The sequence below is a fragment of the Candidatus Formimonas warabiya genome, from assembly GCF_002777255.1.
GTDB classification, from domain to species: Bacteria; Bacillota; Dehalobacteriia; order Dehalobacteriales; family Dehalobacteriaceae; genus Formimonas; species Formimonas warabiya.
In genome coordinates, this window is record NZ_CP017634.1 from 1,153,288 (window position 1) to 1,210,958 (window position 57,671).

55 protein-coding genes, 1 tRNA gene and 1 other annotated feature (2 of these 57 only partly in view) are annotated in these 57,671 nt (G+C 44.4%); of the genes, 11 read left to right on the top strand and 45 right to left on the bottom strand.

The window, feature by feature from the left end:
* Nucleotides 1–385: the 5' portion of a DMT family transporter gene (locus DCMF_RS05475; protein WP_148133490.1), read on the bottom strand. The gene continues 479 nt to the left of window position 1, outside the view; 385 of the gene's 864 nt are visible here — the first part of the coding sequence; it begins with the start codon at nucleotides 383–385; its stop codon lies beyond the left edge, outside the window.
* Nucleotides 386–550: 165 nt separating this feature from the next.
* Here DCMF_RS05475 and DCMF_RS05480 point away from each other — a divergent pair, with 165 nt between their 5' ends.
* Entirely contained in the window at nucleotides 551–2,359 is a 1,809-nt protein-coding gene (locus tag DCMF_RS05480; RefSeq protein ID WP_148133491.1) for a MutS family DNA mismatch repair protein, read from the top strand.
* 158 nt (nucleotides 2,360–2,517) lie between these two features.
* Here DCMF_RS05480 and DCMF_RS05485 read toward each other — a convergent pair whose 3' ends face one another.
* The 3 genes from DCMF_RS05485 to DCMF_RS05495 all read right to left on the bottom strand — a co-directional run bounded on the left by DCMF_RS05485 (nucleotide 2,518) and on the right by DCMF_RS05495 (nucleotide 4,673).
* Nucleotides 2,518–2,793 (bottom strand): putative Se/S carrier protein, encoded by a 276-nt coding sequence (locus DCMF_RS05485; RefSeq protein WP_148133492.1) that lies wholly within the window; start codon nucleotides 2,791–2,793, stop codon nucleotides 2,518–2,520.
* A gap of 15 nt (nucleotides 2,794–2,808) precedes the next feature.
* On the bottom strand, nucleotides 2,809–3,396 hold the full coding sequence (gene yedF / locus DCMF_RS05490) for a sulfurtransferase-like selenium metabolism protein YedF (RefSeq protein WP_148133493.1): 588 nt from the start codon (nucleotides 3,394–3,396) through the stop codon (nucleotides 2,809–2,811).
* A gap of 137 nt (nucleotides 3,397–3,533) precedes the next feature.
* The gene (locus DCMF_RS05495) at nucleotides 3,534–4,673 is read right to left on the bottom strand and encodes an aminotransferase class V-fold PLP-dependent enzyme (protein ID WP_148133494.1); all 1,140 of its coding nucleotides are present in this window, start codon (nucleotides 4,671–4,673) and stop codon (nucleotides 3,534–3,536) included.
* 189 nt (nucleotides 4,674–4,862) lie between these two features.
* On the opposite strand from DCMF_RS05495, the gene DCMF_RS05500 reads away from it, so the two are divergent.
* The gene (locus tag DCMF_RS05500; RefSeq protein ID WP_148133495.1) at nucleotides 4,863–5,513 is read left to right on the top strand and encodes a hypothetical protein; all 651 of its coding nucleotides are present in this window, start codon (nucleotides 4,863–4,865) and stop codon (nucleotides 5,511–5,513) included.
* A gap of 57 nt (nucleotides 5,514–5,570) precedes the next feature.
* On the opposite strand, the gene DCMF_RS05505 is transcribed toward DCMF_RS05500, so the two are convergent.
* Complete coding sequence (locus DCMF_RS05505; RefSeq protein WP_148133496.1) at nucleotides 5,571–8,102, bottom strand: phosphodiester glycosidase family protein; 2,532 nt, start codon at nucleotides 8,100–8,102, stop codon at nucleotides 5,571–5,573.
* Nucleotides 8,103–8,285: 183 nt separating this feature from the next.
* Between DCMF_RS05505 and DCMF_RS05510 the strand changes: the two genes are divergently transcribed.
* Nucleotides 8,286–8,924, top strand: a complete 639-nt coding sequence (locus DCMF_RS05510) for a protein-L-isoaspartate(D-aspartate) O-methyltransferase (protein WP_148133497.1) — start codon at nucleotides 8,286–8,288, stop codon at nucleotides 8,922–8,924.
* Nucleotides 8,925–8,928: 4 nt separating this feature from the next.
* Here DCMF_RS05510 and DCMF_RS05515 read toward each other — a convergent pair whose 3' ends face one another.
* The 9 genes from DCMF_RS05515 to minC all read right to left on the bottom strand — a co-directional run bounded on the left by DCMF_RS05515 (nucleotide 8,929) and on the right by minC (nucleotide 18,268).
* Nucleotides 8,929–10,017 carry a GerAB/ArcD/ProY family transporter gene (locus DCMF_RS05515; RefSeq protein WP_214659119.1) on the bottom strand — a complete coding sequence of 363 codons (1,089 nt, stop codon included), beginning with the start codon at nucleotides 10,015–10,017 and terminating at the stop codon, nucleotides 8,929–8,931.
* Between the two features lie 44 nt (nucleotides 10,018–10,061).
* Nucleotides 10,062–10,514 (bottom strand): hypothetical protein, encoded by a 453-nt coding sequence (locus DCMF_RS05520; RefSeq protein ID WP_148133499.1) that lies wholly within the window; start codon nucleotides 10,512–10,514, stop codon nucleotides 10,062–10,064.
* A gap of 162 nt (nucleotides 10,515–10,676) precedes the next feature.
* Nucleotides 10,677–12,257, bottom strand: a complete 1,581-nt coding sequence (serA, locus tag DCMF_RS05525) for a phosphoglycerate dehydrogenase (RefSeq protein ID WP_148133500.1) — start codon at nucleotides 12,255–12,257, stop codon at nucleotides 10,677–10,679.
* A 61-nt stretch (nucleotides 12,258–12,318) separates the two neighbouring features.
* Nucleotides 12,319–12,526: a binding site (T-box leader), on the bottom strand.
* A 116-nt stretch (nucleotides 12,527–12,642) separates the two neighbouring features.
* Complete coding sequence (gene sdhB, locus DCMF_RS05530) at nucleotides 12,643–13,407, bottom strand: succinate dehydrogenase iron-sulfur subunit (protein WP_148133501.1); 765 nt, start codon at nucleotides 13,405–13,407, stop codon at nucleotides 12,643–12,645.
* Nucleotides 13,400–15,115 carry a succinate dehydrogenase flavoprotein subunit gene (sdhA, locus tag DCMF_RS05535; protein WP_236860303.1) on the bottom strand — a complete coding sequence of 572 codons (1,716 nt, stop codon included), beginning with the start codon at nucleotides 15,113–15,115 and terminating at the stop codon, nucleotides 13,400–13,402. Before sdhA ends, sdhB begins: the two co-directional genes overlap by 8 nt.
* A 76-nt stretch (nucleotides 15,116–15,191) precedes the next feature.
* The gene (locus tag DCMF_RS05540) at nucleotides 15,192–15,806 is read right to left on the bottom strand and encodes a succinate dehydrogenase/fumarate reductase transmembrane subunit (RefSeq protein ID WP_214659121.1); all 615 of its coding nucleotides are present in this window, start codon (nucleotides 15,804–15,806) and stop codon (nucleotides 15,192–15,194) included.
* A gap of 108 nt (nucleotides 15,807–15,914) precedes the next feature.
* Nucleotides 15,915–16,781 carry a TIM barrel protein gene (locus DCMF_RS05545; RefSeq protein ID WP_148133504.1) on the bottom strand — a complete coding sequence of 289 codons (867 nt, stop codon included), beginning with the start codon at nucleotides 16,779–16,781 and terminating at the stop codon, nucleotides 15,915–15,917.
* A gap of 201 nt (nucleotides 16,782–16,982) precedes the next feature.
* On the bottom strand, nucleotides 16,983–17,249 hold the full coding sequence (locus DCMF_RS05550) for a hypothetical protein (RefSeq protein ID WP_148133505.1): 267 nt from the start codon (nucleotides 17,247–17,249) through the stop codon (nucleotides 16,983–16,985).
* A gap of 353 nt (nucleotides 17,250–17,602) precedes the next feature.
* A complete protein-coding gene (minC, locus tag DCMF_RS05555; RefSeq protein ID WP_148133506.1) occupies nucleotides 17,603–18,268 on the bottom strand; it encodes a septum site-determining protein MinC in 666 nt (221 codons plus the stop codon).
* A gap of 157 nt (nucleotides 18,269–18,425) precedes the next feature.
* On the opposite strand from minC, the gene DCMF_RS05560 reads away from it, so the two are divergent.
* On the top strand, nucleotides 18,426–18,938 hold the full coding sequence (locus DCMF_RS05560) for a 2-thiouracil desulfurase family protein (protein WP_148133507.1): 513 nt from the start codon (nucleotides 18,426–18,428) through the stop codon (nucleotides 18,936–18,938).
* Nucleotides 18,939–19,000: 62 nt separating this feature from the next.
* A tRNA-Trp gene (locus tag DCMF_RS05565) sits at nucleotides 19,001–19,076 on the top strand.
* 182 nt (nucleotides 19,077–19,258) lie between these two features.
* Here DCMF_RS05565 and DCMF_RS05570 read toward each other — a convergent pair.
* The 3 genes from DCMF_RS05570 to DCMF_RS05580 form a co-directional block, all read right to left on the bottom strand.
* A complete protein-coding gene (locus tag DCMF_RS05570; protein ID WP_148133508.1) occupies nucleotides 19,259–20,671 on the bottom strand; it encodes a stalk domain-containing protein in 1,413 nt (470 codons plus the stop codon).
* 206 nt (nucleotides 20,672–20,877) lie between these two features.
* A complete protein-coding gene (locus tag DCMF_RS05575; protein ID WP_148133509.1) occupies nucleotides 20,878–21,405 on the bottom strand; it encodes a ferritin-like domain-containing protein in 528 nt (175 codons plus the stop codon).
* Between the two features lie 261 nt (nucleotides 21,406–21,666).
* Nucleotides 21,667–22,203 (bottom strand): YhcN/YlaJ family sporulation lipoprotein, encoded by a 537-nt coding sequence (locus tag DCMF_RS05580; RefSeq protein WP_148133510.1) that lies wholly within the window; start codon nucleotides 22,201–22,203, stop codon nucleotides 21,667–21,669.
* A gap of 313 nt (nucleotides 22,204–22,516) precedes the next feature.
* On the opposite strand from DCMF_RS05580, the gene DCMF_RS05585 reads away from it, so the two are divergent.
* Nucleotides 22,517–23,650, top strand: coding sequence for an acyltransferase family protein (locus DCMF_RS05585; RefSeq protein WP_214659122.1), 1,134 nt, complete (start codon nucleotides 22,517–22,519; stop codon nucleotides 23,648–23,650).
* A gap of 276 nt (nucleotides 23,651–23,926) precedes the next feature.
* Here DCMF_RS05585 and DCMF_RS05590 read toward each other — a convergent pair whose 3' ends face one another.
* Nucleotides 23,927–24,820, bottom strand: a complete 894-nt coding sequence (locus DCMF_RS05590) for a VanW family protein (protein WP_148133512.1) — start codon at nucleotides 24,818–24,820, stop codon at nucleotides 23,927–23,929.
* 217 nt (nucleotides 24,821–25,037) lie between these two features.
* On the opposite strand from DCMF_RS05590, the gene DCMF_RS05595 reads away from it, so the two are divergent.
* The 3 genes from DCMF_RS05595 (at nucleotide 25,038) to DCMF_RS05605 (ending at nucleotide 27,589) form a co-directional block, all read left to right on the top strand.
* On the top strand, nucleotides 25,038–25,472 hold the full coding sequence (locus DCMF_RS05595) for an EamA family transporter (RefSeq protein WP_214659123.1): 435 nt from the start codon (nucleotides 25,038–25,040) through the stop codon (nucleotides 25,470–25,472).
* Nucleotides 25,473–25,737: 265 nt separating this feature from the next.
* A complete protein-coding gene (locus tag DCMF_RS05600; RefSeq protein WP_214659124.1) occupies nucleotides 25,738–26,661 on the top strand; it encodes a polysaccharide deacetylase family protein in 924 nt (307 codons plus the stop codon).
* Between the two features lie 109 nt (nucleotides 26,662–26,770).
* Nucleotides 26,771–27,589, top strand: a complete 819-nt coding sequence (locus tag DCMF_RS05605) for a L,D-transpeptidase family protein (RefSeq protein WP_148133515.1) — start codon at nucleotides 26,771–26,773, stop codon at nucleotides 27,587–27,589.
* A 155-nt stretch (nucleotides 27,590–27,744) separates the two neighbouring features.
* Here the strand turns inward: DCMF_RS05605 and DCMF_RS05610 are convergent, their stop codons facing one another.
* From DCMF_RS05610 to fusA, 13 genes are all read right to left on the bottom strand, one after another.
* Nucleotides 27,745–28,476, bottom strand: coding sequence for an N-acetylmuramoyl-L-alanine amidase (locus DCMF_RS05610; RefSeq protein WP_236860198.1), 732 nt, complete (start codon nucleotides 28,474–28,476; stop codon nucleotides 27,745–27,747).
* Between the two features lie 329 nt (nucleotides 28,477–28,805).
* The gene (locus DCMF_RS05615) at nucleotides 28,806–29,267 is read right to left on the bottom strand and encodes a pyruvoyl-dependent arginine decarboxylase (protein ID WP_148133516.1); all 462 of its coding nucleotides are present in this window, start codon (nucleotides 29,265–29,267) and stop codon (nucleotides 28,806–28,808) included.
* 191 nt (nucleotides 29,268–29,458) lie between these two features.
* A complete protein-coding gene (locus DCMF_RS05620) occupies nucleotides 29,459–30,481 on the bottom strand; it encodes a uroporphyrinogen decarboxylase family protein (protein WP_214659125.1) in 1,023 nt (340 codons plus the stop codon).
* Between the two features lie 192 nt (nucleotides 30,482–30,673).
* Nucleotides 30,674–32,140 carry a trimethylamine methyltransferase family protein gene (locus DCMF_RS05625; protein ID WP_148133518.1) on the bottom strand — a complete coding sequence of 489 codons (1,467 nt, stop codon included), beginning with the start codon at nucleotides 32,138–32,140 and terminating at the stop codon, nucleotides 30,674–30,676.
* A gap of 29 nt (nucleotides 32,141–32,169) precedes the next feature.
* Complete coding sequence (locus tag DCMF_RS05630; protein ID WP_148133519.1) at nucleotides 32,170–32,802, bottom strand: cobalamin B12-binding domain-containing protein; 633 nt, start codon at nucleotides 32,800–32,802, stop codon at nucleotides 32,170–32,172.
* 25 nt (nucleotides 32,803–32,827) lie between these two features.
* Nucleotides 32,828–34,261 carry a trimethylamine methyltransferase family protein gene (locus DCMF_RS05635; RefSeq protein WP_148133520.1) on the bottom strand — a complete coding sequence of 478 codons (1,434 nt, stop codon included), beginning with the start codon at nucleotides 34,259–34,261 and terminating at the stop codon, nucleotides 32,828–32,830.
* Between the two features lie 484 nt (nucleotides 34,262–34,745).
* On the bottom strand, nucleotides 34,746–35,762 hold the full coding sequence (locus DCMF_RS05640; RefSeq protein WP_148133521.1) for a uroporphyrinogen decarboxylase family protein: 1,017 nt from the start codon (nucleotides 35,760–35,762) through the stop codon (nucleotides 34,746–34,748).
* 2 nt (nucleotides 35,763–35,764) lie between these two features.
* Nucleotides 35,765–36,433, bottom strand: coding sequence for a corrinoid protein (locus DCMF_RS05645; protein ID WP_148133522.1), 669 nt, complete (start codon nucleotides 36,431–36,433; stop codon nucleotides 35,765–35,767).
* Between the two features lie 64 nt (nucleotides 36,434–36,497).
* Nucleotides 36,498–37,568: a uroporphyrinogen decarboxylase family protein gene (locus DCMF_RS05650; protein WP_148133523.1), complete on the bottom strand. Its 1,071-nt coding sequence runs from the start codon at nucleotides 37,566–37,568 to the stop codon at nucleotides 36,498–36,500.
* A gap of 17 nt (nucleotides 37,569–37,585) precedes the next feature.
* Entirely contained in the window at nucleotides 37,586–38,491 is a 906-nt protein-coding gene (locus tag DCMF_RS05655) for a uroporphyrinogen decarboxylase family protein (protein ID WP_148133524.1), read from the bottom strand.
* Nucleotides 38,492–38,535: 44 nt separating this feature from the next.
* Nucleotides 38,536–39,693, bottom strand: coding sequence for a double-cubane-cluster-containing anaerobic reductase (locus tag DCMF_RS05660; RefSeq protein ID WP_148133525.1), 1,158 nt, complete (start codon nucleotides 39,691–39,693; stop codon nucleotides 38,536–38,538).
* A 511-nt stretch (nucleotides 39,694–40,204) separates the two neighbouring features.
* Nucleotides 40,205–40,849, bottom strand: a complete 645-nt coding sequence (locus tag DCMF_RS05665) for a BON domain-containing protein (protein WP_214659126.1) — start codon at nucleotides 40,847–40,849, stop codon at nucleotides 40,205–40,207.
* A gap of 133 nt (nucleotides 40,850–40,982) precedes the next feature.
* Nucleotides 40,983–43,028 (bottom strand): elongation factor G, encoded by a 2,046-nt coding sequence (gene fusA, locus DCMF_RS05670; protein ID WP_148133527.1) that lies wholly within the window; start codon nucleotides 43,026–43,028, stop codon nucleotides 40,983–40,985.
* A gap of 277 nt (nucleotides 43,029–43,305) precedes the next feature.
* Between fusA and DCMF_RS05675 the strand changes: the two genes are divergently transcribed.
* Complete coding sequence (locus DCMF_RS05675; protein WP_148133528.1) at nucleotides 43,306–44,853, top strand: putative polysaccharide biosynthesis protein; 1,548 nt, start codon at nucleotides 43,306–43,308, stop codon at nucleotides 44,851–44,853.
* Here the strand turns inward: DCMF_RS05675 and surE are convergent.
* The 6 genes from surE to queD are packed head-to-tail and all read right to left on the bottom strand — an operon-like array spanning nucleotide 44,850 to nucleotide 48,067.
* Nucleotides 44,850–45,620 (bottom strand): 5'/3'-nucleotidase SurE, encoded by a 771-nt coding sequence (surE, locus tag DCMF_RS05680; RefSeq protein ID WP_148133529.1) that lies wholly within the window; start codon nucleotides 45,618–45,620, stop codon nucleotides 44,850–44,852. The genes DCMF_RS05675 and surE overlap by 4 nt on opposite strands.
* A 25-nt stretch (nucleotides 45,621–45,645) precedes the next feature.
* On the bottom strand, nucleotides 45,646–46,167 hold the full coding sequence (gene lepB, locus DCMF_RS05685) for a signal peptidase I (protein ID WP_148133530.1): 522 nt from the start codon (nucleotides 46,165–46,167) through the stop codon (nucleotides 45,646–45,648).
* Between the two features lie 3 nt (nucleotides 46,168–46,170).
* Nucleotides 46,171–46,353 carry a YpmA family protein gene (locus DCMF_RS05690; protein ID WP_236860199.1) on the bottom strand — a complete coding sequence of 61 codons (183 nt, stop codon included), beginning with the start codon at nucleotides 46,351–46,353 and terminating at the stop codon, nucleotides 46,171–46,173.
* 13 nt (nucleotides 46,354–46,366) lie between these two features.
* The gene (gene folE, locus DCMF_RS05695; RefSeq protein WP_148133532.1) at nucleotides 46,367–46,930 is read right to left on the bottom strand and encodes a GTP cyclohydrolase I FolE; all 564 of its coding nucleotides are present in this window, start codon (nucleotides 46,928–46,930) and stop codon (nucleotides 46,367–46,369) included.
* Between the two features lie 14 nt (nucleotides 46,931–46,944).
* Nucleotides 46,945–47,682 carry a 7-carboxy-7-deazaguanine synthase QueE gene (locus DCMF_RS05700; RefSeq protein WP_148133533.1) on the bottom strand — a complete coding sequence of 246 codons (738 nt, stop codon included), beginning with the start codon at nucleotides 47,680–47,682 and terminating at the stop codon, nucleotides 46,945–46,947.
* A 10-nt stretch (nucleotides 47,683–47,692) separates the two neighbouring features.
* Nucleotides 47,693–48,067 carry a 6-carboxytetrahydropterin synthase QueD gene (gene queD / locus DCMF_RS05705; RefSeq protein ID WP_148133534.1) on the bottom strand — a complete coding sequence of 125 codons (375 nt, stop codon included), beginning with the start codon at nucleotides 48,065–48,067 and terminating at the stop codon, nucleotides 47,693–47,695.
* Nucleotides 48,068–48,366: 299 nt separating this feature from the next.
* On the opposite strand from queD, the gene DCMF_RS05710 reads away from it, so the two are divergent.
* On the top strand, nucleotides 48,367–48,747 hold the full coding sequence (locus DCMF_RS05710; RefSeq protein ID WP_214659127.1) for a TIGR04086 family membrane protein: 381 nt from the start codon (nucleotides 48,367–48,369) through the stop codon (nucleotides 48,745–48,747).
* Nucleotides 48,748–48,822: 75 nt separating this feature from the next.
* Here the strand turns inward: DCMF_RS05710 and DCMF_RS05715 are convergent, their stop codons facing one another.
* From DCMF_RS05715 to DCMF_RS05750, 8 genes are all read right to left on the bottom strand, one after another.
* The gene (locus DCMF_RS05715) at nucleotides 48,823–49,641 is read right to left on the bottom strand and encodes a hypothetical protein (RefSeq protein ID WP_148133536.1); all 819 of its coding nucleotides are present in this window, start codon (nucleotides 49,639–49,641) and stop codon (nucleotides 48,823–48,825) included.
* Between the two features lie 373 nt (nucleotides 49,642–50,014).
* Nucleotides 50,015–50,518 (bottom strand): CDP-diacylglycerol--serine O-phosphatidyltransferase, encoded by a 504-nt coding sequence (gene pssA, locus DCMF_RS05720; RefSeq protein WP_148133537.1) that lies wholly within the window; start codon nucleotides 50,516–50,518, stop codon nucleotides 50,015–50,017.
* A complete protein-coding gene (locus DCMF_RS05725) occupies nucleotides 50,518–51,150 on the bottom strand; it encodes a phosphatidylserine decarboxylase family protein (RefSeq protein ID WP_148133538.1) in 633 nt (210 codons plus the stop codon). Before DCMF_RS05725 ends, pssA begins: the two co-directional genes overlap by 1 nt.
* 71 nt (nucleotides 51,151–51,221) lie before the next feature.
* Nucleotides 51,222–54,065, bottom strand: coding sequence for a helicase C-terminal domain-containing protein (locus tag DCMF_RS05730; RefSeq protein ID WP_257790949.1), 2,844 nt, complete (start codon nucleotides 54,063–54,065; stop codon nucleotides 51,222–51,224).
* A gap of 120 nt (nucleotides 54,066–54,185) precedes the next feature.
* On the bottom strand, nucleotides 54,186–55,415 hold the full coding sequence (locus tag DCMF_RS05735; protein ID WP_148137752.1) for an NAD(P)-dependent malic enzyme: 1,230 nt from the start codon (nucleotides 55,413–55,415) through the stop codon (nucleotides 54,186–54,188).
* Between the two features lie 194 nt (nucleotides 55,416–55,609).
* Nucleotides 55,610–56,314: a TerC family protein gene (locus DCMF_RS05740; RefSeq protein ID WP_148133540.1), complete on the bottom strand. Its 705-nt coding sequence runs from the start codon at nucleotides 56,312–56,314 to the stop codon at nucleotides 55,610–55,612.
* 248 nt (nucleotides 56,315–56,562) lie between these two features.
* Entirely contained in the window at nucleotides 56,563–56,691 is a 129-nt protein-coding gene (locus tag DCMF_RS05745) for an OadG-related small transporter subunit (protein ID WP_148133541.1), read from the bottom strand.
* 25 nt (nucleotides 56,692–56,716) lie between these two features.
* On the bottom strand, nucleotides 56,717–57,671 hold the 3' portion of the coding sequence (locus DCMF_RS05750) for a sodium ion-translocating decarboxylase subunit beta (protein WP_148133542.1). Its footprint extends 296 nt past the window's final position; the window shows 955 of its 1,251 coding nt (coding positions 297–1,251); its start codon lies off the right edge, out of view; the stop codon is at nucleotides 56,717–56,719.

Genomic DNA, 57,671 nt, shown 5'->3' on the forward strand with positions numbered 1-57,671 from the left:
AAATCGCCCCCAGGCCGAGCGCAATAAGAACCACCGGCAAGAGGTTTTCGTAAGCTATTTTCCGGTAGATCACCACATGGGCGATAAAAATCCACAAGGGTGCCGTGAACTGCAAAGCTAAGGCATTGGCTGCAGATGTCCAACGTGTTCCCATGACCACAAAAGCAGCCAGCGCCCCATAACTCAGTACTAATAAAAGCATCCATATATTGATCTTCAACTCTTTAGGGCGAATAAAAGGCGCCAGGACGAGGCCGGCAATTCCCGTGCGCACGGCCGCAATCAATAAAGGATCGGCATGAATAGACTTAATGAAAACGCCTCCCGTACTCCATAATACGGCAGCAAGGGCAACCGCAGCGGGACCGGAAAAAAAATTACGCATTGAGTACCTCCCAGCAGAGAACAAATGATATCCAGTGATGTTAGTTCGACCAGATGAAAAAATAACCCTTTTTATTGAAACTAAAATATTTTGTCCTTGCTTAATCCTGCCCCTTTGTGGGACAATAATCTTTAATAAATCTATTTTGTCTAAGGAGTACCTAGCGTGAAAAGTGCTAAAGAAACATACCAGCAAAACATCAGCCAATATCAAGGTTTACTCCGGCAACAAACCCAAACTTCCCACCGGCTTAGTAACATGAGGCTTTTTATTTCACTGGGCGGTATGGCCGGAGCGATTTATCTCTATGTTAGGGGACTGCATTCATTTGCTGCTGTCATCTTTTTCATCACCGCCGGCTTATTTATCTGGCTGGTGCGCCGCCATCAAAAAGTAAACCTGGAAAAAAAATATTCAGCCATCATGCTGAATATTAATCAATTATCATTAGCCCGGTTATCCGAGGACTGGACTTCTTTTCCTGATCTAGGGAAGGAACTTCTTGAGGAAGATCATCCCTATGCCGTTGATTTGGACATCTTTGGTAAACGTTCCTTGTTTCAACTGATCAACACGACAAATACCTTTATCGGCCGCCAGAAACTAAAAAATCTCTTGCTGGATTTCCCCAGGGAACGATCCCTGATCCTCGACCGTCAAAAGGCCATTGAAGAACTAGCGGTAAAACTCCATTGGCGGCAAAGGTATCAATCAGAGGGGATTATCCTATCCGGTACCGGAAGCAACCCGGATGATCTTATTAAATGGGCTCTATCCCCAAAAGATCTCTTTCTTAACCCCTGGTCCATTTTTTTCATTAGACTGTCACCCCTGATCACCATCAGCCTAATCATATTAGCCTTTGTTTTACCCGGATCGGTTCCCTATTTCCTGCCTCTTTCTTTCGTCTTGATCCACATGGTTCTTCTGCTTGCCTCCGCCAGAAAGAGTGCCGGTACCTTTGCCGTAGCCTCAAAATACAAGGATCATATTAAAAGTTTTAGTAACATGCTCCAACTATTTGAGCAGGAACAGTTTCATTCCCCCTACATAAAAAGACTAAAAGAAAGTTTAAAAAATCAAACCCATCTTCCCGCTTACCAACAAATCCGCATTTTGGAAAAAGCAGTAGACATGACTTATGTGCGTTTTCATCAACTATATGTTCTTTTTAATATCATTACATTGTGGGATTTTCAGTGCCAAATTTCCCTGGAACGCTGGAAAAAACAATGCGGCAAATTGCTTGAAGGCTGGCTAAAAACCATTGGGGAAGTGGAGGCATTAAGCAGCTGTGCCCTCCTTGCTTTTGATCATCCCGACTGGTCATGGCCGGAAATCACCCCGGGTTTACCCCGTGTGCAGGCAAAAAATATGGGGCACCCCCTGTTACCTGAATCCCGGGTTTGTAATGATGTGGAAATCAGTAAACCGGGAGAAATTCTCCTCATTACGGGATCCAACATGTCCGGCAAAAGCACCTTGCTCCGCACCATTGGTTTGAACCTGGTTTTAGCCTATATCGGGTGTCCGGTATGTGCCGAAAAATTTTCCTCCAGTGTCATGGAGATTTATACGTCCATGCGCATCAACGACAACCTGGACACTGGGACTTCTTCCTTCTTGGCTGAACTACTGCGCATCAAAAGGATCCTGGAAGAGGCGCAAAAAGAAAAAAGCCTCATCTTCCTGCTGGATGAAATTTTCCGGGGCACCAATTCCCGGGACAGACACACGGGCGCGAAACACCTGATCAAAAAATTAAGCCGTTCCGGAGTTGTGGGACTAGTATCTACCCACGACCTGGAATTAGGCGATTTAGCGCAAGAAAATAATTTACCGATCAGAAATTTCCACTTTGAAGAATACTATCAAAACGGCCACATCCACTTTGACTATAAACTGAGGCCCGGTATTTCCACAACCAGAAACGCCATTTACCTGATGAGAATGGCCGGTATCGAGGTTGATTGAAGCGCGGCCTTGGCTCACGTCAGGGAGTGGTTCCATCGATGCGGCGAGCCTGTTCAGAAACCCCGGAAACTAAGTACAGTAAGCATTGGCAACTTTGGTGTCCGTGAGGTACGCCGAAGCCGAACCAAGGCAGAAGGGGGTTCTGAACAGGCTCACTCCTATTGCCAGTCTATCTTTCTTGCTTCGTCTCCCTGGGGAGTTCTTTTGATCACATAAAGGTTAAACATTTTTACATCCAAATTTGCTGCTTTTAATTCCCTGATCACGTCTTGAATCAGATCAGCATGAATCTTCAGGGACAGCCCACAACTAGCGGTGATGCAACGGGGTGTAGGCACCATATCTACCGGGAATTTTTCTTTCAACTTCTTTTCCGTCATAATCGCATAATGGGTTGATTCAAAAGAAATCACATAAAATTCCTGTTCCACCATGAACGCTCCTAATTGTTAAATTCGAATCACCTTCGTTGCCTGGTTCATTTTTTCCACAATCGAATACATGTTGGTCACGCTACCCACCGAAAGCTTGTCTTTTAAAGCAAAAAAGTCCAGACAGGTGCCGCAGGAGAGTATTTCTACGCCCCCTGCTTCCAGGGTTTTCAGATGTTCCAGAACCACTGACCCCTCCGTGGTCAGATTAACTCCTGAATTAAGGAACAAGATCGCTTTCGGATAAGGCTTTGCTTCCGTTAACGCATAAAAATACCCTTTTATTAAGATCCTGCCTAATTCATCAGACCCCTGTCCCATTTTGTCAGTAGGAACATAAATGACATAATTCCCGGCATCATTTTCAGGGGCCGGCTTTACATCTCCACAGGAGCAGGGTGATATTTCCAAATAATAGTCACCGTCCTTGTCATGAATGGCCACTTGGTATCCGGAGTTTTCTGCCAGACGCCGGACATTTTCTTTAGCAGCCTCATTATTCACAATGGTGATAATGTTTTCCCCGGGAGCACCTTCCATAGCTGTTTTGGTTTTGATCACCGGTGTGGGACAATTTAATCCCCGAGCATCTACTGTAATCGTCATTTTCCTAACCTCCCCATATTTCTTATTAAGAACCTAAAAAACTATTTTCTTTTCCTGCCTCATACTGAGAGGACCTCTTCTTCTTGTGTTCTCAGTACCGGATCCCGAAAAACACTGCAGGGCTTTTTATTCATTTATCAGCCCCGGCAGATCGAATAAAGGGCATTAACCGCCTGATCAACATTCTCTTTTGTATTAAAATAACCGATACTGAACCTTACCGTCCCCTGTTCCAAAGTGCCAATCGTTTCATGGGCCAACGGGGCGCAATGAAGGCCCGGGCGGACGGCGATATCATACTTGCTGTCCAGCTCATAAGCGACTTCCGATGAATCCATGCCCCGAATATTGAGGGAAACTACCGGGGCTTGTTTTAAGGTATTCATCGGCCCATAGACATCAACTTTTTTGATCTCCGCCAATTTTTCCAGCAGGTAATTAGTGAGATCGGACTCATGATGCCTGATTTCATCCATCCCCTGTCTTAAAATAAACTTTATTCCTGCACCCAGTCCGGCAATTCCGGGGGTGTTTAAGGTTCCGCTTTCATAACGGTCAGGCATCATTTCCGGCTGAACAATGCGATCGGATTTACTGCCTGTGCCGCCCTGGATCATTTCACATAATTCCAATCCCTTGCGGATATATAATCCTCCTGTTCCCTGCGGCCCCAATAGGCTCTTGTGCCCAGGAAAAGCCATCATATCAATGTTCATGGCATTGACGTCCAGATCATAAACCCCAGCTGTTTGAGAGGCATCTAACAAAAATGCCAAATGGTTCTTTTGAGATATTGTTCCTATTTCCTGCACCGGCATCAGGGTTCCGGTAACATTGGAGGCATGGGTGGAAATAATCATTTTCGAATTTGATTTTAGGGCTTTTTCCATGTCTTCGGGGTTTAAAGCACCATCTTTGGCACAGGTGACAATGGTATGTTCCACTCCCATGTTTTCCAGTGCTTTGATCGGTCGAATCACCGAATTGTGCTCCATACTGGTTAATAGTACATGATCTCCCCTCTTTAAATAACCCTTAATGGCTAAATTTAAAGCAGCGGTGGCATTAGAAGTAAATATCACCTGCATGGGGTCATCAATATGAAAAAGCTTCGCCAGCAATTCTCTCGTTTCAAAGATCACCCGACCGGCCTGGAGAGCCATTTTATGACCGGACCGACCTGGATTTGCCCCGTAAACCCGTAAGTATTTTTCTACTTCCCGATAGACTTCCTCCGGTTTAGGGAAAGAAGTAGCAGCGTTATCAAAGTATGGCATGGACCTCTTCCTTTTTATTATTTTTGTCCCACTCTAAAGCATTATTATACCACGAATTATGCCCATATCCACATTCTTCAACATTCATCCCCGATTGTCCAATAGAAAGATTTTATCTTTTTCGGCTTATTGATAAAAAAATGTTTTCTTGGGGTATAATAAATTTAAACAACGTAAGGAGGGGTCCCGTTGAAACAAAAATTAATGAATACCTATGGGGCTATCATCATACTTTTTGCCTTTATGACGGTGGCATGTACCCAAGTTCAAAAGCCTGCTGCCGAACCTAAACCGGAAAAGCCCGCCCAAGAACAACAAAAAGAGATCCCGGAAAAAAAGCCCTTGTCCGGCTACTTCCCTCTTTCACAGGGAAACACCTGGCAGTATCAAGGTGAAGGCAACGAATATGCGTCATTTATCAGAGAAGTGGTCTTTGTGAAAGGAAACCGGGCTCAGATAAAAGAAGATAACGGGGGTACGGTAAGTGCCTCTGTGTTTGAAGTTTCCGAGCAGGAAATTACCCGCATCTTTTTCCAGGGAGAAGCATATGAGGAGAAAAATCTGCTTGATGCGGAACCAAATGATGATCTGGTGATCCTAAAGGCTCCTCTTCAGGTAGGAACAACATGGGAGACAAAAGACGGCACACGGGAGATCGTTGATATCAACGCTACGGTAGATACGCCGGCCGGAAGATTTGATCAGGTGCTCAAAGTAAAAATCTCCCACCCGGATTCCACCATGTATGAATATTTTAAAGAAGGCATCGGCATGGTAAAAAAGGAATTTATTTCCGGAGAGACCAAAGTAACCTCTTCCCTGGAAAAGTATCAGAAGTAAAAAAAGCGCGACCTGTCGCGCTTTTTTTCCCGGATCCCCAAAGCCTTTTGGGTTTATTTATTTTTTACTGATGGTAATTTTGCCATTCACCCAGTCAACTTTATAGCCAAGATTCTCCGTAACCATACGAACCGGAATCAGAGTACGGTTGCTCCTGATAATGGGAGCCGTATCTGAGGGCCGGTTTACTCCATTCACAATGGTGTGATTCTGATCATTCACCCACAAATCAATCATATGTTCCCCCAAAAGCACGCGCACCTTCTTCTCTTGACCATCCCAAAAGACCTTACCGCCTAAAGCTTCCAAAATGTAGCGGGCCGGAATATAACTTCTCCCCTTTTCAACAATCGGTCCCTGGTCTATTTTTTGCTCCTGTCCGTTTACCAGCATCTCTTTTTTGTTTACAAAAAGATTCAGGATGACATTTTTGTCTTCAGGTAAAGGTTGAGAAGTCCTAAAGGCAATCTTGTCCAATAGGATGGTGCCCTGATCCGGTTTCCCTGCAGAAGAGCTCTTGAGATTTACCACATAGACCCTTTTTAAAGTCGGCTTGTCGATAGCAAGGGGAAAATCAACGCACAGCTGTTTCCATCCGGACCAATTGATTTTATCGGCCAAAGTAACATATTGGATCTGTCCGTTTTGATCCTGGATCTCTGCCCGGAGCCAGTAATTACTATCGTCCCCCTTGACCCATAAATCCATCCCTTTAGCCAAACCGCTGAAACTTACTCCTTTGGCGCCAAACTGCCCGTAAGCGGCTTGCACATCGGCAGTGGCTAAGGAAAAGTCATATCTTAGTTCTCCACTGAATAGCCCGTCGATTTTGTCCGACTGGCTGGTGGTAAATTGTCCGGTTACTTCCTGGGGAGTACCCAGAAAATTCAAATCCGGCTTATTTTCGAAATCCATCAGAATTTGACTTGCCGTGCCGATCTGAACGGGAACCATACTGCTAAAGCGATCATAAGTCCCTACCAACCATCCTGCACCCGCCGTATCTCCTGCCACCACTTCCCCGTTGGCCTGAATGCTCCCCTTCACCCCGATCCATTCCCAGCTGAATAAATCAGCGGGCACCTGCCTGGTCAGGCCGCTTTTTGTGGTCAGCACAGGCTGCAAAAACGCCTTATCTCCCGGGTTTAATAACAGAGAAGCCTGTCCCAAGGACAAACTGGATATTTGATCCCGGCCTGCAATTTCTAAGAGAAATTCTTTTTTGACCTGCTCGGATTTTACTTCTATTGGAGCACTTCCCGCTTTTCGCCCCATTATTTGATTGCCGACGAGCGTCACTGCGTCACTATTCGTCGTCCATATGGCATTTTGGGCATCGACCGACAAAGGATTATCATATTCATCAATGGCTTTTAGGTTCAAAAATGTGTTTTCGTTAATCAACAAGAAAGAAGGAGCGGCAACAATAAAATCCTTTAAGCTTCCTTGGGGGGCAGTAGAAAATAAACCCAACCCATCCGGCACAGGCCTAAGGTTAGTTGCTTCCGGTACGGTAATTAACGATAAATTTGTTTCTCCCGGGTGCCTGCTTACCAACGTGGTAGAGCCGCCCCCATCCAAATTAACGCCTTGATCTACCCCTAACTGAATCATAAAATCAGCTAATTCTTCCAGAGTCATACCGCTGCTGTCGTTACTATTCTCTACGGAAAACCAAAAAACATATGATTTGTCTTTGGAGTAGCCCACGGCAGTCCGGGCATGATATCCGGGAATATTTCTGGTAAATGTAACCCGTACTCCGTTGGACACCAAAGGGGTATGTGCCCCCATCACAAAGTCCCAATCAGAAGACGGCTCGATTTGATAATCCAATTCCACGTCTTCGCCTGCTTGGATATTTTCCTGGATAAAGCGGGCTCCAGCCCCCTGCCCCAAGATGACATAACCGTCCTCCGGTATTTCTTCCGGTTTGGTATTTTCCAAAATCTCTTCCACTTCATCATCGTCCACCACGGCACAGGTATAAGAGCCTAAGGAATTCACCGGCCAATTGTCCAGGTTCCAGCTGTGATCAAAAATATTGATCTTATCGGCCAGGCTAATGGTCTTATTGATTTGGGCGATGGGAAAGGATTGTCCGTTCATGGCAGTGATAAAGCCGTAAAAAGTAAAGGGTAGTATCTGGGGCTCAGCGTCTTTTGTAACGCCGAAACCAGAAAGGCCTTCAATGCCAGAGGGAGTCGTGATCCAGCTGTTGTCACTCATGATCGGTCCCAAAGTACTTCCTGACGTCATATCAAAAAAATCCCCGTTAATAGCCGCAATGGCCCCGTATTCATCGGCCAATTTATCCACTGTTTGATTTTTTCCTAACTTTCCCTTTGCACCATAGATCACATCAAGTTTTATGTAAGGATCCTTTAAATTAATTTTCGTTACGTAAACTTTCGCTTTTCCTGCCCCTGTATTTACCGCATATTGCTGAAGTACTGCGCCTCTGGTAATCGTCTCCTCATGGATCAGCTTGGGAGATTCTCCGGCAAAGGTGGTCCCGGTTAAGGTAAAAAACAACACAAAAACAAAAACGGTAATAAAAGTAGTTCTTTTTGCATGTAATGTTGGCATATGATTTCTCCTATAAAGAAAGATTATCTTTTATTTATGACGAAATTATTATAACATAAGTTCCTCTTTTTGTATAAATTATCCCATGAGAAAACAAATTCTTTATTTTCCTCTATTTTACTGACAAAATAATCTGCATTAGGGTAAAAATACGATCAGGCAAGCAATTTGGGGAGGCGGAAAATGAAATCATTAGAAGATTTAATAGCTACCCTGAAGGAGAAAAAGATTTTAAAAACGTCCTTTATCATTAAAGCCTTTTTGACTGTAGACAGGGCAAACTTTGTGCTGCCCGAATACGTGAAAAGATCCTATGAAGACCTGCCTCTTCCCCTTAAAGAAAAGCAAACAATTTCTCAGCCCCTTACTGTAGCTTTTATGATGGAGCTCCTTCAGCCTGATCAGCATCATCGTATTTTGGATATCGGTTCGGGCTCCGGTTATACCACTGCCCTGCTGGCAGAAATCGCAGGCCCGGACGGACAAGTATTTGCGGTAGAACGCATTAAATGGCTAAAAGAATTCGGAGAAAACAACTTAAAAAAGCTAGCTTATAAAAATGTGCGTTTCCGTGAAGGAAACGGCGCCAACGGGTGGTCGGAACATGCCCCTTTTGACCGGATTTTAGTCAATGCTGCCGCTCCTGCTGTCCCCCAGCCCTTAAAAGAGCAATTAAAAACCGGCGGCAGGTTAGTCATTCCTTTGGATAATGCTGACGGTCCTATATTATTGTTAGAAAAAAGATCCCCGGAGCAATATGCGGAACGGCGTTTTCCCGGTTTTTCTTTTGTCCCTTTTATCGATGACCCTTCCATAATTTAGTTACTTATTTACTTCCATAAAAGGAAAACCTTTTCCGAATCATAAAAACACTCCAGATTATCAACGGTAATCCCAATTGGAACAGCAAGTATAAGAGATGACTTCGCGAAAAAAAATACGCCATTTCCGAAAAACTCTTATATTGATGCATACTATAAACTAAGGCCAGAATAGTCTCCGGAAAGATCAAAAACTTGTAATTGCCTAAGTTGAACAATTGAGCAATAGCAAAAACTGTAATAAAACAATAAATTGCCGAGCGGACAAAAATCCAACTGAACCAAACACCGACTACAAGCGTCTCTGACCCCTGGTAACCGTAATTTGCATAAGCAAGAAATGAAAAAGTCATTCTGGAAAGCAGATCCGCCCCAAATACCATGAGGAGCATTAATGTGAAAAGAAGCAATACGAAACCGCTGAAGCCAATAGCCAGAACACCCACTTGTTTTATTTTCGAAGGTTCATTAACAAAAGCGGCTAAAAGGGCAAAACTGATTGCTGTAGACAGCCAGTCCAGCGGAGAAATACTTGCCTTGAGCATTACTAGCATATTCCAGGGAAATACAGGTTGTAAATTCCTTACTTCCAGATGGCCAGCATTCACCACTCCAATTAACAGTAAAAAGAATAAACCGATGGGAAAAACAAATTCCGCACACCGGACAATTACTTCAATCCCCTGATAAGCAACAAAAATATTTAGCAAAGAAAGAACAATGATAAAAATCCATACAGTCGTATCCGGCAAAAACACCGTAGAAATTTCCCCAAATTCCCGCAAGGTCCAGGCATGAATTTGAAAAAAGTTACAACAAATAAGCAATCCAATGATAAAACCGCCAAACCTTCCCAAAACCTTCCTGCTGTATTGGATCACAGTTTCCTTGGGAAACTGTCTTGCTAATGCTGCTAAAGGGTAAATACCCAGTATTATTTCCCCTGCGGTAGCAAAAATCACTGCTGCCCAAGCATCTTCACTAACAATAGTAACCGCATCTCCAGGAAGAAAAAATATAGCCGTTGAAATACAGGAAAAAACGACAGCTAGTGAGAGTTGATAAGCCGAAATGTGATGACCTGGCTGACTCAATGTCTTTCCTCCAACCAAATATCTAACCCCACCTTTTGATGTTGTTAAATTTGTTCAATATTTGAAAGAATAACTTCTTCCAGGCCCACATTCTCCAATCCCTTCGGCAAGCCTACATGAGGGTCTTCGAAGCTTCCCTCCCTATTTTTGATGATTTCTTTCACTTGTGCTGTATTTTCCCTATCGGTTTCCACAATCAACCGACACCGAACACTGAAAATTTCTTCAAAATCCCCCATCCCGCTCACCATAGGATTTGCTGCCATGAGGGGTGCCCTATTAAAACTAACGGCAGGGCTGCCTGATTTTAACACGAGACTGGCCAGGCTGTTATTCGATGATGCCGTTCCCGGTTGGTTGATCTGGGTGTCCATATCGGTGATCTGATCATTAAGATCAAGGTAGGCCCCCGAAAAACCGGCATTTTTTAAATCATCCATGGTATCTTGAGCCGCTTTAAAGGTATTGAAATAAGCGGTTACCTTTTCTCTGCTCATATAACTTCAACTTCTCTCCAAAGGTTTTATTGCAAATAGTTTCTCCATCCTTGTCCTGATCCTATTCAGTTGTTGTGAGAGAAGTAACAAAAAACCCTGCAGGTCTCCTGCAAGGTTTTATTAAATCAAGGCACATGAAACTTAAACTGAACCTGGTTATTCTTATAATCGAATAAACTGCACGTTGGAAATGCCTTCCAGGCCGCCGATTAACTTTAAAGATTCCTTGGATACTTCGGAGTCCACAGTGAGAAACATCATCGCCCACTCCGCACCATTTTTCCGGCTTACCTGCATCGTGGCTATATTGATTTTGCTTACTCCCAAGAGTGTCCCAATCTGGCCGATCATTCCCGGTTTATCCAAATTCATGGCTACCAGCATGCACGGACTGGGAGCAACATCAAACTCATACCCGTTCACTTCCACAATTCTTAAATCATCTTTCCCGAACACAGTTCCGGCCAGGGTAAAAGTCTTATATTTGGACGAAATTTTTACTTGAATTAAGTTGAGATATTTTCCTTCGCTGGTTTCTTTGCTTTCTACTACATCGACTCCCCTGTTTTTCGCAATCAGGCTGGCATTAACGTAATTAACCCGTTCCTTTAAGATCGTTTCAAAAAGTCCTTTTAAAACACCCAAAGTAACTGTCGTGGTCTCCATATTGGCAATCTCACCGCTGTAAACGATCTCCACCTTTTCCACCGGATCCTTTTCCAATTGATGATAAAGTTTGCCCAAAGTTTCACCCAAGCGGAGGTAAGCCTTGATCGCATCTAACTCGTTCTTGTGCAGGGTAGGAAGATTTACCGCGTTGGGCACCATGTCTCCTTCCAGGGCACTGACCACTTCATGGGCAACCGTCACGCCGACATTGTACTGGGCTTCCTCCGTATCAGCTCCCAGGTGGGGGGTGAGCACCACATTGTCTAAATCCAAGAGGGGCGATGTGGTATTGGGTTCATTCACTAAAACGTCGATACCGGCACTGGCGACAATTCCCTCCTTGATGGCTTTGACCAGGGCCTCCTCATTAATAATGCCTCCCCGGGCACAGTTTACAACCCGCACGCCTTTTTTGGCGACTTTAAATTCCTCATCCCCGATCATACCGAAAGTTTCATCTGTTTTGGGTGTATGGACGGTAATAAAGTCGGATTCTTGCACCAAGTCCTCTAGTTTTTCCTTTTTCTCTACGCCGAATTTCTTAAAGCGGGCATCCGTAATATATGGATCATAGGCAATAACCTTCATACCGAAGGACTGCATCCGGACGGCAACCAGAGAGCCGATCCTTCCCAAACCCACGACACCTAGTGTTTTGCCCTGCAGTTCCACTCCTTTAAGATTGGACCGGTCCCAGACCCGGCTTTTAATCCGGTTGTTGGCTTGGGCAATATTGCGGATGGAAGAGAGCAGCAATCCGATGGTGTGTTCTGCTGCCGATACGGTATTTGCTTCCGGCGTATTTACCACAATAATACCCCTTTTGGTAGCTCCTTCCATATCAATGTTGTCTACCCCATTGCCAGCCCGGCCTACAACCCTAAGGTTTTTTGCCCTTTTGTAAAATTCTTCGTTTACCTTGGTGACGCTGCGCACAATAATGGCATCGTACTCTTCAATTACGTTCAGCAATTCTTCCCGGGATAAATCCATCTTCACATCAACCTGTAAATTCTCCGCAATCAGTACATCAATTCCTTGTTGGGCAATCTTTTCCGCCACTAAAACTTTCATAAAATTCTTTCCCCCTAAATTGAAATAATTTGAAACATAAAAAACCCGTCCCTGGAATTTACCCAAGGACGGGATTCTTTTTTCACGTGGTGCCACCTTGATTCATCATGCAGAACATGACCTCAACATGAGGATAACGGCATCGTGCCGGACCGGGTTATCTCCCCGTCTGCTTCAAAGCGGATTCAACAGCTTCCCGTGCCAATTTCCACCCACCATTGGCTCTCTATATCTTTCCGCTGTTTACTACTCTTTTTCATTGCATTTTTCCTATCAAATTGCCAAACGTTTATCATGTAAAATAATATTGAAGATAATTTTACTGCACAGATATTTATTTGTCAACAATAGAAAGATTAATTTTTAAAAATACTCTAAAGGGGCCTTAACTGTTTAACCACCGTTTTATGGCGTATTTTACCGTCTCTTTGTTCATGGCCGCAATATGGGTCGTAAGCGGTATTTCTTTCGGACATACTTTTCGGCAATTCTGGGAATTCCCGCATTCCTGAATTCCTCCCTTATGAATTAAGGCATCCAGCCGATCTTCTTTGTGCATCTCACCAATGGGATGGGCATTGAACAGCCGCACCTGGGCGATGGCAGACGGTCCGATAAATTCAGATTTTTTGTTCACATTGGGACAAGCTTCCATACAACATCCACAGGTCATACACCGGGAAATGATATAGGCCCACCGGTGGGTCCGTTCCGGGAACCTCGGTCCCCGGCCGATGGCAAAACTCCCGTCTACATTCACCCATGCTTTTACTTTTTTTAAGTTATCAAACATCAGCGCGCGGTCAATCATTAAATCCCGTATCACAGGGAATTTAGTCAAAGGTTCCAACTGGATTAGTGCGCCGAAACCGTTTTTTTCATAGATCTTGTCAATCAGAGCAGAGCAGGCTTGTCTGGGTACCTTGTCGATCAACATGGTACAAGCTCCACACACCTCCTCCAGGCAATTGCATTCCCAAACCACCGGATTGGTTTTTTCTCCCTTGGCATTCACCGGATTTTTTCTGATTTCCATAAGGACGGAAACCACATTCATGTTAGGTTTATAGGGAACCCGGAATTCTTCCCAGCGGGGTGCCGCATCCGGATTATCCTGCCGTTTCACTTTGAGGTGAATGAACTTATCCATTCTTAGAAACCTCCTTTTCTACGTGATAGACTCTTTTCCGGGGCTGGATCAATGAGGTGTCCACTTCCTCCCATTCAAATACCGGCCCCTTTGATGTCCACCGGGATTTTGACGTTTTCAAAAACTTTTCGTCATTTCTTTCCGGAAACTCCGGCTTATAATGGGACCCCCGGCTTTCATCCCGGATCAGTGCTCCCAGCGTAATAGCACGGGCCATTTCCATCATATTACGCAATTCTTTGATGTAAAGTATGGTGTGGTTACTATACTGGTTGGAATCAACCACATTGATATTTTCCCAGCGCTCTCTTAGCTCTTGAAGTGTTTCATCCGTTTCCTTTAAAGCCTTGTTATGCCGGACAATAGCTACATTCTGGGTCATAACCTCTCCCATTTCCTGGTGCAGTTGATAGGGGTTTTCTTTTCCATTCATTTTTTTAATTTTAGCTTCAATTTCTACTTGATGCCGATGTTCCTGATCAAATGGTTTACTGTCCATTTCTCCGGCTAACCTGTTTAAACCATGTACATATTTTAGGGCAGAAGGTCCGGATACCGTACCGCTGTATAAGGCAGAGAGCAAGGAATTGGCACCCAGCCGGTTAGCGCCGTGATACATGTAATCACACTCTCCGGAAGCAAAGAGGCCGGGAATACAGGTCATGTGCGTCCAATCTACATGGATCCCCCCCATAAAATAATGCACACCGGGGAAAATTTTCATGGGAACCTTTTTCGGATCATCCCCATGAAACTTTTCATAAATCTCCAGGATCCCGCCTAAACGGCGGGTTAAGAAGTTTTCCGGCAAATGGGTCAAATCCAGGTACACCTGGTTCTTCCCCTCAATGCCCAGGCCCATCTCCACGCACACTTGATAAATAGCCCGGGCCGCAATGTCTCGGGGCACCAAATTCCCGTATGCGGGAAACATTTCCTCTAAAAAATACCACGGTTTCCCATCTTTATAGGTCCAAATTCTTCCCCCATCACCCCGGGCAGATTCGGACATCAGCCGGGTCTTGTCATCACCCAGCATCGCGGTAGGATGAATCTGGATAAATTCCATATTTGCCAGATAGGCCCCCTGCTGATAGACAGCTCCTGCCCCGCTTCCAGTACAGATCACGGAATTGGTGCTCTTGCCAAAAATCGTGCCCCCACCGCCGGTTGCCAGAATCACGGCATCTCCGGTGAAAATACGGATTTCCATGGTGGCAAGATTCTGAGCAATACATCCCCGGCAAATTCCCTGTTCATCAACGACGGCGGAGAGAAACTCCCATCCCTCATATTTGGTTACCAAGCCCGCCGCTTCATGTTTACGCACCTGCTCATCACAAGCATAAAGCAGCTGTTGTCCGGTAGTGGCTCCGGCAAAGGCCGTACGCCGTTTTTTTACTCCTCCGAACAAGCGCAAGTCAAGGAGTCCTTCCGGCGTCCGGCTGAACATTACCCCCATACGATCCATGGTATAGATTAGCCCCGGGGCCGCTTCCACCATATTTTTCACAGGCGTTTGATTCGCCAAAAAATCTCCTCCGTAAATGGTATCATCAAAATGCTCCCAGACCGAGTCACCTTCCCCCTTGGTATCAAGGGCGGCATTAATACCTCCCTGTGCGCACACGGAATGGGACCGTTTCACCGGCACCAGGGAAATGAGATCCACTTTTATCCCTTTTTCGGCGATTTTCATAGTCGCCATTAAACCGGCCAAACCACCGCCCACCACAATAATTTTCGGCTTACTCAAGGGCTTCCCCTCCCCCATAATTATTCATTTAAAACCGGGCAATTACAGTTAGAATACTGATCCCGAGGACTCCTAAAGCTACAAAAACAACAGCGGAAAGCTTAAAAAAGAAGGCCTGTGCTTTATCTCCAATGGCTATCCCCCAGGAAATAAGAAAAGTAAACAAGCCATTGGCAAAATGAAAAATAGCGGAAAGCACGCCAATCCCATATAAAACAAAATATACCGGATGATGGAGATGGGCAACCAAGGTATCAATAATGGCTGCAGGTTCATGCTGCATAAATCTTAAAGTATATACATGCACCACTACAAAAATCAGTGTAATTACCGCTGTGATCCTCTGCAGGTAAAAGGCCCAATTGCGGAGATAATTAAATTCTAAAACATTATTTTTGGCCACAAATACAATCCAGAGCCCATAGACGGCATGGAATAAAATCGGTATGGCAATGATCAACAGCTCTGCCACCACGATCAACGGAATACTTTTCATCCCATGGATGGTAAATTGATAGTTGGCATAGCCGCCAAAAAAAACGGTACTGTTGATGGACAGGTGAACAATCAGAAAAATTCCCACAGGTATAATTCCTAACAATGAATGTACTTTCCGGATTAAAAAATTACTTTTGGCACGCAATCTTCTTTTCCCCCTTCACAAATAAAACGAACAACAAAATAAGATACCTCATTCTGGTATCTTATTTGACTACCATATTTATTATATCTTAATCAGTCGTAATACGCATCATGATTTTAGCGAATTCTGCTTCAAAGAATTGTACATGGAAAGAAAAGCGGCAGCATCTTCTGCTTGGGTTCCGGCAGACTCGCAGATAATGGTAGGGGTAAGACCCTTTTCCGCAATTACTTTGGCAAAGGGATAAAAATCCGGACCAAATTCTTTCTCTTTTAGCGTACAGTGTTTTTTTTCCCCCGCAGCGGTATATTCTACCGGAGCAAAGTGCACATGTAGATTTTTTACCGTTTCTTCTCCTAAAGCATGTGCTATCTTTTCCAGGACTTTGATAAAATGGGACTCATCCTTCAAACATCCGCCCCCTAAGGCATGAATATGACCAAAATCTACAGCAGGTATGATCTTCGGATGGAGTTTGCACAGTTCCAATACTTCGGCAACTGTTCCCAATTGATTGGCCTTTCCCATCGTCTCGGGGCAGAGAAAGCAGTCTTCTAGAAGTTCCTCGTCCAAATCTGATATTATTTTCTCCAATAAGGTAAGGGCGTTCTGTAAAGCATCTGTGCGCCCTAATTTTGCAGCGGCCCCGGGATGAAACACCACCCTGGTCGCTCCCATCCATTTTGCCGCAGAAAGGGATTTTATCAGATGTTGTTTGCTGCTTTCCTGAATTGCCGGGTCCGGGCTGGCTAAGTTAATGTAATACGGGGCATGAATGCTGAGGGCAATATGATAACGCGAGGCTTGCACCGCCAAGGCCTGAGAAAAGGTTCTATTAATCCTCACGCCTCGGGTGCATTGATATTCATAAGCATTTAGACTTCTCCCGTAGAGCCAGCGCGGAACATCCAGCGTTGTCTTGTAACCTTCCTCGTAAAATGAATCGGAATTACCTGCCGGACCAAATTTTATCATTACTAGAATCCTTTCTCGTTTAATTTTTCTGTATTTCTAAGTCCAGTACCCGAAAAAACAAATCTCTATTTATGTTGTCTCCCCAACTCCTTTATCATAACATTGAAAAATTATTTTTCAACAAATAAATGCACCACCTGAGGTGATGCATCTTCTTGATGATCAAAATATATTCACTACCCTACAAAGAAAATGGGCGGTTTATTTGTCTGGGGGCTTGCCGTTATGAATATACTGCAGCATATTTTTTGTTCCGCTGTGAAATCCCACGGCAGAAGAAGCAATCAGGATTCCCTGAATTAAGGCCTCGGGGAAATTCCCCGGGTACAGGTAAAAAAAGGCAAAGGATACACCTAGTACTGTAGCAACAAGCGGACTAAATTTTCGTGGTATCCCGGCCTGATTTCCTACCCAAACCAAAAACATTACAACACCGACGATCGGGACATTATTAATGATGTCACTCATGGGCACACCTCTTGGAATTTTTCCGTGAAAAAGTTTTCTGGTATATTTTATGCATTTCTCCTGGTACAAGTGTTCTTTCCTCACGATTTTCTACTGATTTCGCCATAAATATATCTTTCTAAATATCTTGTCTAAGAATAAAAAAAATTGTCTAATAATAGTAATCATTACTAGTTATGCACAATTTATTCCACATTTCCACAATTAAATTTATATTTAAAAAATCTCTTGAAAAATGGCTCTCTAAAAATACCAAACAAAAAAACCCACAATCATGCGGGTTTTCAACTGACATGGTATTCTGTTTTATTTGACCGGTGCAGATTTTAAGTCAATTCCTCTCTTTATCAAGGCTAAAGATTTACTGCTTTACGCCTGCTTGTATGAAATGGCTCTACCACGATATGATTATCCATAACAAAAGCAATTTCAGGATAACCTGCTTCTTCTTTATTTTCTGGAGAACGGCTTAATTTATCGGCAATGCCAATTTGTGTCGGACGTAATCTGTAGGCCATAACAAATGCCGTCTCATCACCGTGCACACCTGCATGAGCCAGGCCGCGAAAAGTCCCCATGACCACGATACTCCCTGTGGCTATTACCTGAGCGCCGGGGTTTACATCTCCTCTAATTACTGCATGCCCATTAATATAGATTTTTTGTCCCGAGCGCAAACTTCGGGAAATAAGTACCGCATTATCGACCGCAGTAAAATATTCCGTCTGATCGTTTACCTGGAATGAAGGGGCAGGCGCTCCTTTGTGGGATGTCCCTTTATTTTCCTGGCCTTTTATTAAGCCATTACTTAGGATGATTTCTTCAATAATTTTCACTTGTTGTTCATCCAGATCATTGTCCGGACTAATGATAAACTTAGCATCGGAGAAAAAACCTTTGGACTCTTGAAACTTTTCTTTCAATATATCCTGAATTTCTTTAAAAGACCCTTCTTTTGTATTAAAATAAAACACAAGCCCATTTCTTGTTCCTTTAATATTAATTAACTCTTTGGACATATTTACCCTCCCTCTGTGGTATATTTCGTCATTTTCCGATAATATCCTGCTCCCGAAGCTTGCTGTCAGGACGTTAATTTTATTGGCAAGCAGACGCGCACAAATCCCATAAAGGGTGGGAGGATAATTTTTCTTTTAGGAAGGAAGAATAGCTCGTATGATCATGATCAGTGCATGTTTGTTGGGGAAAAACTGCAAGTATTCCGGAGGGAATAATGAAAATCCCTGTTTAATTGACCTACTGAAAGACAAAAAAACGCTCCCTGTTTGCCCGGAAGAGTTGGGATCCCTTCCTACGCCGAGACCGCCGGCTGAAATAATCAAGGGCAATGGTTATGATGTGCTCCATGGTCTTGCAAGAATCTGCACGAAAGACGGCGGAGATGTCACGGAGAGTTTCCTCAAAGGCGCAGAGGCAGTAAAAAAATTAGCCCAATCTCATCCCATTAACTTAGCCATCATGAAGGAAAGAAGCCCCTCCTGTGGGGTGTGTAAAATATACGATGGAACTTTTTCGGGAAAAACGATTCCGGGTTTGGGTGTGTGCACTGCCCTATTAAAGGATCTGGGTATCACCGTAATTAGTGAAGAGTCTCCCCTTTCTCCTGAGATATTAACATTAATCAAGGAAAGCGAATCATCCTATCCTTTTATTAACGGGTTTTCCTAAAAAATTTAGTTCATGATGGTTGACTTCATGCGAAATAATTTATATAATAGTGTTTGCAGCGCAGGGGTATAGCTCAATTGGTAGAGTAGTGGACTCCAAATCCATTGGTTGAGGGTTCAAGTCCTTCTGCCCCTGCCAAATTTAAAATCTTAAATCTCACAAGTAATTGTGGGATTTTTTATTTTCTATTACCAATTACAATAATTTGTACAAATCCATTCACAAATCAGAATTTAAAGGAACAGCACGGTTTTGCTTATATTTACAACAAAATGTAAGGCTACCCTCGTATCTTTATGGGGTATTTTCCCTAATTTCACTTAAGGTTTACAAATACCACAAGGTTCATACCCGGCTTTAAGAGCTTCTTCCCGTATCTGAAACCAAATCCGGTTTTCGGGCAAAATCTTTTGAGCAGAAGAACAATCCGGGACATGAAACTTTTTGGTATTCATGTTTCCTAAGTATTTACCACTCGAGGCAGGAACACCCGGAGTAATAGCAGTTCCATCAGCGTTATTTCCGGAAATTCTATCTGGATCTTCGTTAACCGAATAAGTATTTCCATCCGTAGAAACTACAATGGTTCCACTCACATCCGTTCGATAAATACTGACCCCCATATCCGTAAGCCTTGCTAACGTCTCTTGATGCGGATGACCATATGTATTATCTTTGCCCACAGAAATCACAGCCACTTTTGGATTAACCTTTTTCAGAAATGCCTCTGAACTGGATGTATTGCTTCCATGATGACCTACTTTTAAAATGTCAGCTTGGATATCTTTTTCTAATATCTTGGACTCTACATCTGATTCCATATCACCTGTGAAAAGAAACTCCACATTATGATAATCAAGCTTGGTTAAAACAGAATTATCATTAACATTCTCATATCCGTCCCCTGTTTCCAAAATATCAAAACGGATGCCATTTCCTAAATCAAAAGTCATATCCTGATCTTGAAGATATTCTGTTTTTTCTTCTTCAACTGCATGCCAATAATCTGTATAGGTTCGGGTTGTTTCCTCTTCCCCACTATCAATAACCTCTTCAATATCAAAAGCCTTCAAAACATCATCTAGCCCGCCAATATGATCTTCATGAGGATGAGTTGCAATCATCAGCTCAATGTCATCTAATCCTTGGCCTTTTAGATAATTTACAATTGTAGATCCATCTTCATTATTTCCGGCATCAATCAGAATATCATAATGGTTGGGGGCTTGAATATAAATACTGTCCGCTTGCCCCACATCAATAAAATGAACTTTAATTGTCGGAATTTGCGATAATTGGGTTGATGTGATTGATATTGTTGCAGTCTGAGCATTGTATCCTACCTGATCGCCTAATGCCTCCCCCACAAATCGTAACGGAATAAAGGTATTTCCATTAATGATTTTTCCGGGAAAGGAAAGACTTACATCGTTTCCATTAACCGTTGCCATCTTTTGGTTTATGGTCAATGAAACAACGGTATCATCCCGTTTGCCAATAACAGTTTTAGTACTACCATTCCATTCAACTTGTGCTCCCAATGCTTCAAAGAATGGTCTCATAGGAACAAGGGTACTGCCATTTTGGACAATAGGGGAAGGAGAAAATTGTTTTTCCTGTCCGTTAATAAGCACCTTAATCTCACCTGAAGCAAAAGAAAAAGGACCTAAAATAAATAGGAAAATTACTCCAGAAAAGAATACTTTTAACCAATGATTCTGAATATATCTCACATGATCACCTGCTTTTTTCTATAATAATATTGTTTCGGCAGAAAAAAGGAAAGTCCTCCCAAACCTTTCGTGCCGCAATTTGAAAGCCAAAATTAAAAACAACCTCTGGATTAGAGGTTGTTTCCTTTTCCCTTTTCTCAGGATCAAATCATCCCTTCGTTTACTCCGATTCTGAAAAATTATTGAAGTGTTCAACAGTTCCTCTGTTACCTGGTGTTTTTTGCAAAAAGAAAATTATATTTCGCCGCATGTTTTATTTCATCCGTAATGATTTCCGTAATCATATTTATTTGGTGCCGCTCAGACAACCCGAAAAAAATTTGACGGTATCTTTCTACGGCACCCAATTCTCCAAATAAGGCTTTTTCAATTCCGTCCAAATAACTTTTGGGAGGAGTAAAACTTTCTATGTTTTCTCCTGGCGGAAGGGTAACACCCGTAAGCTCGCAGTATAACTGGCGGAACATCTGGTTATGCTTTTTCTCGTCGTCACGGATACTGGCAATGATCGTTTTATCTTTCTGAGTTGGTGCCACACTGATGAGATAGTCATAAAACATTTCATCCTCTTTTTCCCCGTTAACCGCATCTTTAATCAAGGAAAGAGATTTGTTTAGCGCATTTTCCGGGTAATACGTTTGGTTAGGAAAAAAGTTACACGCGCCGACCCCACCGCTTACTGAGGATCGCCAAAAATGATACTGGCCCATGCTGATCGGACAATAACCAAACACAATCAGGACCTCCTTTTTCTTATCTATTAATTAGATATGCAGAGGCCCTGTTTTGTGCAACAAAACTGCTTATTTTTTCTTCTTATCGGCCTTACCTTTTAGCTTATCGCTGTTCGGCAGTTGAAGAATGTTTCCCGCTAAAACTGTATCGGTTAGGCTCCTTCCATGCATCCTGGTTTCATAACCGTTATAATCGTTTATTGAGATTCTGTCCTGCTATCCTTATTTGATCGGCGAAGTCCCTCATACGTTTCTGCTTTCTTAGGGAGTTGTGGTCCGTGTGCTCATACTTCCAGCAATCACTGCTAAATCCTTTGTGAAATTAGTAATTGGTTTTCCTCCGGCAATCTCGTCATGAATTCTTTTCAAACGGCTGACCATTCTTGGGTCTGAGGTAACGTATACCGTGTTAATCAAAGGTTCAGTGGACATAACCTTAGAGGAAACTGCAGGTTCCGTTGTTTCCTTTTTTGCTCCGGGTTCTAGAGTTAAACCAATGTATGCCGTATTTTTCGTTACAACGACCGTACATTTTTTTACATCAGGTAAAGCATCCACTTTTTGAGTAATCAGTTTAGCCCTGGACAGGTCCATTGATCTTCCTGAGGCTGTCTTTCGAGGTGCAGGTACCTGAGGGCCTGAAGGAGTTGGCGCCGGAGCTATTTTTCGGGCCGGAGCCGGTACAATAGATTTTTCTGGGGTGGGCACGGGTTTTTGGGCCGGAGCACATCCCACAGCGATGACGGATACAAATAAAAAAATCCCTAGCAAAACACAGGTTAATATTTTCCGATTCATTCTAACCACTCCTTAAAGTTTTTATTAGTACTATGGAATGTCACAAAAAAAATCCTGGTGTTTTATTGGGGATATTTACTTCCTTTGAAAATGGTTCCAAATCATGCTTTTTACCCAACGGAATGACCGCTGCTGAATTGACTATTGTTAAACGGAATAAGTAGAAAACATTATTGGAACAATAAGGTAGCTGGTCAGTGTTAAATTGCCAAAAAAGTAGCTTTTTCATGAGCGGCACTGGCCTTGCATTGTTACTCTGTTGCGAGAGGGAAAAAGGGCCCTTTTGGCTGAGGGCCTTTTGAAGGATATGCGCATGGCAACAAATATGTCTCCCGGGATACAAAAGAATCGCCTTGTTTCCTTGGATGCGCTACGCGGATTCGACATGTTTTGGATTGTGGGCGCCCGGGCAATTGCCGGCGGTATGGCCAGCCTGAATTTGCCGGGGGCATCTGTGGTGGCCGGACAGCTATCGCATACAAAGTGGAATGGGTTTTCCTTTTACGATCTCATCTTTCCCCTGTTCATTTTCATGACAGGGGTTTCCCTCGCTCTATCATTAAAAAAGAGAAAGGGGCGCGGCGATGGTAAGGGAACCATGATGAAACACATCCTTAAACGGACCATCATTCTCTTCGCATTGGGAATCGTATATAACTTGGATTTTAGATCCTATCCTGATTTTGACGCTATTCGCATCATGGGGGTCCTGCAACGGATTGCCCTTTGTTATTTTTTTGCCTCATTCATTACTATTTATAACAAAACACGCACCCAGGCGGTAATTATACCGATAATTTTAATTGGATACTGGGCAATAATGCGCTTCGTGCCGGTACCTGGTTTTGGTGCAGGAATTTGGACGGAACAAGGTAACCTGGAGCATTATGTGGACATCCTTTTATTACCTGGCCGTCTTTACCATGGTAGCTGGGATCCGGAGGGCATTTTGAGCACCCTGCCTGCCGTGGCAACATGCCTTTTGGGGGTAATGGCCGGGCACTTGCTCCAGGTTAGGGAATGGAAAGGAAAACCGGTTAACCCCCTACACCGGGTGCAGGTAATGGTTTTTTCCGGCATCGCACTGACCATGATTGGTCTTTTAATGGACCCTATCTTCCCCATCAACAAAAACCTCTGGTCAAGTTCATTTGTCCTCTTCACCGCAGGTCTTTCAGCTATTCTATTGGCTGTATTTCACTGGCTCATCGATTTACGCGGCTATAGGCAATGGGCCTTTCCCTTTGTTGTAATTGGTGTGAACTCCATCTTCATTTATTTGGCAGCCAGGTTTATACCCTTTGACAGGATTGCCCGCTGGTTGACGGCAGGAACACAAACTTTTTGGGGTCAAAGTTTGGATTTAGTCACGGCTTTGATACAACTTTTCTTGGAATGGTTATTATTGTTCTTCCTTTACAAGCGAAAGATTTATATTAAAATTTAACCTGACTAACTTGGCGTAAGTCTCCCGCATAATTGGGGACATTCCTTGAAGAGGTGTGTCCCCTGGCCGCTAACGGCGGGAGTCCAACGCCAACTAAGTCATGCATTTGCAGTTCTAAAATTCAGATGGAGTAAAAGGATCTCCATCTGAATTAAGAACTTGCTTCAATCACTTTCCTGGATGCATCGGAAAATGCGTCCAGCCGATTGTGAATATAAAAAAATAAGCATCATCTTTTACCGGAAAATAAGGCTTTGAAGATAAATCTTCAAAGCCTTATTTTAATCCTTTTTCAATTACTTCGGGCATGGGATCATAATAACTTTTGCCCATTTTCTTTACTTCAATTTTCCCGTCGGGGTATTTAATGGTGATAAAAGAACGGATAATTAGGCCATTTTGCCCTGGAATCACCACTTTCTCAGATCCTTTAGGCAGATTCTTATTGTATTTATATATTTTCCAATACAGAATTTTTTTTATCGTCTGATGCTGCCAGGTAACTTCAGGGGAAATTTTTCTCCCGTAGAAAGCAATAAAAAGGGTATGGTCGACCATTTCCGCCCAGATTAGGACGGGACCACCGCTATTATTTAGGAACCGAAAATCTTTTACCCCATAACACACAGTAGCGTCTTGTCCCGGAGGAACATAAGGAACTGTCATACCATGATGATGCCGTTCAATCACCGGGAGATTACTCAAAATGACTAAATTATACAAAACGGAAGCGATCTTACATACTCCTCCCCCTACTGATGTAACAACCTTCATCCCTTTGTACATCGGACCCGATTGATAGCCCTGATTGCTGGTATATGGGCCTAGTTTTTTATTTTGAGAGAAAACGGCCCCATCTTGAATGACTGTCCCGGCTAATTTTTTTGCCGCAATATTAACATTAAATATTTCCCCAGGTAGTGGATCTACCAGGGTCGCCTGATATTTCGCCATTAAAATGAAGGTGCCATTTTGCTTAATCGCTTTCTGAAACTCTTGATCAGTACTCCATGGCAAGGGTTCGCTATACAATTTCCCCAGAATCCAGTATTGCGGCGGGTATTCATTAAGACTAAAATTCAGATCGGCACATAATTGTACAGGGGAAAGCAAAATTAAAACAATCATTATGGCGAAAAAAAAGCATCCGGGTTTTACGATTATTCTCATAAAACGCTCCTGCGTTAATTTTATTAACTATTTTTCCTCACCGCTATGGGATTAAAACGTGTAATATTTTACATTTTTCTCCCCTTATTTTTAGATAAGTTTTTCCTTTTTAAGACGTAAGGATTTAGTTTTTAAATAAGTTTTAAAAAATGGTATGCTCCGCTTGTTCTGGAATAGAAATAAAATAATGTTTCAAATATGTAGAGGTGTATTATCTTTGTTTACTTTTTTGCTGGCTTTAATTAGTGCGATCTGTTGGGGAATTGCTCCTGCCTTCGGCAAAATAGGTTTAAGAGGGATTCATCCCATGGATGGGCTGGCAGCAAGAACGCTGATTACGGTATTTTTAGTTGGTACTTGGGCCAGTTTTAGTGGAAGTATCTGGCGCATTCCGACGATATCGGCACGCGCTTGGTGGTTTCTCGCATTAGAAGCCTTTTTTGCCACCTTTGCCGGAGATTTGGCCTATTACGCCGCGATAAAATGGGGTAATATCGGTGAAACAGCTATTATTCTTTCTGTTTCACCGTTAATCACCCTTTGGATCGGCTGGTGGTTTATGGGAGAAAACATGTCATTCACAAAAATTGTGGGAGCCCTTTGCGTTATTGTTGGGCTGATACTGATAGGTTATAATTCGGATCTACGCTAAAAATATTTCTCGGACCATACGTGTATTTCCTGGTCTACGATCAAGAAAATTATTCATTTTAAATTACTGAGAGAGTCTTTGTATCATCATCCGGGGAGGTAATGGCCACAAAACCCTTGTGCCTCGAGAATAGGGAAGAATTTATCATGCATATTTAAAATATTTGTAGCTACCCCGTGTTTTTGTTAAAAGAGAAGAGATACTAAATATGAGTTTTCCGCACCGGAGGAAGATATTAATTAACTTTTTAGGGTGGAATTATGACATGAGGAAAATGAATATTTATCTTTTCTTGGCATTGGGTTTTGTAATCATTTTTTTTATCGGGCTCCTCTGGTACAGCCAGGGAGTTGTTATTTTACATTATCATGCCGTCAACAATGACCAGGCGTCAGAAGAACTGATCAGAGTTACCCCGGAAGATTTTGACTGGCAAATGAACCATTTAAAAAAATGGGGATATCATGTGGTTTCCCTGCAGCAAGCGGTAAAGTACTTAAAGGACGGCAAGCCGTTGCCCAGAAAGGCCGTAGCGATAACCTTCGATGATGGGTATGAAGACAATTTTGGGGAGGCCTTTCCCCTGCTGAGAAAATACGCTTACCCAGCAACAATTTTTATGGTAACCGGGCAGGTGGGGGGACAAAATTCTTGGGATAAGGGGCGTGTGCCGCGGAAAAAGATGCTTAATTGGGATCAAATAAAATGGATGGAAACAAACGGTATTTCTTTTCAGGCCCACACCGTTCATCATCTCAATCTAACCAAGATCCCCGTTAAACAGGTGCAATATGAAATATCCGCCTCTCAGGACGCATTGGAAAGACATTTAACGAATCACGTGAATTTTTTGGCCTATCCCTACGGAAGCATCAATCCTGACGTCGTTCAAATAGCTAAAAAAGAATTTGAGGCAGCCTTTTCTAGCTCCCCGGGAGCGGCTGTTTACGGTAATACTGATTTATTTAAAATCCGCCGGATGTCTGTAAAAGAAATGCATAGCGGTGCCTGGGGACACTGGCTGTTTGTGATGGAACTAAGACTGAGTTGGTTAATTGCGCTGATCGAAGACTTTAAAATTTCTTTGGGTAATATAAGTTATAGCATTCAGAGTAATTTTAACAACTGCTTGATGCCTTTTTCACTTGATCAAACTTTATTCGGGCGAGTTCAGGATAAAAGATGGTAAATTAATGTGTTCTTCCCTCCAATTCCCGAAGGCCGGTAAAATAACAATATGTTAAAATAAGTGTTGTTCTTCCGGACAAATAAGCACAAACGTTAAGGAGGGAAGTTGTATGGTACAGAAATTACGGAAGCCATTATTGGGATCCTTGGTTCTGCTGGGAACGGTTTTTTTAGTTTGGGGCTTTTTTTCCTTTGACCTTAAGCCCACCCCGGTCGCGGCAGCAGATTCCTATCCGTATACGGTGCAGAACGGGGATTCTTTGTATCTGATTGCCCGAAATAACGGTATTTCTGTGGCGGATTTAAAACGGGCGAACAATTTGCAGACTGATCAAGTCCGCCCAGGTCAGGTATTGGACATTCCGAAAGGAAGCGGAGGACAAGCACCGGCTAGCACAGGAACGTCCTTGGCACAAATACTCCGGGAAAAACCTGAAGCGAAGTCTCAATTAACCATTTTGGTCGATAAATCGGACCACACATTATCGATTTTATCCGGCGGCGTACCGTTAAAATCATATCATATAGAACTGGGAGATAGTGGCACGGGAGATAAAGCAGTGGCCGGAGACCATAAAACACCGGAAGGGACCTTCTATATTTGTGAAAAATCGGTATTAAATCCCGCCGATCCTTATTTAGGTTCCAGATGGATGAGACTCAGCTACCCCAATATTGAGGATGCTGACCGGGGGTTGAATCAAGGTTTAATTAATCAAGGGACCTATGATCAAATTGTTACAGCATTTAATAGCAGACAGGTTCCTCCCCAGCGTACCGGCTTAGGAGGCGGGGTCGGCATTCACGGCGGAAGTACACCTGCTTTAGGAAAAGACTGGACCTGGGGCTGTGTAGGGCTGAACAACCGGGATGTGGAGGATTTTTACGATTATGTTGGAGTTGGAACGCCGGTTACGATCCGGAAATAAACTGTAATCAAATCAAGGAAAAGGTAGATGATTCATTTCATCTGCCTTTCCTGTTTGAAAGGCTGTGCACCCCGCAACCCAGGACCTAAAGGACGATCCAAAAATTTTTTACCCCTCACCTTTCAGTATTCTTTCACTCAATACTCCCCTATTTCCTAAGGAACCGGAAGAAATGTTAAAACATATTCGTAAATGTGATCCGGAGAAGTTAAATATTTGATTGTCCCGGCCGCGATTTTTTCCGCGATGAGATCCAAGTAAGCAGGGTCTTTTAATTTTTCCCGCTCAGACGGATTGCTTAAATAACCGATTTCTATCAGCGCGGCAGGAGTTTTTGCCTTGCAGAGCAGATAACACATACTGATCTTCGATATCCTTTTTTTCATTTCCGGTATATTTCTTAATTCTTCCTGGATGTAAGAAGCCAGTATTTTCCCTTTTAGGGATTTGGGATGATAAAACACTTCCGCCCCGGCGTAGGAGGCTTTTTTGCTCTTGTTCACATGCACAGTGAGTAATATTTGCGCATGATTACTATCGACCATCTCAATACGCTCATCTAAATCGTAGCGTTTTGCTTCCCGTCCGTGAAGGCCTTTAATGGCATGATTGTAATCGCCCTCCCTAGTGAGAATTACAAGAATTCCTTTACTCTCCAGGTGTTCTTTTAATTTTTCACAGAGGGCAAGATTGATATTCTTTTCCATAATATTACCAAATGTCGCGCCCGGATCATAGCCCCCATGTCCAGGATCAACAGCAACAATGATTGGATAGGGAATGGCAGGATCATCCGAAGCACTGCAGAGTCTAGCTGGTAAAATAACAAAGAAACTAATGAAAATAGTTAGAAAAACAGATCCTGTTTTCATATATTTTTCTTTCACGCCCCTTTTGCTCTAATTCTGAAGAATGGGCATCCTCCTCGTTTTTCTTTGATGCCTTGGATAAAGGCCGGATTTAGAGAAAATAACTTTTTTACCGGCTGCTTATTCATTTTAATTAGTATTCTCGAAACTCTTAGGAAAAAATTCATGAGGCTATAGCTAAGAGGATCGGAGATGTATTCCCAGCCTGCCTGAAAGAAAGGGTACTAGAGAGGCGACAAACAATGGACAGCTAAATAAGGGCCGGTTAAGGTTCTTCTTCCGTTGTGGGAAGGAACAATAAAAGGTTGAGAAAATTCCCAACCTCGTTTTGTGTGAAAAATTTATATTTAATACCAGAGCAGGAGCCCGGCAAAAACGCTGGCACAGCTTTTAACCTTTTGCTCTGCGGCGGCAATTTTTATCTCCCGCAGAGGAATACCCCTAAAAGAAGAGGCTTCCATCACCATATTTTTGATCTGCTTTTCTATTTCATCTTTGGGATAGTGTCCGGAGTGTTCCATGATCACGCCGAAAGTGTCCTCTTCCGGTATTCCCACTGCTACGGCTGCGGTTATAATTTCTCCCGGCTTTGAGCTTGATATGGCCCCAAAAGCAGTTGGCACGATGGAACCGGGCGGTATGGAAAGATTCGGGTCATACTGGGCTTGAGGCGGAAGAATGCTGGATACCTTAATCAGATTGAGATTTCCTGCGCCGGCATTTAATAAAGCGCTGTCAAAGGCGGTCAATGGCGTGTTGCCTTCGCCGGAACCCGCAACCAAGGTAAATCTTTTAGGTGTGGGCAACATTTTTCATTCCCCCAATTATTTTGTATTTCTCGGTTAGATTAGAATATTCATCACCCGGTCATATCGTTAATCTTTTATTTTTTGCTGTATCTTTTATTTTCTCACCGTCACTTCTGACTACCTGCCGGATTATCGCTCCCCTCCTTTATTGCCCTATTTCATTATGTCAAGGGACCTGTCCCCCTGACATTCTAAGACCAAACAGGGCCAAACAACTTAACAGTTTCCACCAGGGACTGGATATTTTTCAGAGGGGTCTTGATCGGAATGCCGCAGGAAGGAAGCAAAACCGTGGCCCCTTGATTAAGTAATTTTCGGGCGACGAGCCGGATCTCTTCCGGAGTCCCCTGTTCAAGAAAATCACTAGGAATACTGCCGATCAACGCCTTATGAGAACCGGTCACCGCACTGGGAGCCGGACTATAGCTTATCGCGTCACTGTGTAAAAGATTTAATTCCTCCCATTCAGCGGATGACCACCCACTAAAATGGATCAGGGTGCCGGTGGCAGTAAAGCCTTTGACAGCATCAATAATCGCGTTTACATAGGGTATGGTATATTCCTTAAACAACCGGGGATGCCCATTTTTTTCTTTTAAGTGGAAATCAGAAATGGCCAAGACATCTGCCCCTGCCTTCAATTGGCCCAACCCAAACTGAATCAGGTTCTCTGTAAGAAACTTCATAAATGCATGAGCCTCCTTAGGCTTTCTGATAAAATCATCGTAAACCTTTTCAGATTTCATGAGCAGCGTGGCTAGACTTAACGGACTAACTAGGTTGCCGATGATGGGCACCACATTTGGCCATCTATTTTTAAGGATTCTCATGGCATCCAATACCACCTTAACCCTTCCTTGGCGCAAATTCAGAGGATTTAGTTTTTCCCAATCTTCAATGAAGTCAATGGGGCCGGCGATTATTTCAGGACGGAACAGCTTCGTCTCCAGGTGCACAGTAGCCCCCATGGCCTCTGCCTCTATTGTCCCACAAAGGGGTAATCCAAAATTGTCCACTTCCCCATACCGATACATACTGGCGGCAAGAGTTGCCATCACCTCCGGATTCGTATGCGCTTCAGACAATGAGTAGCCGGCTAAATCCATTACTTCTTCCACCAGCATATTCATGGGGCCGCCAAGGCAAATGAAGGAAGCACGATCCACGGACTTTTTTTTCAAGCCACATTTAAGACGCTCCTTGGGAGTAAGCACGATAGCACCTTCTATCCTCTGATTTTCTCTAAGATTCCAAAAAAATGATTAGAGAATTCGGCTTACGCTAAGCTTTTAACGATGCGCAAGCCTTCGTTGCACTTATACTTTCAAGCTTTTCAAGCTTATAAATTCTAAAAGTAAAAAAGAAAGTGACTGCCCACCTAAAGTCGACAGGCAGTCACTTCCCTATTAAGCTTTCGCCATAAGATTGTCCTTTGCCCGCTCAACAATTGCCTTGATTTTTTTCTGAACCGTTTCCGGTAGTGGGTCCGGCTGATAGTTCAGAATGATGTCTTTCACCTTTTCGTTGGCAGCCTGGGTCAAACTCTTCCCTCCCGCTGCTTGCCAGGAATCAAAACTCTGGCGCTTCATCAGACCGGGTTTCCAAATCTCTTGCCCGGAAAATTGGGCAGTATGGTCCTTTTCTCTAAAACTGCCCCCGGGGCCAACTTGATCAATCAGATCAACGGCTAACCTTTCATCATCAAATTTAATTCCCTTGACCAGCCTTCTAGCCATGCCGATCATATCGTCGGCCATGGTCAAAAGCTCCAAACTGGCGGTACTTCCGTATTCCACATAGCCCACATCATGGTTTAAGTTGGGCCCGGATAGGGCAGTCATGGTAATGGAAAGCGCCCCTTCTAGCCCTGCCTGTTCATCGGGAATACAAGAGTCCGAGCACCCGGCGGTACCAAACATGGGCAGCCTTAAATAGTGGGCCATATCGGCGAGAGCCGACATGAGCAGGTTAAATTCAGGTGAACCATATGAGAATATGGTTGTGGCCATATCCATCACGGTAAATACACCACCCATAATAAATGGAGCCCCTTCTCGGGTGCATTGATTTAAGACCAACCCACTCAAACTTTCCGAAATTCCTTGCACCAAAACTCCCGCCATCGTAGCAGGAACCGTGCCTCCCGCCATGACGCATGGCGTATACACTACAGGAAGCGCCTTTTTCGCCGCCAAAATCAATTTTGAGGCCGCTTCCCAAGCATGCTGCAGGGGTGAAATCGGTTCTGCATACAAGGTCATAAAGGGATTCTGGCGCAATGCTTCTTCCCCGCCGGCAATAATTTCGCACATTTCAATAATATCGGCAAAACCGTATATGTCATGGGCTGTGGTCACAATTGGCTTGCCTGTATTTAAGACCTGCACCTCGAATTGGTATCTGTCCGATATTAAAAGAGGCACATTCTGCACAATACCAAGTGACATGACAAAATCAATATTGGGTAGTGCATCAATTACTTTGCATGCCCATCCCACCGACTCTACCGTAGACCGTTTCCTTTCCCCGGTAAAAGGATCGATATAAAAGGGCGTGTCGGAGCCGGTGCCAAAATAGGCGTTGTTCCCTTCTAAGAGGACATCCCGGGAGCCGGTGCGGCTGTTGCATAAAGTAACCCGGTGGGGTACGGATGCCAAAGCACGGTCTACCAAATAAGAGGGAATTCTTACCCGGTTGCCGTCTACAAAACAACCTGCTTTTTTCAAAATTTCCAGAGCTTCGTCGTCATAATAGGTTACTCCTGTACGTTCCAGCACCTCCTGGGCAGCCAGATAGATTTCCCCGCATTGGCCGGGAGAGAGAATACTAAACAACGTACTGGCATTAGCCTTGTAATTGCTTCTGGTTTTCATGCAAATCTCTCCTTTCTTACTCTCAATCCTTAGCTTAAAAGCTTTTTGCACAGATCCACCGCAGAAGCGGCATCAGGAGCAAACCCGTCTGCTCCCACCTCGTCCGCAAAATCCTGAGAAATAGGGGCGCCACCTACGATTACTTTGACCTGATCTTTTAAGCCTTCTTCTTTCAATAACTCAATGGTGTCTTTCATATGCAGCATGGTCGTGGTAAGCAAAGCGGACATGGCTAAAATATCCGGATGATGCGCCTTGATCGCTGCCACAAACTGCTCCGGAGAAATATCGATTCCCATGTTCACCACGGTAAATCCGCCGCTCTCCAGCATCATGCCCACCAGGTTTTTCCCAATGTCATGCAGGTCTCCTTTTACGGTGCCCAAGAGAACTTTCCCAACAGAGGGCATGTCGGTATCGGCAATAAAAGGCTTTACTATTTCGATTCCGGAACCCATGGCTTTTGCCGCCATTAAAACTTCCGGCACAAACATTTCGCCATTTTTAAAACGGGCACCGACAACGCTCATTCCGGCAATTAAACCCTGATTAATAATATCCAAAGGGGCACTGCCTTCATCAACAAGGGCCTGGGTAAGCTCTTTTACTTTTATCATGTTACCTGCGATGACCCATTTGGACAGTTCTTCAAAATTTGCCATTCATTTTGCCTCCTTTTCTATTCCACTAATCTTTGTATTCAATCTTGCTCAGAATTTCGTTAATTTTGGCCAGTGTATCTTGGCTCAGAGGTTCCGGCTGATGGTTGTTCAGAATTCCCCGGGTTTTTTCGTTTACCCGTTGGGCCAAGGTCTTCTTTCCGGCCCCAGTCCAATCGTCATAACGATTTCTGTTTATAATCGTAGGCCACCATGTTTGACTGCGAAAATTCAAAATGGTATGTTCCGATCCTAAAAAATGTCCTCCCGGCCCTACTTCATCAATCACGTCTACTGCCATGGTGTCGTCATCTACAGGAATCCCTTTGAGAATTCTCTTCACCATACCGATTATTTCGTCATTCATCACCAGTAAATCTAAGGAAGCAGTATTGCCCGATTCCATCACATTGCAGCCTTGAATGAGATTAGCCCCGCTTAAACCGCTGGATAAGACGGAAAAAGCGGTTTCCACGCTTCCTTGCGCATCTAAAACAGGGGAATCCGTACATCCTCCCATCGAAAAGTTGGGTATCTGCAGATAGCGGCATACATCCACGAAAGCAGATGACAGCAAGCCATGCTCGGGAGCCCCGCAAGACTGGCTGCCGTTGTCCAAGTCCAGAGCAGATAGTAAGCCGCCCATCATGAAAGGCGCTCCGCATCCTGCCAATTGATTGGCCACAAGACCTACCAAACTATCGGCCAAGGCCATTACAAGGGCTCCGGCCATCGTTACAGGCAGCCCGTCACCGGCAAAAGCCCGGGTGGAATAAATTACCGGAAGCCTCTTCTTACCGGCAAAAATAACCTGATCAAGGGCTGCCGCAGAGCCTCTTAAAGGAGAATCCGATTCCACCTGGAAAATAAAGAAAGGTTTCCTTTCCACCGCCTCAACACTGCCTGCCACAGCAACAGCCAGGTTAACAATATCCCTGCACTGATCCACACTTGAAGCCTTTTGAACAATCGGCTTTGTGGTATTCTTTACTAAGTCTGCAAAAGCACAGGCTCCCTTTCCCGCCACAAAATCAATGTTGGGCAAAGCATCACACACAGTAGCAGTATGTTCATGATCCTCTCTTTGGAAGGCCCTCCTTTCACCGGTAAGGATATCAAAGACATAATTTTGGCCTGAACCGGGCCCAAAATACACATTCTGGGCTTCTAGAAACAAGGCGCGCTCACCTTTCCGGTTGCTGATCACGATCCGGGAAGGGACATTTTTCACTGCCCTCTCTACTACACTGGAAGGAAAATGCACCCTCTCTCCCTCAGCCCAGCACCCGCCGTTTTTGAATAATCCCAAACCTTCTTTACTCAATATGTCTGCGCCCGTTCTCTCTAAAACCTCTAAGGCACTCAGGTATACGTCTTCACATTGGTCACCGCTTAACACCTTAAACTGAGGTGTTTGGTTTACTTTAAAATTAGATCTGACATATAAACTCTTTTTCGTCACTTATCGTCTCTCCTTTCTTACCCGCTCTCTGAATTCCCATAATTTTTTTGCACCACAACTCCAGAACTAAATTTCTGCAAAATTGAATCTGAAAGATTTTCACCTCCTCTTGCTTCTGTTTTTTTCCTTATCCCTTCAGGCCTTTTTGCGCTCGGCAATGATGTCGAATACTTCTTGTATTCTTTAAGAATACTTGATGTTTTTTATTTGGTTTATTTCTCCATAATTTCAAAAATTCCTGCCGAATTTCTGAACATTCAAACATTTATTGATAAATCTTTTTTAATAAATTTTTTCTATTGTTCATATCGAACATCTTTATTATTGTATTCCATTAATGGGTCTGCCATCATTCTCCCACCTCATAGAAAAGGCTCTAAACCTTGATATTCTAAGGTTTAAAGCCTTTTCTATGAATTACTCTGAATTTACCCTTCTCTGCCTCAGCTCTTCCGCCACCTTTGTATTTTCCCCATGAATTTTATTAGCTTATCCCTTTTGTCACCGCTACCATTGTTCGCACATTTATTAAAGGAGTATTGGTAGGAAGCCCGCAAGCAGGTGCCACTATATCCGCCCCCTTGGCCATGGCAAAGCGCACCAGGCTGGCAACCTTCTCCGGTGGCATGGTACCCAAAGCAAAGGTATTCACATTGCCCATAACCGCCTTTTCCGGGATATATTCCTTAATCTCCTCTATGGGTACAATAGAATCGAAGCTGAATACATCACAATGGAGCTCCGGGATCATGCGATAAACAGTCTTCAGGTCGCCACAAATATGAACAATTTTTACGGGAACCTCTAAGGCGTCCAGAATTTCATTGACATATTTTACGGAATAGTCCCGAAATCTTTTCGGGCCCAAGATTTCACCTGTGCCGCTGGGCTCGGAAATACAAATAGCATCGGCTCCCGCCTCTATTTGGGCCTTGCCGAAAATAATTAGATTCTCTACGATAAAGTCCATCAGCTTTTCCGCCACCAAGGGCTTTTTTTGATACTCTTTGAGCAGAACAGACATATCCACTAAGGTTCCGGCAGTGCTGACCGGCCCGGTGAGGTTGCCAATGATGGGCACATCGGTATTTTTTGCTTTTAAAATTCTAATCGCATCAAGAACCACTTTTGCTCTTCCGGAATTTATCGCCAAGGGTTTCAATAGCTCCACCTGGGCTGAAGATGTCAAAGGAGAATCGACGACATGAGGCTCATAAAGTAAATTCCCCATGTTTACCTGGGCGCCCATCCCCTCAGCCTCCACCGTCATACAGAAAGGCACGCCGTAGTTTTCAAAGCCGCCGGCTTCATTTAGGGCATAGGTGAGACCTGCCATTTTTTCGGGATCGAGATGTGCTTCCGGCCAAAGGCATTTTGATGCTACCATAATGTCTTGGAACATCATATTCATCATACCGCCGGGACAAATACAGGGTGGTTTATCCGCTTGTTGTTTTTTTGCCACCGCAAAAAGCCTTTCCTTCGGGGTAAAAGCATGCATTTTTAAGCCCCCAATACCACTGTCCCGGCTCCCATAAGCCTGTCAACCACCTTCACGGCATCGACAGCATTGGCAGAATAACCGTCGGCACCAATTTTTTGGGCAAAAGCCAGTGAAATGGGCGCACCGCCGATAATGACCTTAATCCGCTCTCTGATACCTGCCCCTTTCAGCAATTCAATCACTTCACCCATCCCCGGCATCGTAGTAGACATTAAAGTTGACATGGCAATTACGTCTGCCTTTACCTCTTTCGCTTTATCTACGAAACGCTGCAAGGGAACATCTCGTCCTAAATCATAGGTCTCATAGCCTGCTGCTTCCAACATAATTCTTACCAGGTTTTTACCAATATCATGGGTATCTCCTTCTACCACACCAATGACCACTTTGTGTTTCTTTCCGCTGTCAGCTTGTTCCAAGTGAGGGCGTAAAACATCCAAGCCGTTGTACATTACGTCCGCACAAACCAAAAGCTCGGGAATAAAATATTCTTGCTGCTCATATAAATCAGCGGCTTTTTCCATACCGTCTACCAAGCCTTTTAAAATTCCCTCCAAAGCCGGATAACCGGCTGCGACATATTCTTCCGCAACTCCGCCGACTAATTCATCTTCCATATTTACCACACAGTCAGACAACGCCAGCAACAACTCTTGTTGACTTTTCATTCTTGTACCCTCCCATTTTTCCTCTGATGATTTTTTATTTATTTCTTTTCTATGTTTCCTTTTTCTAGTCAAATTTTTTGGGATCCAAGGGCATTTTGCCATAATATCTTGCTGCTTCCATCAACGATAACATATTTTCCATCGACGTACGGATGGGAATATCACAACCAGTGGAAATCGTATAACCGCACGGGCTATCATAAGATTTGCCTACCGCTTCCTTCACCCCGGCAAAAATAGACTCTCTGTCCCCCTGATAAACAACACCCACAGGGTCTACATTGCCCATAATGGGCACACGATGTCCCACTTTTGCTTTGACCACGGCCATATCAACCCGGTTATCGATACTTAAGGCATCGCAGCCGGTATCGACCATACTTTCGGTAATGGAAGTGGTATCGCCGCAAATATGATAGCAAGCACCGGAGCCTTTACTATGGAAATAATCAAATAATTCTTTTGTATAAGGTGCAACAAAGTTTTCATAAACATTTTTGCGTAACACGGTACCTGATGCCACAGGATCGCACAGGGTAAAGCCAACACCTAATTCCAAAAAACCGTCAAAAACAATTTTTACGGCGTCCGTACAAAAACGCATCATTTCATGAAGTTTTTGAGGCTTTTTAATTACTGATTTCAATAAAACATCGGTGGGGCAGATGGTAGAGGCTGCAGTAAAAGGCCCAGGGATACTAATCCCTACCGGAACTTCTTTCCCCACTTTTTCCAGTACGATTTGGGCTGCATCATAATTTAGCTGGAACCAGGGGTGGTTTTTCCGTTCCACCCGGGATAAGTCCAAAGAACTGAGATCATTGAGATTTTGCAAGGCATGGGTGGCAATTGCCGTCGCATCATCGGCCGGGTCGGAAAGGGTACTGCCCAAGGCTTGCCCAACCCCCAGCAAACCATATTCCACTACCAAACAGTCATGTCCGAATTTTTCATAGCAGGCAATCTGAGCTGCCGCCTGATTCTTCGCGGAGCTTCTTTTTTCTCGATGTGTCATCCCGGCTACCTTTCCGGCCACGGTTACAAAGAAGGGCACAATGGCCAACCGGTCGAAAGGTTCCCCTTTTGCCATTGCTGCAGCCCGTTCCAACGGAGTCATTTGATCTTCTTTATGCATTTTTTCTACCACCTTTTTCAATTTATTTGATTCACCAGACGCAATGCTTTAATCTTTCCATGGGACAAAACACACCGGGAATCTTTCATGCACAGCTGACCGATAATTCTTTCCTGGCCCATGGCCTTTAAGCAGGCCTCCACATAATGAATCCCTTGTGCAAATTGTAAATCCTGTCTTTCTGCTAAGCCCAAGCTAAGTAAAATCAGGCTTGTTTTTGGACATAAGTGAATAATACAATGTTCATCGGCTAAAGACGCCGCCTCTTTTATGAAAGGATAGGTAAAGTTTTTCGCCACAACTTCCGTATATTTCGGTCCCACAATATTTACGCTTCCTGCCGGGTCCGCATAAGAGATCACATCCACACCGGCTTTTTTGGCTTCCCTAAAATACCTGTTCAAATTTTTCGCGATCGTCTGGAAGATTTTTTCCACAGTCCCGGGATCCTTGCGCCATACTTTGAAAATTTTGGTCGTATCAATGAGAGAATTCAACACTGTAAAAAAGCCGGAAATCTCCAAAACAACCCTTTCCCCTTGGTCCTTCAGAATTTGACACGCCTTTAAAACCTCACTGATTCTTCCCTGCCCAAAATCAAAGTCCGGCAAAGATAAAAGCTCTTCAACGGACTGATAAGCATAGGCGGCGGTACGGGGCCCGAATTTGCCGTCACTTAAATTAATCAAGCCTCCGAAAGCTTCCCCCTCCACCGTATGGCAAAAGGGCAAAATGCAAACCTGGCTTCCTTCCTCTTCTTTTATTGCTCGGGAAATTTCCGCCATCTGACGGGCATCGTGATAGCTTTGGGGAAAGCGCAAATTTAACTTGCGGATTATTTCATCGCTGAAACCGGAGGAATTTGCTCTTTTACATTTAAAATCCACTAATTTTTTTCCTTTGTTTTCCTTTAAATCAGTCATTGAACGGACTCCCCCCAAAAATTAGCATTGGCAAATGTTCCATGTTATACCTCTAGCATTTCTATAAATGCTGTCAATCGGGTGGAAAGTTGGCCCACATCTGTTTGAGAATAATCGGTTTCCAGCGCGAGATAGGGTATTTTCTTGGTTTCATTGACAAATCGTTTGATGCCAAAGGATTCCACATTATAGGTATGACAGGCTTGCAGGATCACTTCTACCACGCCATCTACGTGATATTCATCAATGACTCGGCCTAATAGTTCATAACGATATTTGTCCGGAGACATAATAGAACAGCCGATTTTGAAATATCTTTCGGCAATGGCATCGTAGACATCTTCTTTTTCTTCATCAATCAAACGGTCGTATTTTTTGAAGCCGACACAGTTTTCATAACCCACCACAACAGCCCCGTTATCTTCAATCGCCCTGATTACTTTTTCCGTAGCGCCTCCAATGGGACATCCGGTAATCAGAATTCTGGGTTTATGAGGGATTTTTTGTTCTTCCGCATATTCTTTTTTGACTTTTTCCGTAATCCCTTTAATTTCTTCAATCACTTGTTCCACATCGAATTTAAAACTACTCCCGTAAACCACTTTAAATAAATCATACCCCATCATGGGCACAGGATCGTTTTTCATGAGCGCAAAAAGGGCGTTAACTGCTTTTCTCTCTTCGTTTCGGGTCTTGATGGCTTTTCTAAGTTTGTCTTCACTAATTTCTACCCCGAATTTTTCTTCCAAAATCCCTTTTAGTTTGATCACTTCTTTTTTCCAAAGCTGATAGCTCTCTTCATCTTGCCGGTTGGGCAGCTGCATCACATGAACAGGCTTAAACTCACCCAAATATTCATACATTTTTTTCTTGGCATCACAAGTGGTTTCACCAATAACCAAATCCGAGAAATAGAAAAACGGGCATTTGTCGGTTTTCGCAAAACCATAGCTTGATTTTACCAAGGGACATAAATTGCGCGGTAAATCTTTTTCCGCATCTGGAATCGTCTCATCGGAGGTGGCACATAACCCAACTACAGCCGCTCCCATTGCTTGGGCGAATTCCACGGGAAAATAGGTACAGAAAATTCCGATGAGCGGTATATCCTTTTCCTTAAGGGCCTTTGCCGCCAAAAAAGAGTTTTTTCTCGCTTCGGCAAATTCCTCAAATACTTCCGGCAATTCTTTTCTAATTTCCAATTTAAACACTCCCCCTTTTTTAAATATTATCTTCATGTATTTTAGTAACCTTTGGTCATGACGGCTGAGTTAATCTCCTACATCCTCTTGCTAAACCCGGTTTATTTTTCGTCGTCTCATTTTAAACGGCAAATTTCTTACTTTTCAAAAATCACCTCCTCATTCAGCCGTATCACCAATTTCTTTTCAGGGAAAGACTTCAGTTAAACACTGCTTTTTCAGGTCACAGCCGATGATGCGATTTTTGTCTCTTTATCGATATATATGAAATCATATAACGATAGTTGTGTTCAAAAGTATCATCGCAGGTGATTACGTGAAAAATAGTACGAATAGATGCACCAGAATCTTCTTGATTTTAAAGCTATATATACTTAAGGTTTTTTATTAAAATACTTCCTCAATGATTATATCAAGTAGGGATGTTACTTTCTAACTAATACTTTTTATGTGAGCGCCAGCATAGATAAATTATATTTATCCACAAAAAAAATCGCCCCAGGCGATTTTTTTAATGAAGCTCTTCTCTGATCATCATTTGGTTTTTGATGTTCTTGATCCCGTTCACATGGCGCACGGTTTTCATAATTCTTTCTGCATCCTGCCGGGTTTGCGCCCAACCGCCCAGAATCACCTGGTTTCCCTGAGAGCGGATTTCCACTTCCGATAAATTAACGCCTTCCCGGGATAAACTAAGCGACAAGTCATTCATGATGGATGCGCTATCTTCCTCGGTCCGGATCCGAATCTGATTTTGGATTTCCCCTACCCCGGGTATTTGAGAGACCAATGTGCCGGCACTTTCCCGGGCATCAAGATGGCTCACTTCCCCTTGCAGCACCACAACGCCGTGATGGACCTGAAAACTTAATCCGGTCAGATCCCTGTCTCCGGATTCGATCAGTCTTTCCTGAATTAATTCACCTAGCTTGCTGTCTGTAAAACGTTTATCTCCGGCCACGGTCAAATGGTTTTCCACAGAAACCACGCCGGGTATTTGGGACACCATCTGTCCGGCCTGATCTTTGTCCTCCAGAGAGTCGACTACCCCGGTTAACGATACTTTCCCCTCCCGGATATCAAAATGTACTTCCAGTGCATCCGGCAGTTCCTGCTCCAGCCTTAATTTCAAGATGTCGTCTTTTTCCCTCTGCATCTTTTTCACCTCACTATCTTGTAAAAATATTTTTCCCTTAACACCATAAAAAAAACAGGGTAAAACAAAATTTACCCTGTGGAATCCAGAAAATTTATTTTTGGGGTTGCACTGATCAAGGAGGCAAAAAGGATTATTGTTCCTTCTCCTTTTCAGCCTTGGCAGCGGCAATGATTTTCTCCGCCATGCTAGCGGGAACTTCTTCGTACCGGGAGAATCCCATGGTGAAAGTTCCCCGACCTTGGGTAATGGACTTGAGGTCAATGGCATAGCGATACATCTCGGATAAAGGAACATTCGCCTTAATCACCTGCAAATTTCCGCTCTTTTCCATCCCTAAAATGCGGCCCCGTTTGCTGTTCAAGTCCCCCATAATGTCCCCCATAAATTGGTCCGGTACCAAAATCTCCACATTCATAATCGGCTCCAGGAGGACGGGTTTTGACTGTTCGCAAGCCTTTCGGAAAGCCAAAGAAGCGGCAATCTTAAATGCCATTTCAGAAGAGTCTACCGGGTGGAAGGAACCGTCCTGAAGATTAACCTTCAGATTGGTGACCGGATAGCCGGCCAGAATCCCCTCGACCATCGATTCCCGGACGCCCTTTTCTACTGCAGGAACATACTGTCTGGGTACAGATCCGCCGAAAATACTTTCCGTAAATTCGAAATCGCCTTCCGGGAAGGGGGCAATATCAATATAGACATGACCATATTGACCGTGACCACCGGATTGTTTTTTGTGTTTCCCTTCCACCCGGGTGGCAGAGCCTTTGATCGTCTCCCGGTAGGGAACCTTGGCTTCCAGGGTCTTTACCTCGACTCCGAACTTCCGGTGCAGGCGTTCAATGGTAATATCAATATGGGCTTCACCCATCCCTGTAAGCAGGGTTTGCCGTGTTTCAATGTTTTTCTCCAGTCTTAAGGTAGGGTCTTCTTCTAAGAGACGGTGAATAGCATTACCCAGTTTATCCTCGTCTCCCTTAGACTTGGGCTCGATGGCAACGGTTAAAGTGGGAATGGGGAAGTCGATGCCTTCCAAAACCACACCGCTGTCTTTTGTGGTGAGTGTATCACCCGTATTGGTTTGCGCTAATTTGGCCACCACCCCGATATCGCCGAATTTAAATTCGGGAAGCTGCATCTGGGTCTTACCCTGCATGGTAAAAAGCTGGCTGATTTTTTCTTCCGCTTCTTTTGTGGCATTAAAGGCATAAGAATCACCTTTAAAAGTACCCTGTCCCACCTTGAAAAAGTTGATCCGGCCCACGTAGGGGTCAGCCATGGTTTTGAACACCAATGTTGCCATGGGCTTAGACTCGGCGTTCTTATCTTCCGCCCTGTCCAAAGGAGACGGCACATAATCCACTAAAACATTTAACAACCGGTCCGCGCCAATATTTTTCAAGGCAGAAGCACAGAGTACCGGCACAACTTTGGCGGCAGTAATTCCCGCTTTCAAGCCGGCAACGATCTCTCCGTCGGTTAACTGTTCGCCGTCCAGGTATTTCATGGTTAATTCATCTTCGCCTTCAGCTGCCGCTTCGATCAGCATTTCCCGGTAGGTTTCCACTTCCGACATTAAATCACCCGGAATGGGGATTTCACTTGCCTTGCCGGATCCGTCATATTTATACGCTTTCATTTCAATCAAATCTACCATGCCGTTAAAGCTGGCTTCCGCGCCAATGGGCAACTGAATGGGCACAATTTGTTTGGTCAGTTTTTCCCGCATGCTGTCCAAGGCTTTTAGAAAGTCGGCGTTTTCCCGGTCCATTTTATTGATCACGGCCACCCGAGGCAGATCCATTTGATCCGCCAACTCCCAAATAATTTCCGTACTGACTTCTACTCCTGCAACCGCATCCAGCACCATTAAAATGCAATCAGAAACCCGCAGCGTCCCCTTTACTTCTCCAAAAAAGTCAGAGAATCCCGGCGTATCCAGCAAATTTATTTTTGTATTGCGCCATTCACAGGCGACCAAGGAAGTATTTACGGTAATTTTACGCTTAATTTCCTCAGGATGGTAATCGGCAACGGTATTACCTTCATCTACTTTTCCCAAACGACTGGTTGCCCCTGTATTGAAGAGCAGGCTTTCGGTCAGGGACGTTTTTCCCGCACCCTGGTGCGAGACAATACCAATGTTCCTAATACTTTGTGACGGGTAAACCTTCATTTAGTATCCTCCTTCAGTTTCCGAAAAATTTAAACTTCATGCTCAGAATTTTATGATCCTATCACAACAAAATGTTAACTTTATATATTATCCTCAAATCCTAAAAAATCCTTTTTATCCCTCAAACTTTTTTGATTTGTTTTGCATTTAATTTTTTTGCACACTCCCTATCCCATACAGTTTACCCAATAATTGGTACTATAATACTGAGAAAAAGCATAATTATCCTCAATAGGACAAAATCCATAAACCGTCCGGAAATGACGAGGTTAAAATCATGAGAAAAGAAGGATTATTATATGGCGCGCTTATCTTATTGGTGGCAAACTTTCTGGCAAAATTTATGGGTTTTTTTTACCGGGTCGTTCTCGTCCGGGTTTTAGGCACAGAAGGTGTGGGTTTAGTGGAAATGGTCATGCCTTTCTATACCTTTCTGCTCGTCTTAACCACCTGGGGGATCCCCTTGGCGATGTCCAAATTGACCGCAGAAGAATCCGCCCGGGGAAACCTGGGCAATGTGAAAAGAATTTTTCGCCTGACCCTGTTTCTTCTCTCCACTTCCGGGGTAGTTACAACGGTGCTGGTTATTTTCTGGGCACCGACAATCCTAAGCCATTTTGTCCCGGACCGGCGCATCGATTTTTGTTTCATCACCATGATTCCCGCCATTTTTATGATTGCCACCTGTTCTGTGTTCCGGGCCTACTTTCAGGGAACAAAACAAGTTTCCGCCATTGGCGTCGGCCAAACCATTGAACAAAGCATCCGCGTGCTGGTGGGCATCACGCTGGCCGTAAAGTTAAGAAAATATGGACTGGAAGTTGCCGTTGTTGCGGTGTCCGTGGCCTCTGTCTTAGGAGAATTGGCCGGTTTGCTTTACATGATCCTCAGATACCGCAGGACCAAAACACCCCAGCCGGGTCCCCCGCCTACCAAAGCCTGGTGGTCCATCTTCAAGAGCCTTTTTTCCTATGGGACACCGGTGACCTTAACCCGGCTCTTAGCCAGCCTGCTCATGACCTTGCAGGCCTCCTTAATTCCCCGGGGGCTGATGATGGCGGGAAATGACCTTCGGGCCGCTACCGAAATTTACGGACGTTTTTCCGGCGTCGCATTGACCCTGCTGCATCTTCCCGGCATTATCACCATGTCCATGGCCGTATCCATCATCCCGGCCGTGGCCGAACTCATGGGGGGGGCAAACCGTAAGCTGTTAAACCATCGGGTATCCGAGGCATTATGGATCACAGTGGCCTTCTCCCTGCCCAGCATGTTAGTCCTTTATTACTACGCAGGAGAACTCTGCGACCTGATTTTTCATGCTCCCCAAGCGGGAGAGCCGTTAAAATTCCTTGCCCTGGGAGGCATCTTCTGCTATTTGCAGCAAACTTTGACCAGCATCCTTCAAGGGGCGGGGTATGTAAAAATGCTCCTCTTCAACATGATCTGTTCCGGTATCTGTTTGATTGGAGGCATTATGCTGCTCACCCCTCTTCCGGGCCTTGAGATTAACGGGGCCGCCATCTCCTTAAGTCTCAGTTACTTTGTCGGCAGTACCCTAAACTTATTTTACCTCACCAAAAATGCCCGGTTAACCTTGCCCTTCTCCAATATTATTTTAAAGCCTGCCGCAGCCGGTCTCTTTTCCCTGCTGATCCTGGAAGGAGCAGATCAATTTCTGCGCCCCATCGTACCCAGTCTAGGCTTATGTATTCTTATCTCCATCTCCGTCTCTACCCTGGCCTATTTTCTCATTTTATTGTTTACCGGCGGTTTGCCGGTCCACACGATGAAAAGACTCCCCTTATTAGGCAGATGGTTTTAGGGGATCAGGTCCTCAATCCCCCAGGATTGAATGGTTTCCATGACTTTATAATGCGTCAGGTCAAAGTGAATCGGGCTAACGGAAATGTAGTTGTTTCGAATGGCATCCACATCCGTGTTTCCGTTCCCCTCCACATTCACCACATCTCCTGCCAGCCAGAAGTATTCCCGCCCCCGGGGGTCTGTGCGGCATTGCACAGTATTGATATAATGCCGGGATCCCAGTGCGGCAATTTTGACTCCTTTAATGGAGTCCGGCTCACTGTTGGGGATGTTTACATTCAGAAGGGTATCCGTGGGGAACCCTTTTAATCTTAACAACTGGCATAATTTAGCGGCAAATTGAGCGGCAAAAGAAAAATCCAGTACCGTATCGTCGTTTAGAGAAACAGCTACCGCGGGCAATCCGTTGATCATGGCTTCAATGGCAGCGGATACCGTGCCGGAATAGAGCACATCCGTGCCCAAATTTGCCCCGTGATTAATCCCGGACACAACCAGGTCCGGAGATTCTGTCAGTAAGGCCTCTAAAGCTAATTTGACACAATCTGCCGGTGTCCCAACCACGGACCAGTGATCCCTGTCCGATCCTTTCAACCTCACTTTTTCCGCCCTGATCGGTTTATGTACCGTAATCCCATGACCGGTAGCACTTCTTTCATAACTGGGCGCCACCACTGTGACATCGGCGATTTCACTCAGTGCCCGCCGCAAAGTTTGGATTCCTTCCGCCTGAATACCGTCATCATTGGTTAAAAGAATCTTCACGCCACTATCCTCCTCTCATCATTTATCAAAGCCTGCCTATCCGTTTGATCGGCCAATAACGGAAAAAAGCCTTTCCTTTGACAGATTCTACCTTCAAAAAGGGTTGGGGCCACAGGTGGCTGTCAAAGCTCATATTCCTATTATCTCCCATCACAAATAACCTGCCTTGGGGTACCTGCACCGGCCCAAAAGTATACTGGGGGGCCTCATTTAAATAGTTCTCTTCCAGGGGCTTTCCATCGATATAAACAAGATGGTCTTTAATCTCCACCGTTTCACCCGGAAGACCGATCACCCTTTTGATCAGGTCCTCCTGCCCCACTTCGGCCGGAGGTTTAAAAACAATGATGTCCCCGCGTTCCGGCGTATGAAAACGATAGACAAATTTGTTTACCAAAACCATGTCACCAATGTATATAGTAGGATACATCGAGGAAGAAGGAATTATGCGGTTATCCAAAATATATGATTTTAACACCAGCGTGATCAGCCCGGCGATCAGAATGGTACTGACCACTTCTTTGGCAAAATGTTTTATTTTGTCCATATTTCAGACCTCATAAATGGTAATGGCCATTGACCCCTGTTCCGTATTTTTCAGTCCGAACATGAGATGATACTGTTTCAGGCTTTTATTGAGAAAATCCACTACTTGATACAAATCATCCCAGGCAGGAAAATTTTTCACCGCGATTAATTCCATTTTCCCGGACGCTGCGTGATTCTCTTCCATTTCCATCCCCTCCTTAGCTTTTTATTAAGGAAAAAGCTTCCGCCCTTGTCGCCTGGTTTGTGGCAAAAGTACCCCGTACTGCCGAAGTAAGGGTCATGGAACCCGGTTTTTTTACCCCCCGCATGGTCATGCACATATGCTCCGCTTCAATCACCACCAGTACGCCCCGGGCATCCAACACCTCCATCACTGCATCCGCGATTTGGGCAGTCAGTCTCTCCTGAAGCTGGGGCCTCTTGGCAAAGCATTCTACGGTCCGGGCTAGTTTGGATAACCCGGTAATTTTTCCACTCTTCTTGGGAATATAGGCGACGTGAGCTTTGCCGTAAAAGGGCATTAAATGATGTTCGCACATGGAATAGCAGGGAATGTCCTTCACCAGCACCATTTCCTCATGCCTTTCATCGGCAAATTGCACCATCAAATGTTTCTTGGGATCTTCCCCTAACCCGGCAAATATTTCTTCGTACATCCGGGCCACTCTTTTGGGCGTATTTACCAGGCCCTCCCGGTCCGGATTTTCGCCGATGGCCTCTAAAATTTCTCTTACAGCCCGTTCGATCCTATCCTTATCCATGTCACTTGTCCTTTCTACAATTGATTTATCAATTTATGCACCTGAGGGATGACCCTCACATAACTTAATCTTAAACCGCACCGGTCCTGCAGGGCAATTACTTTTTCCGGCGGTATTTCTTTCACTTTTCCTACCGGCGTAACCGGTTGTAAGACCAGAGGTATCGACCGGTCTACCTTTTGGATAATTTGGACCACTTTGTCTATTTCTTCCTCCCCCGTGTCTGCTGTAATAACTACTTTTACATAGACCTCCTTGGCGTGCGCAATGCGCAAAAAGTCTTCATGCTGCCGCCACAAATCGACTCCCGCAGCACTAGGCAGTTTCATATCCATGCTGATGATCGCAAGAAAAGGCAGCACGCGCTCCAGCGCTTCGCATAATGTACCGTTGGTTTCTAAAAATACAGGACAGAGACCCTGAAAAAGAGCTAAAAATTCCCTCAAAAACTGTTCCTGAAGTAAAGGTTCCCCTCCTGTGATACTCAAAGAATGGTGTCTTGCTGGATGCAAACCCTTGATGATCAATAATAAATCACGGGGAGAAATGGGATTCTCATAGGATATAAAACTCTTTGAGCCGGGCGCCCTTTGCACAAAGAAAGAATCGGGGGGATGATGGAGCGTTTCCCCGGTATCACAATAGGTGCATCTTAAATTACACTGCCAAAAGCGCAGGAAAATCTGCCTTACGCCGAGATAAATCCCTTCTCCTTGAATAGAAGAAAAAATTTCTTGAATCCGAGCATCCATATTCCATCCCTCACTCATGCCTGAAATAAGTGGCGGCAGCTCCCGTCGACTCCCAGACCGTCACGGCAAAAACCTCTACCTCGTTTTCTTTTAAAGAGTCGGCAAATTCTTGATAGATATAGGCACTAATATTCTCTGCAGTAGGGTTTACCAGGGAGAAATGGGGAAAATCATTTAGTAAGATGTGGTCCAGTCGATTGGTGATTTCCTTTAATTTACTTTTTAAGAGGGAAAAATCAATCAGCATCCCCGCCGTACCAAGTTTTTCTCCCCGAATTTTTGCCTCAACCTGCCAGGTATGGCCATGAATTTGGGCGCACTTTCCCTGATAGTCCCTGAGAAAATGGGCGGCGTCGAAATGTCCCCGAACGGTAAGCTCAAACATAAAGCTGCTCCTCCAAATAGAATCACTCTGATGTATTTTTTCCATAATAGAAAATTAATTAACGTCAGGCGGTTGCCAATTTTATCTAGGCGAAATTTGGCTTGCACCAAACCTTTGGCGTAGGCACGCCATGCCTGCCAGATAAAAAAACACGCCTGGAACGGCGCTTCCGGATTTCATTATAATTGTATGTATTTTAGCCATTACAGTCAAGCAAAACCCTCAAGTCCATCATTGAAAGTCATATTTTCTTTCCTTTTGCATAGATTGTACAAATGGATTTTAAAGGGGGTATTCTTTTGGCAATCCGGAACAAACTATCTTCCACATTGCCGGTGGGAATAAAACCGGTTTTTCGTGGCTTGTTGGTCACCTATCTTTTAATCCTGATTCTCTCCCTCTTATTAGGCCTGGTTTTTTATTTCACCCCGTTAAGTGAAATTTGGATGAATTCCCTGGGCGTAGCCATTACCACATTATCATTGTTTTTTGGGGGGCGTACGGCGGCAAAAGCTGCAGGAAATAGAGGATTATTTCATGGCCTCATCATCGGTCTAATTTTTGTCATCTTGATGATCCTGATCTCCTTCTGCAAAGATATTGTTTGGTCTTCCGTAGCATTAAAAAGCGCCTACGCCTTGCTGGCATCCGTGGTGGGAGGAATTTCCGGAGTGAAATGATCCTGGGATGCCGTTTGTGCTTAAAAACCCGGTAACCGGACCCGGATCCGCAAAAAGCCCGAACCGATCGGGCTTTTACTTTTCTATTTCCCAATGTCCGGAAATCTTATTTATTTTCCAGTCCAGATCATTGGTCTGCGTTAAAGATAATGTAACCGGGGTTTCTAATGCTTGAGGCGTCAAAGGATTCCACAATACCACACCCTTCACCCAGGCTTGGTTTTCCTGAACCACAAAATCCTCTAAGTAAAAAACACAATAAACATCCGTCTTGCTCTTGGCCCAATCACTTTTTAACGAAGCCGTCAACTCTCCGCTTTTCCATAATTGCCCCAAAGGTGCCGATAAAAAGGAAGGAAGTTTTTCAAATTGCCCCGCGGTAATGGTCTGATAGAATTCATCAACGAGTTCCACCGGCCTATTTACCTGGATGGAGCTGATCCTCCACCCATCCTTTTGTTTGGTAAAAGATAAAATTTCATTTTCATCATGCATCTTTTGTTTTGACGAAACCCAGTCTACCTTCCCCATCGCCCAGGCTAAACCATTTCTCTCATCCATTTTTTGCCCGGTAGCCAGAAACATCACAAAGTCAAGGGAGGGATCTTGCCTGACCTGAGTCTGCCATTTTTCCATATATCCGGAACGATACATTTCCACCCACCACTCAGGTGTCACCAAATCCTTAACTTTTCCCCAATTATTTTTTTCTACGGCATCATAAAATTGCACAACTAAATGGAACGGTTCCGGATCATCCTCGCTCCGGGTCTGATTCTGAGACGTTACAGATAATACCGCCCGGTCTTCTAATTCCGATAAATAAAAATGCTCCCCAAAATAGCCGAAAACGATCAGCAAAAAAAACAGTGAGATGATTCGATAGGGTCTCATAGCCCACCGCCTCATACATCATTCTATCTAAGCATAGTGGGGGCAGGTGATTTTTATGACATCTAAAAAGCCCCGCCGGGCTTTTTTTCACTTTCAAAATTTATAAGTATTAAAAGGTTGAAAGTATACGTGCAACTTAGGCCTCCGCCCTCGCCAGAGGCTTGGCGCAAGCCAAGTTCTCTAAGGGATCCGGTTGAGGGAAAAAAAGAAGATGCGCGTTAAATCGCATCTTCTTATTGCCGTAAGGCCTTCTTTAATACTTTTCTCAAAAACTGGGGTAATTTAATGAAATAGATCCGCACAGTCTATCACTCCTTCTGATCTTACCCTCAAAATATCTTATTTCAGAAGAAGTAAATTGGTGATAAAAAAATTAAAATTTGGGAACTTTTATTTTGCTGATCATCAGGAAAGCTAACAGAACGGTGATCAGCAAAAAGGCGATGGGGCTAATCCTGTTGGCGATCAAATTTAGTAAGGCTAAAAAACTGCCTGCTGCCGTAATGGGAACCCCCACAAAATAGCCGGATATATTTTGCACATTAAAGCGGGCCAAGCGCAGGGCCCCGGCCACAGCAAACCAAATAACGGCCAGTAATCCCAGCCATTGATAGGAAACCAATATTTGAGCATAGACCAGGATGGCTGGAGCTACGCCGAAAGAAACCACATCGGCCAATGAGTCCAATTCCTTGCCGAAGTCGGATGAAGCCTCAAGCTTTCGGGCAATTTTTCCGTCTAAAGCGTCCATCACCATGGAAAGCAGAATCATTGCCGCAGCCAATTGATACTGATCAGATAATATATAACTAATGGACAATACGCCAAAAAACATGTTGGCGATCGTAAACAAAGACGGAACAATACTTAAACCCACTAATACCACCTTCCAATCACCGTTAATCCACCTTTTACCTTACTACCCTTCTGCACAGAAACAGAACAACTCAGAGGAAGATATACTTCCGTACACGATCCAAACTTAATAATGCCGAAACGTTCCCCCTGACACAAAGTATCCCCCATCTTGGCCCAGCACACAATACGCCGGGCAATAAAACCCGTAATTTGACACACCATCACCTTTGTTTTTCCGGTATTGATCACCAGGTAATTCCGTTCATTGATATCCGAGGCATGGCTTTTAAAAGCGGGCAAAAATTTACCCGGCACGTATTTTATTTTTTCTACCGTCCCAGTTACAGGAGTCCGGTTAAAATGGACATTAAAAATATTTAAGAAAATGGAAACCCTCCATACTTCTTCCCCTAAAAATTCCGGCTCCCACACTTTGTCTACACTCATCACCACACCGTCGGCAGGAGATAAGGCCAGGCATTCCTGAGAATTGATCTTTCTCGGCGGATTCCGGAAAAAATAGAGGGAAAATATAAAAATAATTCCCGGAACCAAGCCCAACCACGGAGAGAATTTATACAGCAGCAGTGCCAAAAATCCGCTCACGAGAAGAAAAGGAAAGGATTCTTTTGCCACCGGGAGATTATTCATACACCATCCTCCTTCCCCCAATTCATGATTATTTATTTTATCACCTTTTATGCCTCTAAGAAAGAAAAACTTTACTGGCGTAATCCTTTTGTGTGCATCCATTCTTTGATTATTTTAGCCAATTCATCCGTATTATCTACGGTGATTTTTACTTTTGGCAAGGATTTAAGAAATGTTTCCCCGTATTTTTTCTCATATAATCTTCTATCCAAAACAGAGATCACGCCAAAATCCGAATGGGACCGGATTAAGCGGCCAAAGCCCTGTTTAAACCGGATAATCGCCTGGGGAAGGCTGTAGCGACGAAAGCCGTTAATATGCAAAGCCCGGTACCGGTCCAATCGGGCAGATACCGTAGGCAATGTGGGCGGCCAAAAAGGCAGCTTGACGATAATCACGGAGGTTAGTGCCTCACCTACCACATCAATTCCTTCCCAAAAACTATTGGCGCCCAGGATCACACTGTTTTCTCTCGTTTTAAAGGACTCCAGCACCTTTGTCCTGCTCCCTGTAAGGCCATGGGCATAAACGGTAATCCCTTCCTGCCGCAAAGGACCTTTTATTTTCTCAAATACCTGTTTCAGTTGATGATGGGAGGTAAAAAGCACCAGCGTACGTCCTTTGGAAGCAGCAATCAGTTTGATTAAAGCATGGGCTACACCATCACTAAACAAGAACTCCGGTGCCACACTAGGATCGGGTAAATCAGAAGCAATGCTCAACAACACATTTTCCTCAAAGGCAAAGGGTGATTCCAACTGCATCACACGTACGGGGGCAGGAGATAAATCCATGCCGATACTCTCGGAAAAGAACCCAAAATCGCCTCCCACTGCTAAGGTGGCAGAGGTAAGCACCACGGAAGACTTAGCGGAAAAAAGGTATTGATGCAGTTGTTCCCTCACCTCCACAGGAGCCGTATGGAGCAAAGGATAACTATTTTCTCCGCTGTACTCCACCCAGCTGACAAAATAATCCTCATCCCCTTCGATGACAACTTTTAAATCCCGGATCAGTTGATGCAAGGTAGATAACAATAAATTAATCTCATGGCTTTCGACAATCTCCAGGCCAAATCCTGATTCTGCCAAACTGATTTTTTCTCCGCTGGCAAGAAGAATTTTCATCAGTTCTTTCATCTTAACCATTAGATTGTCCCCGGCAGCCAAAATCCCTTCCCATTTTTCTGTGCACCGGTGGGATGGCAGGATGCGCACGGTCCGGGAATGAAGGCCCCCTGATGAAGAATCATGACTCAAAAATGCGTCCAGCACAGCGAAAAATTCCCCGGCATATTTGATACATTCCCCAACAACAGGTGCCGCTTCATGCATGCTGTTTACCAGGCCCTGCTTGATGTCTTCGTCCAAAAAGTCCCATGGAGCTGCTTTGTGGGCAAGATGGTCCAGCACCCCGGCAGGATAATTGGCGCCCGATTTTTTTACCCGGTTAAAGATGGCGATCAAATCAAAAAACCCGATTTCGGCGCCGAATTGATCCTCGGCAACTTTCTCCAGATGATGGGCTTCATCAATGATCAGGTACTTAAAATCCGGAAGAATATTATCATTAGCGGCAGCATTGGCCAACAATAAAGAGTGATTGACAATGACCACATGAGAGAGTTCCGCCAGTTTCTTCGCCCGGGAGACAAAACAATTTCCCCGGTAGAACTTACATTTTGCCCCAAAACAGGTGTCTCTTCCGGCAGCAAAGCGCTGCCAATCCAGTAATTCTTTTCTGGCCAGGGATAACTCGCTGCCATCCCCGGTTTCGGTTTGACTGAGCCATAAAACCAGCCGCATCATAAAACCTTGCCCTTCACCACCGGCCTCTTCCAGCCAGTGCTCCCATTTTCTGAGGCAAAGATAATGGCTTCGGCCTTTAATGACCGCGGCATGAAAATCCAGGCCCAGTATTTCTCCCGCTAAGGGAATGTCCTTGTTGATCAACTGTTCCTGAAGGTTAATGGTATGGGTGCTGACAACTACTTTTTTCCCCGATTTTACACTCCACAGGAGGGCCGGTAACAAATAGGCCAAAGATTTCCCGGTCCCGGTACCTGCTTCCACCACCAAATGCTGGTCTTTGTTAAAACTGTCTGATACGGCCTGAGCCATTTCTTCCTGCTGCCTTCGGTATTGAAAAGCGTCCAGTATGGCGCTCAGATGTCCTCCGGGCTGAAACAAACGGTCAATTTCCGGTTGGGAAATCCGATAATTTTCATTCTTTTCTTTGATGAAGCTGGAAGAGAAAAGCCCTTTATTCGTGTCCCCCATGAGAACCAACTGCCGGGAACCAATCTTATCCTGGGGAAAAAAACGTGCCCGGGCAGAGAATTCTTGGGTGATCAATGCCGAGACCCCGCTCTGGTGGTTTTGGGCCAACCGGTACAGTGTGGTTAAAACAGGAAAATCTACTTTTTTTAACTCTTCTAAAAGATGAAGAAATAAAAAGGCTGTCGTCCTGGCATCCCCTAAAGCACGGTGGGCGTAAATATGATCCATACCCAAGGAGCGCGCCAAATCACCAAGAGAATATCCCGTTTCGTAAGGGAGCAATATTTTGGCCAATTCCACAGTGTCCAGCCACACATAATTTCCCCTTAAGTAAGGCTGCAAAAATCCCCGGTCAAAGAAGATATTATGTCCTACCAGGACCCCATTGTGCAGAAATTCTTCCAAATCACCAATCACTTCTGTAATGACCGGCTTATGCTCCACCATTTCCGGGCTGATTCCCGTTAGTTCCGTAATTTCTTGGGGGATGGCGCTTCGGGGATTGATCAAGGTAGAAAACTCTTCACATAATACTCCGTGTCCTATTTTAACTGCCCCAATCTCAATTATTTGATCCGTTTGGGGATTCAAGCCGGTCGTTTCCAGGTCTAAAACCACATAATCCACCTTAACCAAAACTCCTTTCTTTCTCCTCTTGATTCCACGACCAGTAACCTTATTCCTTCCATCGCCAAAGAAAAAGGTGCAATTTTACCGAAAAAAAAAAGACCCCGCAGCGGAGGTCTTCAGTAATATTTAGGCGATGGTATACATCTCACGGCAGTGCCGGGCTACCCAGTCCGGATCCACCTGCTTTCCGGCCACACCGCTCTCCATAGCTGCTTTTGCCACCGCAGCGGCTACAGCCGGTCCTACATCAGGATGAAATGCTTTGGGGATCACATATTCCGGAGACAATTCTTCATCTTTCACCTGGGCAGCAATGGCATATGCTGCCGCCACTTTCATTTCCTCATTAATATCCCGCGCTGCCACATCAAGAGCGCCCCGGAACACGCCCGGAAAGGCCAGAACATTGTTTACTTGATTGGGATAATCGGATCGTCCGGTACAAATCACGGCGGCGCCGGCTTCTTGGGCGTCTTCAGGCATGATTTCCGGCGTCGGATTTGACATCGCCATCACAATCGCCCCGGGATTCATGGCAGCAACCATTTCTTTTGTGACCAACCCGGGACCGGATACGCCGATGAAAACGTCTGCTCCTTTAAAAGCATCTGCCAAGGTTCCTTCTAACCGCCCCCGGTTGGTAATTCTGGCTATCTCTTCCTTCTCGGGGTTCATGCCGTTTTTGCGGCCCTCGTAAATAATCCCGGTGCGGTCGCACATAATCACATCTTTTACACCCATGCTCATTAACAGCTTGATCACAGCAATACCTGCCGCTCCGGCCCCACAGGTGATGACCCGAATCTGATCTAATTTCTTGTGAACAATTTTCAAAGCGTTAATTAAGCCTGCCATGGTCACAATGGCGGTCCCATGCTGGTCATCGTGAAAAATGGCCATCTTGGTTTCTTGTTTTAAACGCTGCTCAATCTCAAAACATCTGGGGGCAGAAATATCCTCCAGGTTAATCCCGGCAAAGGTCGGTTCCAGGAGTTTCACAAACTGAACAATCTCATCCGGATTCTTCGTTCCCACGCAAATGGGAAATGCGTCCACTCCGCCGAAAGCCTTAAACAAAACACATTTTCCTTCCATGACGGGAAGTCCGGCTTCCGGTCCAATATCCCCCAAGCCTAAAACCGCTGTACCATCTGAGACTACAGCTACCATATTCCACCGGCGGGTATACTTATTCACCGCGGAAACATCTTTGCTGATTACCCGGCAAGGCTCAGCAACGCCAGGGGTATAGGCCAAACTCAATTCACTTTCATTGGTCACAGGAGCTAATGGGGCAATTTCAATTTTTCCCTTTTTTTCTTCATGCAGCAGTAAGGATTCCTGATAAACATCCATCAAACAAAGGTCCTCTCTTTCATTTATTGTGCAAACGGTAAGCAAAACGGCAGGCACATGAGATCACAAACGGTTATTCAATAGTGTCTTCTAGCTGTTTTCGGCATTTTCCTGCTGATTTTACTCCTTTAAAAGTAATTTAAATTGGATCGCATGCGTTTATATTTTGAATCTACTGACTTTTCTTTTTCTCATTATTTAAACCCATTGCCCGGCTCTTTGGTCGCCCAAAAGCCGTAAAATAAAACGAAAATAGAGCAGATCCAGGGAATAAGGACAGCCAGCGTTTTTCCTGTTACTTGCTCTAAACCGAGGGCTTGATCATGAAAGAACATGCTTGTGGCCGTATGCATCAAAATAGCGGCGCCGAAATAGATCAGCATAGGATGCCTGCCCATCAATTTTGCCAGCCAGGTTGATCCCAGCACAAGGATGGGAATGGACAAAAGCAGCCCGAAAATGACCAGCCAGGGATTCCCATGAGCGGCTCCGGCCACCCCCATCACATTATCAAAAGCCATGGAAAGGTCGGCAATTACAATCGTCACCACGGCGCGCCAAAACTTGTTGGCACCCTGGATATGGGCCTCTTGCCCGTTTGACTTGATTAATTTGTACGTAATCCACAACAAAATAGCCCCCCCGGTCGCGCTTAAATATTTGATCGTTAACAAGTAAACAGCAAAAATAGTAAAACTCACCCTTAATAGGATGGCACCGACGGCACCAAATAATGCCGCCTTTCGTTGCATGGTTCGGGGAAGATTTCGGATCGCTAAACCAATAACAGCGGCATTATCACCGCTCAGAACCAAATCAATCACACTGATGCAGATCACAGCGGAAAAATTATGCCAAAGCCAGCCCCATTCGGAAAAATGCTGCAGGATATTGTTCATTTTTTCTCTCCCGGTTTTTTTCAGTGTACTCAGGGATGGATCCCTAAGCCATTTTAATTATATTCAGGAAAACCACAATATTACCCGGTAAAGAAAAAAACACTAGAAAACTTGGCTTGCGCCAAGCCTCTGGCGCCGGCGGAAGCCTTAGTTGCACTTATACTTTCAACCTTTTAAAGTATAAATTCTGAAAGTAAAAAAGAGAACCCTTTTGGGGTTCTCCGGCTGTCCATGCAATGGATATCACTTCAAGACTCTTCTTCTGGGGGAAATGCCTTCAGTAAGAGCTTTATCATAAAATAAAAGAGAATTAAGACACTAAATACCCCGACCAAACCCAACACCATTACTTCTAAGCCTAATTCCATCAAACCCATTTTCCTACCCCCTTCGAATGTTACACTACCTGAGTAAATATGGTACCAATGCCAAGACCATGCCGCCGGCGATAATAGAGCCGATCTGCCCGGACACATTGGCCCCAATGGCCTGCATTAATACGAAATTTGTCGGGTCTTCTTTTTGGGCCAGTTTTTGAATCACCCGCGCCGACATGGGAAAAGCAGAAATCCCGGCCGCTCCTACCATGGGGTTCACTTTCTCCTTGGTAAATAAATTCATCAGTTTGGCAAAAAGAACGCCTCCCACCGTATCGAACACAAAAGCCACTAGCCCTAAAGCTAAAATCATCAGTGTTTCCCACCGTAAAAACTGTTCATATCCCATACTGGCCCCAATTGTGATCCCTAAGAGCAATGTCACGAGATTGGCCAATTCATTTTGCGCTGCCTGGGATAACCGTTCTACGCATCCGGATACCCGGATTAAATTTCCAAACATTAAGAGCCCGATTAAAGGAACACTGATCGGGGCAATAATTCCGGCCACGACGGTCACCATAATGGGAAACAAAATTAGCACGGATTTGGATACTTTTTCTTCCGTATACTTCATCCGGATCATGCGTTCTTTTTTCGTCGTGATGGCCTTGATTACCGGGGGCTGAATAATGGGAACTAAAGACATGTAGGAATATGCGGCCACAGAAATAGGCCCCAGCCATTCCATGGCAAATTTGGATGCGACAAAAATTGAGGTTGGTCCGTCAGCCGCGCCAATAATCCCAATGGACGCAGCCAGCTTTAAGTCCTGGAAAGACTCGATCCCTAAAGCACCGATCAAGAGAACCGCCAGCATGGTAAAAAATATGCCAAACTGAGCGGCGGCACCGAAGAAAATCATGCGGGGATTTTTTAAGAGGGGTGTAAAATCACACATAGCGCCCACCGCCACAAATATCAGCACCGGGAAAATCTCCGTGAGAATCCCGGAATTATAAAACAATTGTAAAACTCCC

What these genes read in the sequence shown, in the direction of transcription:
- DCMF_RS05485 (WP_148133492.1), bottom strand. Translation starts at nt 2,793, where the DNA reads ATGGTGGAACAGGAATTTTATGTGATTTCTTTTGAATCAACCCATTAT.
- yedF (WP_148133493.1), bottom strand. Translation starts at nt 3,396, where the DNA reads ATGACGATTACAGTAGATGCTCGGGGATTAAATTGTCCCACACCGGTG.
- DCMF_RS05495 (WP_148133494.1), bottom strand. Translation starts at nt 4,673, where the DNA reads ATGCCATACTTTGATAACGCTGCTACTTCTTTCCCTAAACCGGAGGAA.
- DCMF_RS05505 (WP_148133496.1), bottom strand. Translation starts at nt 8,102, where the DNA reads ATGCCAACATTACATGCAAAAAGAACTACTTTTATTACCGTTTTTGTT.
- DCMF_RS05510 (WP_148133497.1), top strand. Translation starts at nt 8,286, where the DNA reads ATGAAATCATTAGAAGATTTAATAGCTACCCTGAAGGAGAAAAAGATT.
- DCMF_RS05520 (WP_148133499.1), bottom strand. Translation starts at nt 10,514, where the DNA reads ATGAGCAGAGAAAAGGTAACCGCTTATTTCAATACCTTTAAAGCGGCT.
- serA (WP_148133500.1), bottom strand. Translation starts at nt 12,257, where the DNA reads ATGAAAGTTTTAGTGGCGGAAAAGATTGCCCAACAAGGAATTGATGTA.
- sdhB (WP_148133501.1), bottom strand. Translation starts at nt 13,407, where the DNA reads ATGGATAAGTTCATTCACCTCAAAGTGAAACGGCAGGATAATCCGGAT.
- sdhA (WP_236860303.1), bottom strand. Translation starts at nt 15,115, where the DNA reads ATGGCGACTATGAAAATCGCCGAAAAAGGGATAAAAGTGGATCTCATT.
- DCMF_RS05545 (WP_148133504.1), bottom strand. Translation starts at nt 16,781, where the DNA reads ATGATAAAATTTGGTCCGGCAGGTAATTCCGATTCATTTTACGAGGAA.
- DCMF_RS05550 (WP_148133505.1), bottom strand. Translation starts at nt 17,249, where the DNA reads ATGAGTGACATCATTAATAATGTCCCGATCGTCGGTGTTGTAATGTTT.
- minC (WP_148133506.1), bottom strand. Translation starts at nt 18,268, where the DNA reads ATGTCCAAAGAGTTAATTAATATTAAAGGAACAAGAAATGGGCTTGTG.
- DCMF_RS05560 (WP_148133507.1), top strand. Translation starts at nt 18,426, where the DNA reads ATGATCATGATCAGTGCATGTTTGTTGGGGAAAAACTGCAAGTATTCC.
- DCMF_RS05580 (WP_148133510.1), bottom strand. Translation starts at nt 22,203, where the DNA reads ATGAATCGGAAAATATTAACCTGTGTTTTGCTAGGGATTTTTTTATTT.
- DCMF_RS05585 (WP_214659122.1), top strand. Translation starts at nt 22,517, where the DNA reads ATGGCAACAAATATGTCTCCCGGGATACAAAAGAATCGCCTTGTTTCC.
- DCMF_RS05590 (WP_148133512.1), bottom strand. Translation starts at nt 24,820, where the DNA reads ATGAGAATAATCGTAAAACCCGGATGCTTTTTTTTCGCCATAATGATT.
- DCMF_RS05600 (WP_214659124.1), top strand. Translation starts at nt 25,738, where the DNA reads ATGAGGAAAATGAATATTTATCTTTTCTTGGCATTGGGTTTTGTAATC.
- DCMF_RS05605 (WP_148133515.1), top strand. Translation starts at nt 26,771, where the DNA reads ATGGTACAGAAATTACGGAAGCCATTATTGGGATCCTTGGTTCTGCTG.
- DCMF_RS05615 (WP_148133516.1), bottom strand. Translation starts at nt 29,267, where the DNA reads ATGTTGCCCACACCTAAAAGATTTACCTTGGTTGCGGGTTCCGGCGAA.
- DCMF_RS05625 (WP_148133518.1), bottom strand. Translation starts at nt 32,140, where the DNA reads ATGAAAACCAGAAGCAATTACAAGGCTAATGCCAGTACGTTGTTTAGT.
- DCMF_RS05630 (WP_148133519.1), bottom strand. Translation starts at nt 32,802, where the DNA reads ATGGCAAATTTTGAAGAACTGTCCAAATGGGTCATCGCAGGTAACATG.
- DCMF_RS05640 (WP_148133521.1), bottom strand. Translation starts at nt 35,762, where the DNA reads ATGCATGCTTTTACCCCGAAGGAAAGGCTTTTTGCGGTGGCAAAAAAA.
- DCMF_RS05645 (WP_148133522.1), bottom strand. Translation starts at nt 36,433, where the DNA reads ATGAAAAGTCAACAAGAGTTGTTGCTGGCGTTGTCTGACTGTGTGGTA.
- DCMF_RS05650 (WP_148133523.1), bottom strand. Translation starts at nt 37,568, where the DNA reads ATGCATAAAGAAGATCAAATGACTCCGTTGGAACGGGCTGCAGCAATG.
- DCMF_RS05655 (WP_148133524.1), bottom strand. Translation starts at nt 38,491, where the DNA reads ATGACTGATTTAAAGGAAAACAAAGGAAAAAAATTAGTGGATTTTAAA.
- DCMF_RS05665 (WP_214659126.1), bottom strand. Translation starts at nt 40,849, where the DNA reads ATGCAGAGGGAAAAAGACGACATCTTGAAATTAAGGCTGGAGCAGGAA.
- fusA (WP_148133527.1), bottom strand. Translation starts at nt 43,028, where the DNA reads ATGAAGGTTTACCCGTCACAAAGTATTAGGAACATTGGTATTGTCTCG.
- DCMF_RS05675 (WP_148133528.1), top strand. Translation starts at nt 43,306, where the DNA reads ATGAGAAAAGAAGGATTATTATATGGCGCGCTTATCTTATTGGTGGCA.
- lepB (WP_148133530.1), bottom strand. Translation starts at nt 46,167, where the DNA reads ATGGACAAAATAAAACATTTTGCCAAAGAAGTGGTCAGTACCATTCTG.
- DCMF_RS05690 (WP_236860199.1), bottom strand. Translation starts at nt 46,353, where the DNA reads ATGGAAGAGAATCACGCAGCGTCCGGGAAAATGGAATTAATCGCGGTG.
- folE (WP_148133532.1), bottom strand. Translation starts at nt 46,930, where the DNA reads ATGGATAAGGATAGGATCGAACGGGCTGTAAGAGAAATTTTAGAGGCC.
- DCMF_RS05700 (WP_148133533.1), bottom strand. Translation starts at nt 47,682, where the DNA reads ATGGATGCTCGGATTCAAGAAATTTTTTCTTCTATTCAAGGAGAAGGG.
- queD (WP_148133534.1), bottom strand. Translation starts at nt 48,067, where the DNA reads ATGTTTGAGCTTACCGTTCGGGGACATTTCGACGCCGCCCATTTTCTC.
- DCMF_RS05715 (WP_148133536.1), bottom strand. Translation starts at nt 49,641, where the DNA reads ATGAGACCCTATCGAATCATCTCACTGTTTTTTTTGCTGATCGTTTTC.
- DCMF_RS05725 (WP_148133538.1), bottom strand. Translation starts at nt 51,150, where the DNA reads ATGAATAATCTCCCGGTGGCAAAAGAATCCTTTCCTTTTCTTCTCGTG.
- DCMF_RS05735 (WP_148137752.1), bottom strand. Translation starts at nt 55,415, where the DNA reads ATGGATGTTTATCAGGAATCCTTACTGCTGCATGAAGAAAAAAAGGGA.
- DCMF_RS05740 (WP_148133540.1), bottom strand. Translation starts at nt 56,314, where the DNA reads ATGAACAATATCCTGCAGCATTTTTCCGAATGGGGCTGGCTTTGGCAT.
- DCMF_RS05745 (WP_148133541.1), bottom strand. Translation starts at nt 56,691, where the DNA reads ATGGGTTTGATGGAATTAGGCTTAGAAGTAATGGTGTTGGGTTTGGTC.